55 protein-coding genes (2 of these 55 cut by a window edge) are annotated in these 57,671 nt (G+C 56.5%); 31 read left to right on the top strand and 24 right to left on the bottom strand.

What is annotated here, in order from left to right; genetic code table 11:
* On the bottom strand, positions 1-764 hold the 5' portion of the coding sequence (locus AC07U5_RS22185; protein ID WP_113260195.1) for an XdhC family protein. Its footprint begins 166 nt before the window's first position; 764 of the gene's 930 nt are visible here — the first part of the coding sequence; the start codon lies at positions 762-764; its stop codon lies beyond the left edge, outside the window.
* Between the two features lie 136 nt (positions 765-900).
* Entirely contained in the window at positions 901-1,758 is an 858-nt protein-coding gene (locus AC07U5_RS22180) for an enoyl-CoA hydratase/isomerase family protein (RefSeq protein WP_113170308.1), read from the bottom strand.
* Positions 1,759-1,931: 173 nt separating this feature from the next.
* Here AC07U5_RS22180 and AC07U5_RS22175 point away from each other — a divergent pair, with 173 nt between their 5' ends.
* The 15 genes from AC07U5_RS22175 to AC07U5_RS22105 all read left to right on the top strand — a co-directional run bounded on the left by AC07U5_RS22175 (position 1,932) and on the right by AC07U5_RS22105 (position 18,553).
* Positions 1,932-2,252, top strand: coding sequence for a winged helix-turn-helix transcriptional regulator (locus tag AC07U5_RS22175; RefSeq protein ID WP_312930931.1), 321 nt, complete (start codon positions 1,932-1,934; stop codon positions 2,250-2,252).
* A gap of 155 nt (positions 2,253-2,407) precedes the next feature.
* Entirely contained in the window at positions 2,408-3,322 is a 915-nt protein-coding gene (locus AC07U5_RS22170; protein WP_062590693.1) for a LysR family transcriptional regulator, read from the top strand.
* 289 nt (positions 3,323-3,611) lie between these two features.
* Positions 3,612-5,825: a xanthine dehydrogenase family protein molybdopterin-binding subunit gene (locus AC07U5_RS22165; RefSeq protein ID WP_082469832.1), complete on the top strand. Its 2,214-nt coding sequence runs from the start codon at positions 3,612-3,614 to the stop codon at positions 5,823-5,825.
* A 3-nt stretch (positions 5,826-5,828) separates the two neighbouring features.
* A complete protein-coding gene (locus AC07U5_RS22160) occupies positions 5,829-6,137 on the top strand; it encodes a YciI-like protein (protein ID WP_062590696.1) in 309 nt (102 codons plus the stop codon).
* 8 nt (positions 6,138-6,145) lie between these two features.
* Entirely contained in the window at positions 6,146-6,682 is a 537-nt protein-coding gene (locus AC07U5_RS22155) for a 2Fe-2S iron-sulfur cluster-binding protein (RefSeq protein ID WP_082469833.1), read from the top strand.
* Positions 6,679-7,665, top strand: a complete 987-nt coding sequence (locus AC07U5_RS22150) for an FAD binding domain-containing protein (protein WP_062590698.1) — start codon at positions 6,679-6,681, stop codon at positions 7,663-7,665. The genes AC07U5_RS22155 and AC07U5_RS22150 overlap by 4 nt, the downstream gene beginning before the upstream one ends.
* Positions 7,666-7,849: 184 nt before the next feature.
* Positions 7,850-8,620, top strand: coding sequence for an alpha/beta fold hydrolase (locus AC07U5_RS22145; RefSeq protein ID WP_113260197.1), 771 nt, complete (start codon positions 7,850-7,852; stop codon positions 8,618-8,620).
* A 100-nt stretch (positions 8,621-8,720) separates the two neighbouring features.
* Positions 8,721-9,413 (top strand): DJ-1/PfpI family protein, encoded by a 693-nt coding sequence (locus AC07U5_RS22140; protein WP_113260198.1) that lies wholly within the window; start codon positions 8,721-8,723, stop codon positions 9,411-9,413.
* 36 nt (positions 9,414-9,449) lie between these two features.
* A complete protein-coding gene (locus AC07U5_RS22135; protein WP_062590703.1) occupies positions 9,450-10,424 on the top strand; it encodes a helix-turn-helix domain-containing protein in 975 nt (324 codons plus the stop codon).
* A 210-nt stretch (positions 10,425-10,634) separates the two neighbouring features.
* The gene (locus tag AC07U5_RS22130) at positions 10,635-11,579 is read left to right on the top strand and encodes an alpha/beta hydrolase family protein (RefSeq protein WP_113260258.1); all 945 of its coding nucleotides are present in this window, start codon (positions 10,635-10,637) and stop codon (positions 11,577-11,579) included.
* Between the two features lie 120 nt (positions 11,580-11,699).
* Complete coding sequence (locus AC07U5_RS22125) at positions 11,700-12,329, top strand: (2Fe-2S)-binding protein (protein WP_244475564.1); 630 nt, start codon at positions 11,700-11,702, stop codon at positions 12,327-12,329.
* Positions 12,330-12,331: 2 nt separating this feature from the next.
* Complete coding sequence (locus AC07U5_RS22120; protein ID WP_113260199.1) at positions 12,332-13,315, top strand: FAD binding domain-containing protein; 984 nt, start codon at positions 12,332-12,334, stop codon at positions 13,313-13,315.
* A 3-nt stretch (positions 13,316-13,318) separates the two neighbouring features.
* On the top strand, positions 13,319-15,496 hold the full coding sequence (locus tag AC07U5_RS22115) for a xanthine dehydrogenase family protein molybdopterin-binding subunit (protein WP_113260200.1): 2,178 nt from the start codon (positions 13,319-13,321) through the stop codon (positions 15,494-15,496).
* A 197-nt stretch (positions 15,497-15,693) separates the two neighbouring features.
* Positions 15,694-17,349, top strand: a complete 1,656-nt coding sequence (locus tag AC07U5_RS22110; RefSeq protein WP_494724326.1) for a thiamine pyrophosphate-binding protein — start codon at positions 15,694-15,696, stop codon at positions 17,347-17,349.
* A gap of 64 nt (positions 17,350-17,413) precedes the next feature.
* Positions 17,414-18,553: an FAD-dependent monooxygenase gene (locus tag AC07U5_RS22105; protein WP_062590708.1), complete on the top strand. Its 1,140-nt coding sequence runs from the start codon at positions 17,414-17,416 to the stop codon at positions 18,551-18,553.
* Between the two features lie 13 nt (positions 18,554-18,566).
* On the opposite strand, the gene AC07U5_RS22100 is transcribed toward AC07U5_RS22105, so the two are convergent.
* Positions 18,567-20,108, bottom strand: coding sequence for a cation:proton antiporter (locus AC07U5_RS22100; protein WP_113170333.1), 1,542 nt, complete (start codon positions 20,106-20,108; stop codon positions 18,567-18,569).
* A gap of 99 nt (positions 20,109-20,207) precedes the next feature.
* Here AC07U5_RS22100 and AC07U5_RS22095 point away from each other — a divergent pair, with 99 nt between their 5' ends.
* Complete coding sequence (locus AC07U5_RS22095) at positions 20,208-21,437, top strand: flavin monoamine oxidase family protein (protein ID WP_113260259.1); 1,230 nt, start codon at positions 20,208-20,210, stop codon at positions 21,435-21,437.
* Positions 21,438-21,468: 31 nt separating this feature from the next.
* Positions 21,469-22,353: an AraC family transcriptional regulator gene (locus AC07U5_RS22090; protein WP_113260202.1), complete on the top strand. Its 885-nt coding sequence runs from the start codon at positions 21,469-21,471 to the stop codon at positions 22,351-22,353.
* Between the two features lie 8 nt (positions 22,354-22,361).
* Here AC07U5_RS22090 and AC07U5_RS22085 read toward each other — a convergent pair whose 3' ends face one another.
* Positions 22,362-23,444, bottom strand: a complete 1,083-nt coding sequence (locus AC07U5_RS22085; RefSeq protein ID WP_312930929.1) for a LysR family transcriptional regulator — start codon at positions 23,442-23,444, stop codon at positions 22,362-22,364.
* 221 nt (positions 23,445-23,665) lie between these two features.
* Between AC07U5_RS22085 and AC07U5_RS22080 the strand changes: the two genes are divergently transcribed.
* The 5 genes from AC07U5_RS22080 to AC07U5_RS22060 all read left to right on the top strand — a co-directional run bounded on the left by AC07U5_RS22080 (position 23,666) and on the right by AC07U5_RS22060 (position 29,038).
* Entirely contained in the window at positions 23,666-24,313 is a 648-nt protein-coding gene (locus AC07U5_RS22080) for a 2Fe-2S iron-sulfur cluster-binding protein (RefSeq protein WP_376782026.1), read from the top strand.
* On the top strand, positions 24,310-25,287 hold the full coding sequence (locus AC07U5_RS22075; RefSeq protein ID WP_113260203.1) for an FAD binding domain-containing protein: 978 nt from the start codon (positions 24,310-24,312) through the stop codon (positions 25,285-25,287). The genes AC07U5_RS22080 and AC07U5_RS22075 overlap by 4 nt, the downstream gene beginning before the upstream one ends.
* A complete protein-coding gene (locus tag AC07U5_RS22070; RefSeq protein WP_312930928.1) occupies positions 25,287-27,452 on the top strand; it encodes a xanthine dehydrogenase family protein molybdopterin-binding subunit in 2,166 nt (721 codons plus the stop codon). The genes AC07U5_RS22075 and AC07U5_RS22070 overlap by 1 nt, the downstream gene beginning before the upstream one ends.
* 46 nt (positions 27,453-27,498) lie before the next feature.
* Positions 27,499-28,221: a hypothetical protein gene (locus AC07U5_RS22065; RefSeq protein ID WP_113260204.1), complete on the top strand. Its 723-nt coding sequence runs from the start codon at positions 27,499-27,501 to the stop codon at positions 28,219-28,221.
* Positions 28,222-28,462: 241 nt separating this feature from the next.
* Positions 28,463-29,038, top strand: a complete 576-nt coding sequence (locus AC07U5_RS22060) for an acyltransferase (protein ID WP_082469835.1) — start codon at positions 28,463-28,465, stop codon at positions 29,036-29,038.
* A gap of 77 nt (positions 29,039-29,115) precedes the next feature.
* On the opposite strand, the gene AC07U5_RS22055 is transcribed toward AC07U5_RS22060, so the two are convergent.
* Positions 29,116-29,943, bottom strand: coding sequence for an oxidoreductase (locus AC07U5_RS22055; RefSeq protein ID WP_113260205.1), 828 nt, complete (start codon positions 29,941-29,943; stop codon positions 29,116-29,118).
* Between the two features lie 79 nt (positions 29,944-30,022).
* Between AC07U5_RS22055 and AC07U5_RS22050 the strand changes: the two genes are divergently transcribed.
* Complete coding sequence (locus tag AC07U5_RS22050) at positions 30,023-30,949, top strand: AraC family transcriptional regulator (protein WP_113170330.1); 927 nt, start codon at positions 30,023-30,025, stop codon at positions 30,947-30,949.
* 140 nt (positions 30,950-31,089) lie between these two features.
* On the opposite strand, the gene AC07U5_RS22045 is transcribed toward AC07U5_RS22050, so the two are convergent.
* The gene (locus AC07U5_RS22045) at positions 31,090-31,506 is read right to left on the bottom strand and encodes a nuclear transport factor 2 family protein (protein ID WP_162238107.1); all 417 of its coding nucleotides are present in this window, start codon (positions 31,504-31,506) and stop codon (positions 31,090-31,092) included.
* 243 nt (positions 31,507-31,749) lie between these two features.
* Positions 31,750-32,160: a hypothetical protein gene (locus tag AC07U5_RS22040; RefSeq protein ID WP_062590721.1), complete on the bottom strand. Its 411-nt coding sequence runs from the start codon at positions 32,158-32,160 to the stop codon at positions 31,750-31,752.
* 73 nt (positions 32,161-32,233) lie between these two features.
* On the opposite strand from AC07U5_RS22040, the gene AC07U5_RS22035 reads away from it, so the two are divergent.
* From AC07U5_RS22035 to AC07U5_RS22005, 7 genes are all read left to right on the top strand, one after another.
* On the top strand, positions 32,234-32,794 hold the full coding sequence (locus tag AC07U5_RS22035; RefSeq protein ID WP_062590723.1) for a TetR/AcrR family transcriptional regulator: 561 nt from the start codon (positions 32,234-32,236) through the stop codon (positions 32,792-32,794).
* Between the two features lie 463 nt (positions 32,795-33,257).
* A complete protein-coding gene (locus tag AC07U5_RS22030) occupies positions 33,258-33,587 on the top strand; it encodes a putative quinol monooxygenase (RefSeq protein ID WP_062590867.1) in 330 nt (109 codons plus the stop codon).
* Positions 33,588-34,284: 697 nt separating this feature from the next.
* The gene (locus AC07U5_RS22025) at positions 34,285-35,319 is read left to right on the top strand and encodes an ABC transporter substrate-binding protein (protein WP_376786334.1); all 1,035 of its coding nucleotides are present in this window, start codon (positions 34,285-34,287) and stop codon (positions 35,317-35,319) included.
* 21 nt (positions 35,320-35,340) lie between these two features.
* Entirely contained in the window at positions 35,341-36,849 is a 1,509-nt protein-coding gene (locus tag AC07U5_RS22020; RefSeq protein WP_113260207.1) for a sugar ABC transporter ATP-binding protein, read from the top strand.
* Positions 36,846-37,811, top strand: a complete 966-nt coding sequence (locus AC07U5_RS22015; protein WP_113260208.1) for an ABC transporter permease — start codon at positions 36,846-36,848, stop codon at positions 37,809-37,811. Before AC07U5_RS22020 ends, AC07U5_RS22015 begins: the two co-directional genes overlap by 4 nt.
* Positions 37,808-38,749 carry an ABC transporter permease gene (locus AC07U5_RS22010; protein WP_113260209.1) on the top strand — a complete coding sequence of 314 codons (942 nt, stop codon included), beginning with the start codon at positions 37,808-37,810 and terminating at the stop codon, positions 38,747-38,749. The genes AC07U5_RS22015 and AC07U5_RS22010 overlap by 4 nt, the downstream gene beginning before the upstream one ends.
* On the top strand, positions 38,746-39,669 hold the full coding sequence (locus AC07U5_RS22005; protein ID WP_113260210.1) for an amidohydrolase family protein: 924 nt from the start codon (positions 38,746-38,748) through the stop codon (positions 39,667-39,669). The genes AC07U5_RS22010 and AC07U5_RS22005 overlap by 4 nt, the downstream gene beginning before the upstream one ends.
* A 52-nt stretch (positions 39,670-39,721) precedes the next feature.
* Here AC07U5_RS22005 and AC07U5_RS22000 read toward each other — a convergent pair whose 3' ends face one another.
* From AC07U5_RS22000 to AC07U5_RS21965, 8 genes are all read right to left on the bottom strand, one after another.
* Positions 39,722-40,924 carry an alpha-amylase family protein gene (locus AC07U5_RS22000; protein WP_113260211.1) on the bottom strand — a complete coding sequence of 401 codons (1,203 nt, stop codon included), beginning with the start codon at positions 40,922-40,924 and terminating at the stop codon, positions 39,722-39,724.
* Between the two features lie 69 nt (positions 40,925-40,993).
* Positions 40,994-42,082 carry a substrate-binding domain-containing protein gene (locus AC07U5_RS21995; protein WP_113260212.1) on the bottom strand — a complete coding sequence of 363 codons (1,089 nt, stop codon included), beginning with the start codon at positions 42,080-42,082 and terminating at the stop codon, positions 40,994-40,996.
* A 25-nt stretch (positions 42,083-42,107) separates the two neighbouring features.
* Positions 42,108-43,115, bottom strand: a complete 1,008-nt coding sequence (locus tag AC07U5_RS21990; RefSeq protein ID WP_113260213.1) for a M14 family metallopeptidase — start codon at positions 43,113-43,115, stop codon at positions 42,108-42,110.
* 93 nt (positions 43,116-43,208) lie between these two features.
* Entirely contained in the window at positions 43,209-43,988 is a 780-nt protein-coding gene (locus AC07U5_RS21985; protein ID WP_113260214.1) for a transporter substrate-binding domain-containing protein, read from the bottom strand.
* A gap of 37 nt (positions 43,989-44,025) precedes the next feature.
* A complete protein-coding gene (locus AC07U5_RS21980) occupies positions 44,026-44,757 on the bottom strand; it encodes an amino acid ABC transporter ATP-binding protein (RefSeq protein WP_113260215.1) in 732 nt (243 codons plus the stop codon).
* Positions 44,744-45,394 carry an amino acid ABC transporter permease gene (locus AC07U5_RS21975; protein WP_113260216.1) on the bottom strand — a complete coding sequence of 217 codons (651 nt, stop codon included), beginning with the start codon at positions 45,392-45,394 and terminating at the stop codon, positions 44,744-44,746. Before AC07U5_RS21975 ends, AC07U5_RS21980 begins: the two co-directional genes overlap by 14 nt.
* Positions 45,395-45,403: 9 nt before the next feature.
* On the bottom strand, positions 45,404-46,072 hold the full coding sequence (locus AC07U5_RS21970; protein ID WP_113260217.1) for an amino acid ABC transporter permease: 669 nt from the start codon (positions 46,070-46,072) through the stop codon (positions 45,404-45,406).
* 8 nt (positions 46,073-46,080) lie between these two features.
* A complete protein-coding gene (locus AC07U5_RS21965) occupies positions 46,081-47,352 on the bottom strand; it encodes a type III PLP-dependent enzyme domain-containing protein (RefSeq protein ID WP_113260218.1) in 1,272 nt (423 codons plus the stop codon).
* A gap of 84 nt (positions 47,353-47,436) precedes the next feature.
* Here AC07U5_RS21965 and AC07U5_RS21960 point away from each other — a divergent pair, with 84 nt between their 5' ends.
* Positions 47,437-47,856 (top strand): beta C-S lyase family protein, encoded by a 420-nt coding sequence (locus AC07U5_RS21960; protein ID WP_113260219.1) that lies wholly within the window; start codon positions 47,437-47,439, stop codon positions 47,854-47,856.
* Positions 47,857-48,119: 263 nt separating this feature from the next.
* Here AC07U5_RS21960 and AC07U5_RS21955 read toward each other — a convergent pair whose 3' ends face one another.
* From AC07U5_RS21955 to AC07U5_RS21915, 9 genes are all read right to left on the bottom strand, one after another.
* The gene (locus tag AC07U5_RS21955) at positions 48,120-48,881 is read right to left on the bottom strand and encodes an SDR family NAD(P)-dependent oxidoreductase (RefSeq protein WP_113260220.1); all 762 of its coding nucleotides are present in this window, start codon (positions 48,879-48,881) and stop codon (positions 48,120-48,122) included.
* Between the two features lie 4 nt (positions 48,882-48,885).
* On the bottom strand, positions 48,886-50,568 hold the full coding sequence (locus AC07U5_RS21950) for an SMP-30/gluconolactonase/LRE family protein (RefSeq protein ID WP_113260221.1): 1,683 nt from the start codon (positions 50,566-50,568) through the stop codon (positions 48,886-48,888).
* Positions 50,565-51,548, bottom strand: a complete 984-nt coding sequence (locus tag AC07U5_RS21945; protein WP_113260222.1) for an NAD-dependent epimerase/dehydratase family protein — start codon at positions 51,546-51,548, stop codon at positions 50,565-50,567. The genes AC07U5_RS21950 and AC07U5_RS21945 overlap by 4 nt, the downstream gene beginning before the upstream one ends.
* Positions 51,545-52,627, bottom strand: coding sequence for an ABC transporter ATP-binding protein (locus AC07U5_RS21940; protein ID WP_113260223.1), 1,083 nt, complete (start codon positions 52,625-52,627; stop codon positions 51,545-51,547). Before AC07U5_RS21940 ends, AC07U5_RS21945 begins: the two co-directional genes overlap by 4 nt.
* Positions 52,628-52,629: 2 nt before the next feature.
* Positions 52,630-53,460, bottom strand: coding sequence for a carbohydrate ABC transporter permease (locus AC07U5_RS21935; RefSeq protein ID WP_062597666.1), 831 nt, complete (start codon positions 53,458-53,460; stop codon positions 52,630-52,632).
* A gap of 10 nt (positions 53,461-53,470) precedes the next feature.
* On the bottom strand, positions 53,471-54,397 hold the full coding sequence (locus AC07U5_RS21930; RefSeq protein ID WP_062597665.1) for a carbohydrate ABC transporter permease: 927 nt from the start codon (positions 54,395-54,397) through the stop codon (positions 53,471-53,473).
* 69 nt (positions 54,398-54,466) lie between these two features.
* Positions 54,467-55,738, bottom strand: coding sequence for an ABC transporter substrate-binding protein (locus AC07U5_RS21925; RefSeq protein WP_113260224.1), 1,272 nt, complete (start codon positions 55,736-55,738; stop codon positions 54,467-54,469).
* 24 nt (positions 55,739-55,762) lie between these two features.
* Positions 55,763-56,929: a mandelate racemase/muconate lactonizing enzyme family protein gene (locus tag AC07U5_RS21920; RefSeq protein ID WP_113260225.1), complete on the bottom strand. Its 1,167-nt coding sequence runs from the start codon at positions 56,927-56,929 to the stop codon at positions 55,763-55,765.
* Positions 56,926-57,671 carry the 3' portion of a dihydrodipicolinate synthase family protein gene (locus AC07U5_RS21915; RefSeq protein ID WP_113260226.1) on the bottom strand. It continues 163 nt past the right edge of the window, so the window shows 746 of its 909 coding nt (coding positions 164-909); its start codon lies off the right edge, out of view — the gene reads right to left on this strand; its stop codon occupies positions 56,926-56,928. Before AC07U5_RS21915 ends, AC07U5_RS21920 begins: the two co-directional genes overlap by 4 nt.

The raw sequence follows: 57,671 nt of genomic DNA, 5'->3' as shown, positions 1-57,671 counted from the left end.
GTGCGACTGCTCCCGAGTGCTCCGATATAAAAAGCCTCGGAATGAAGGGCCTGCTCAAGCACAGGCGCCTCGGCGTCGAGGTCGTGATGGACGAGGACGACTGCTGTAAAGCGGTCTATAATTTCTTTATTTCTTGCGGCGTCTGCAGAACAGACGAGTTGAACGACATCATAGGAAGAAGCTTCTGCCAGTCGAGCAACCGCTTGAGACTCGCCCGTTTGACCGAAAACGACGACCCGGGTCCGCGGGCGATAAGCGGTCGAGAACTCATCTGTAATCCACCCGGACCGTTCAACCTCTTCTGTTAGTCGAAGTGCTTGAGCACGCGGCGAGTAGCACAGGGAAACGGGAGTCCTGCCTTCAATACGGTTCAGGAGAGTGTGCAGAGTGCGCCGGTCCCGTAAAAGATGGATAGCGACCGTGATTCCGCCTCCACACGGCAAAACAATATCCAGGAACGGCGAACCATCCCCGAATTTGACCACACGATCACGCCCCTCGGCTATAGCGAGTAAGGCTTCAGCTGCGATCGCCGATTCTACGCACCCGCCAGATACGTAACCATAGAAGCGTCCGTCAGCCGTCACCACAAGGTTAGAGCCGAGACTTCTCGCTGCGCCGCCGCGAATTTCGACAAGCGTAGCGAGCGCCACAGGTCCCACAGTCGATGCCTCGATGGCGAAAAGTAGGAGTTTCTGAGGATCGTCGGTTGTCGACGCCCGCATGGGAGCTTGCTGCAAGGCAGAATCAGGCATTTCCAACATTCCAAATCTCCTCCGGAAAAATGGCCGTTACCACAAATGACATCAGGCGGGTCGTGGCAAGGGATAAACAAACAAACGCGGCATCATGGAATCAAGCTCTAAAATGTCCGCCTTCGAACTGGCTTCCAGTTGCCTGTCAATTGTTACGGACGGTCGCATCAACAGAGCTATAGCCATTGAGACCTCTGAGCAACGCCTCCAAATCTAGCTCCCCATCACGTGTTTGCGCCCCGGCTGCGAGGCCACCCCGAATGAGCGTTGCAGCCGCTGGCTTTGCGAACAGACCTGCCCAGGCCTCGTGCTCCCGAAGGAAGCCAGCACCAAGATCAGGCACAGGCATTGCCAACTTCGCAGCAGCAATCACACCTTTGGGCAAGGCCGCGATATTGTTCGCCAACCGACTGATAAAGCTGTCTAGCTGCTCCAAAGGTATGGCTCGGTTTATCCAGCCATACCTTTCTGCGGTTTCGGCATCAATCAGATCTGCTCCAAGAATAATTTCAAGCGCGCGAGCCCTTGTCATGCAGCTTGCCAGATACTGTGTGCCGCCGCCTCCTGGAATGATACCCATGAGCGCCTCGCATTGCGCGAGACCCGCCTTGCCTTCCGCCGCAAATACCATATCGGCGGCAGTAACGAATTCCGCGCCGCCGCCCCGCGCTATTCCTGCGAGCTTTACGATGGTGACCTGAGGCTGTTCCCGGATCAACTCACCAAGCGCCTGGAATGGATTCAGTCCTTCGGGTGCTTCGCGAGCAATATCGTCGAATGCATGCGGCTCATCGATGAGTGTCATATCGACATGCGCAATGAAAAAATCAGGATTGGCGCTCTCGAACACCAGCACGCGAATGTCGGAGCGATCGCGCATCGTCAAAAGCACATGGCGCAGTTCTTTCATCAACGCGACATCGAGAACGTTCACCGGTGGATTGTGAATCGTGATCGTTGCCACACCTTTTTCAGAGAACAAATTGAGACGTTCTAACTTCATTTTTCCATCCCTGGCTGTACTGAAAATGAGCCCGCGCAGCGGACTTGCCTGCTCGATACAAGATGGTATTCGTTATATTAGTCGTCAATTACGCACTTGAAACATACCTAGGATGATGGAGAATACCGATTAGCGGCGTAGAGATTGTTTATCGAGCGGACTGTCCAAGCCGCGTGATTCTTGATCAAATTGCTGATAAATGGTCGATGATGGTGCTGGAGGTTTTAAACGAGCCGAAACGCTTCAACGCCATCAAGCGGCAGTTGGACGGCGTCACACAAAGGGTTTTGACACAGACGTTACGCAAGCTGGAACGCAATGGCATGATCACGCGTCGGGTTTTGCCCGGACGCGTGCTTGGTGTAGAATATGCCTTGAGTCCGCTTGGTCAGTCACTGAAAGAGCCCTTTTCGACGCTCTTTCAGTGGACTTTGGCCAACATCGACACCATAGAAGACTGCCAGCGGAAGTTTGACACGCAGCATTCTCACTGACCAAAAGTCGCAGGCGGCCAGACATTTACGGTTCGCGTTCTAGCAAATCAGCTAGGAAAAAAATCTACAGCGTCTGAAACTTAAATGAGCATGTGCGTCTGACCGTTACCGCTTATTTTCTTTCCGAACCATGACCCTGCAAACGGAGGACGCCCTTGATATTCGACGGCAGAATAATCGCGGGCATTACTGTGTTCGTCGCTGTTGCCAAAACAGGCAGCTATGCGAAGGCAGGCGAACAGCTTGGCTTGTCGAGGTCGGGGATTGGAAAAGCGATCGGCCGGCTCGAAGACCGAACCGGCATGCGGCTGTTCGACCGCAACTCACGCGCGATCAAACTGACCGATCAGGGACGAACTTTTCTGGATGAGACAACTCCGTTGCTCGAGGCACTGGGACGGACTGCAAGACCCGCTTCGGCAACGAATGTCAGGGGGCGATTGCGCGTATCGACAGACGGTGCGTTGGGTCCCTATCTCCTGATCCCGATCCTGCCTGATTTTCTCGCGGACAACCCTCAGGTAAAGGTCGATTTGTTTGTACGAGACCGGATCGACAATCTACTTTCAGAAGGTGTCGATGCCGCAATCCGGTTCGGAGAGCCCAAATCCAACGATCTCGACAAGCAGCTCCTGCTGACAAGCCGCGTGGTCACCTGCGCAAGTTCGGCCTATATTGAGCGGTTCGGCAGACCGTCTGCTCCTGGCGACATTCTGGGCAATCATCGCTGTATTCGTATGATCGACGCGACAACCGGCAAGCCTTACGCATGGGATTTTGTCAATGCGACAGGGGAACGGCAGTCGATTTCCCCAGATTGTGGCCTAACCCTGAATGATGCGCCGTCGCTTGTCGCGGCGGCTCTGAATGGTTACGGCATCGTTCGCCTGCTCGACTTCGTTGCGAAAGAACTCATTCTCAAAGGGGAATTGGTAGAGGTGATGCCGGAGTGGAACCATTTTTACTGGCCCGCTTTCATTTACACGTCTGTCGATGAATACAAATCTCCAGCAGTCGAGGCTTTTAAGCAGTTTGCGCTGTCGCGCTTAAAGCGGCCAGCCGCTAAGTGAGCCGGACCAGCACCAAGAACGTCTGATTCCGCTGCCACAGGGCACGACCGCCCCCTGTTGGCCAAGACTGTCCATGCCACTTGCTAGGGCGAGGCGGCGCGAAAACGCGACGCACCAAGCGTCCCATGTTTGGTGCTTCGATACTGGCCGTCCGCAATCTTTCTCGCCTTTCTGTCCGCGTTGCAGCGACAAATTGGCGCGAAACATTCCAAGCCGTTGAGCTATTTCTATCCCCGCACGGCAAGACCTTCGATCCGCATGCCGACGGAGCGAACTACGGAGTTATTGGATGGGATCAAACTTTTCGCACGCATCGTTACCCGAGAGTTCAGCAGCGCCGCACTTCTCGTCATTGGTACGCACTGATGCGCCTTTCAAAGTGGTCGGTGCGGCAAAATATACCGCCGACCACAAGGTGGACAATCTCACCCATGCCGCCCTCGTATGTAGCCCGATCGCCCGCGGACGCGTCGTCTCAATTGATCTCGACACTGCAATGCAATGCCAAGGTGTCCTGGGTGTTGTCTCACATCTGAACGCAGCGGAACTGCGCGGTGATGCTGCACCCACTTGGCCAACGACGCCTGAAGAAATACTGCGCCGACCAGATCATGGCGCAAGCCTCACGCTGGCGGATTCGACCATTCGCTATGCAGGCCAGCCAGTCGCAGCCGTCATCGCAGATTCGCTTGAAAACGCAGTCTATGCCGCACACGCGCTCAAGATCGAATATTTTGAAGATCATCTCCAGGTGGGGTTGGAGGCGCATGCGCACCAAGCACGCGAACCGCAGACCGGACAAATTCCAGGCGGTGAACCGGCGACGTCCCAGCGGGGCAACGTGGATGATGCGCTCAAAGCCGCATCTGTCATCGTAAGCGAGACTTATAGATCACCTGCCGCCCATCATAATCCAATAGAAGCGCCCGCAACGCTTGCCATGTGGGAAGATAGAAAACTGATCGTCTATGACGCCAATCAGGGTCCTCACATCGTCGCCGCTGCCCTCGCAAGCGCATTCGGCCTGGAAAAAGAAAAAGTGCGGGTTGTTTCAAAATTTGTAGGCGGCGCCTTCGGCTGCAAGCTTCAGCTTTGGCCTCACGGATATATCGCGGCGCTGGCATCGCGCCTCGTAGAGCGACCCGTAAAATTGGTTCTGACCCGACCGCAGATGTTCACGGGTGTTGGGCACCGTCCGGAACTGGTTCAGCACGTCACATTAGGGGCCGATGAGAAAGGCCAGCTTCTGGCCATAAAACACGAGGCTTTCGTTCAAAGCGGAATGGTCGATGAATATGTCGAAGGCTGTGTCGGCAGGACGCGTAGCCGCTATGCCTGTACCAATGTTTCCGTCACGACGAAATTGGTACACCTTAATTTCCCCGCTGGCACCTCCATGCGCGCACCGGGAAAAAGTACCGGGTCGTTCGCACTCGAAACCGCTATGGACGAGCTTGCGGTCAGACTGCAGATCGACCCTGTCGATCTTCGCCTGCGAAACTTCGCGTCCGAAGACCCGGATTCGGGTAAACCCTGGTCAAGCACGGCATTGAAGCAGTGCTACGAGGTCGGAGCATCGCGGTTTGGTTGGCGAGCAGGCGCAGAACGTCGCGGTAGACGTGAGGGGCGGCTTCTCATTGGCCATGGAATGGCATGCGGAAGTTACCCACGATACGCGTCTGCCGCAACCGCGCGGGTTGTGCTTTATCCCTCCGGGCATGCCGTCATTGCCACCGGACTTTCGGAGATTGGCACGGGAAATACGACGGTGATGCCGCGGATTGTCTCGGAGGCACTAGGGATACCAGCCGAAAACGTGGAACTACAGTTTGGGGATACCGACCTGCCCTTCGCCCCGCAAGCCGGGGGGTCACGTATCGTCGCAAGCGTTGGACGAGCAATTTTGCTGGCGTGTGAAGACCTGAAGGCAAAGCTACGGTCTCTCACATCATCCTCGCCGGATGTCGGTAACGACCAACTTCTGGGGGCTCTGTCGAAAACCGACACCGGATCCATTGAAGGATTTGGAAGTTTTTCCCCTGATGGCGCTCTGCCGGTGAGCGTCGAAAGCAATGCGGCACATTTTTGCGAGGTGGTTGTCGATCCGGATTTCGGCTCTATTCGGGTCCGACGTTTTGTCAGCGCAATTGATGTCGGTCAGGTCCTCAGCCCGGTGACGGCGAAATCCCAGATCATAGGGGCGGCCACGATGGGGATCGGTCAGGCACTTTGGGAAGCAACGCATATCGACGACCGGTTCGGCCGATACATCAACACTGACCTTGGCGAATATCTTGTTCCTGTAAACGCCGACATTCCCGACATCGATGTCGCATTTGTTGGGCTCCCCGATCCCGGCACCGGCGTTCTGGGCGCAAAAAGCGCCGGTGAGATCGGGATCGTCGGCGTTGCCGCTGCCATTGCAAATGCCGTTTACGACGCAACGGGCTGCCGGGCGCGCGCCCTTCCTATTCAGTTCGATAAGCTCAACTACGAGGGATGATCAATGAAGCATTATATTCTCTTTATGGAATTCGGTGAGAGCTATGAAGCACGCAGACCCGAGTTTCGGAACGCTCATCTTGAAAAGGCCTGGGCCGCTGTCGACAGGGGCGAACTCATTCTTGCGGGTGCTCTCACGGATCCGCTCGATACCGGCGTCATCCTTTTCAAGGCAGACAGCATCGACGTCGTTGAGAAATTCGCCAAGAAAGACCCCTACATCAACAATGGACTTGTACGCAGCTGGCGCATACGGGAATGGGCGACAGTTGTCGGACCCGAAGCATCGTCCATCATTCGGCCTGATGAGTGAGGTTCCGCATGAACCAGGGTTCAAAGTCTGCATCGGATAAGATGGATGTAAGCCTTACCGTGAATGGTGTCGACGTTCTACTGCACGTCGATCCTCGAATGACGTTGCTGGACGCGCTGCGAGATATTGTTGGTTTGACCGGCACAAAGAAGGGTTGCGATCAGGGGCAGTGCGGAGCCTGCACCGTACTTGTCGGAGGCCGACGCATAAACAGTTGTCTATCCTTCGTCGTGATGCATGAGGGCGATGACATTACGACGATCGAGGGACTGGGCTCCTTGAATGACCTGCATCCGATGCAGGCGGCATTCGTGAAGCACGATGGTCTTCAATGCGGCTATTGCACACCCGGTCAAATCTGTTCGGCGGTCGGGGCACTCAAAGAACTGCAGCGAGGCGTCCCGAGCCATGTCACGCAGGACATCAACCATCCTGACGGCTCTGACGAGGAAATCCGTGAGCGTATGAGCGGCAACATCTGTCGATGCGCCGCCTACCCCAACATCGTCGCAGCGATCCGGGAAGTTTTGGAGACGGAACCATGAAATATTTCACCTATGAGCGGGTGTCGAATCCTGCTCAAGCAGTCGAGGCGTTCGCGCGAACACCCGGAGCAAGATATATTGCGGGAGGCACAAATCTCATCGATTTGATGAAGCTCAATATAGAAGCGCCTCCACACCTGATCGATGTAAACCGCGTCGGTCTTGAACGTATAGAGGATACGGAAGAAGGCGGATTGCGGATTGGCGCTCTTGTTCGCAATACCGATGTCGCCACCGACGAGCGCGTCCGCACTGGCTATCCCGTTCTAGCGCGCGCTCTGGTATCGGGCGCATCGGGCCAATTGCGAAACAAGGCAACTGTTGGCGGAAATCTGCTCCAACGCACACGATGCATGTATTTCTATTCCGCCGATCTTCCTTGCAACAAGCGGCAGCCAGGGTCCGGATGCGCCGCGCTGGAAGGACTTTCGCGTAATCTTGCCGTCATTGGTGGGAGCGATTCCTGTATTGCGACACATCCTTCCGATATGGCGGTCGCTCTCAGAGCACTGGATGCGGTTGTCGAGACTTTGAACCCCGACGGTAACGCAAGGGAAATACCCATTGCGGAGCTGCATGTTCTTCCGGGGCAGACACCTCACATTGAGACCGGATTGCGGCCAGGTGAACTGATCACCGCCGTGAAGCTTCCGAAGCCTGTTGGAGGAACTCAGCGTTATCTCAAGCTTCGAGATCGGGCGTCATACGCATTCGCGAATGTGTCGATCGCATTGGTTGCGCATTTCGAAGGATCGAAGCTCACGGCGAGCCGTGTCGCTTTCGGAGGCGTGGCCCCCAAACCGTGGCGCGTTGAAATGGCAGAAAACGATATCTCAGCAAGCCCGAACCCAGCCGATCATGTCGCCGATATCGCGTTTAACGGGGCCATGCCGACGAAACACAACGCATTCAAGTTGCCGCTCGCACGTCGCGCTCTCTCAGTTCTTTTCAGAGAAATGCAGCCTCATCCTGACGGGGTTTAAAAAGGCGTCACTGAACTCCGCATGTCGCGGCGCCTGTAGGATTGCTTACACCAGCTGAAACCATACCGGCAGTTGTTGTATGATGAATATGCCTCGATAAGACGGGTATCGCCGTACGCGAATACTGTCCGCCTTCACGTTCACTTTTTCATGACTCTATGATTCCAAAAACGTAGGAGAGACTATGTATAAGATTGCTTTGGCTTGGATCGCCGCTGCCCTTGTATTTTCTTCACCCGTTCAGGCAGCAGACACCGACAAACCGACCATTGTTCTCGTTCACGGCGCTTTCGCCGATGGCGGCAGTTGGAATGGTGTCATCAAGTCTTTGACGAAAGACGGTTTTCGCACAGTGGCCGTCGCAAACCCCTTGCGCGGTGTGAAATCTGACGCCGGATACCTTTTCTCGATTATCGACAGCATCAAAACGCCTGTGGTGCTGGTCGGCCATTCCTACGGCGGCTCGGTCATTTCCGTAGCGGCCGCAGGTCATACAAATGTAAAATCTCTCGTATTTGTTTCGGCCTTTGCACCCGACACCGGCGAGTCAGCCGCAACACTTTCCGGCAAGTACCCCGGGAGTTCCCTGGCATCGGCTCTGGCCGAGCCTGTTGGATTGGCCGGGGGAGGATCGGATCTTTATATCGATCAGAAGAAGTTTCATCAGCAGTTCGCACACGACGTTTCCCGCAACGAAGCGGCGCTGATGGCCGCAACGCAGCGACCTGTAACGAACGCCGCTCTCGACGAGCCATCAGGCGAGCCTGCCTGGAAAACAATTCCCTCATGGTTCATCTATGGAAGTGGCGACAAGAACATTCCACCAGCGAGCATGAAGTTCATGGCTGATCGCGCCGGTTCCAAACAGACGGTTGTCATCCCCGACGCATCCCACGTTGTGATGGTTTCTCATCCGAAAGCGGTTGCAGACCTGATCAAAAAAGCTGCGAAGTAACAATTGCATCGGGACGCGCGAGGCAATCGTGTGTCCCGATATCTCTAAGAACCAGCGTCGTACGCATGCACGAAGCGCGAATTATTGGAAGGTTCTTTACATGACCACAAAAAACGCACTCTCGGTTGGATTTCTTCTTTTCCCGCAATTGACCCAGCTCGACCTTACCGGACCTTACGAGGTCTTTGCGCGAGCTCCAGATATGACCGTTCATCTCATTTGGAAAAATCGTGAACCCGTTTTGTCGGACTCAAATTTGGCGATTGTGCCCACCACGACATTTGCCGAATGCCCACCCATCGACATCATATGCGTGCCCGGTGGACCGGGCCAGGTCGATCTGATGGAAGACCAGGAAACATTGGCTTTCCTGAAGCGCGTTGCGAGCACCGCAAAACTCGTAACGTCCGTCTGCACAGGCTCACTGATCCTTGGCGCTGCCGGGCTGTTGAAAGGCTATCGTGCAACATCGCACTGGTCTTCGATTGATCAGCTATCGCTGCTGGGTGCGGAGCCTGTACACGAGCGCGTCGTATGGGACAGAAACCGCGTCACTGGCGCCGGGGTTACGTCAGGCATAGATTTCGCCTTGACCGTCGTCGCGGATCTTTACGGCAGCGATATTGCACAGGGGATTCAGCTCGCGCTCGAGTATGATCCAAAGCCGCCATTCAAGACAGGATCGCCTGCCGAGGCACCCGAAGCTTTGGTAGAGGCCGCCAGAAGCGCCATGGTGGCGCCGCTTGCCAGAAGACGCGCTGTCACAGAACGGGCAGCAAAAGGCGTGCTTTGAGCAGGTGAGCGAAAACCCGAAAAACCAGCAAGTGCTTTGCAAAGCAAACACCTGGAATTTGGCACATCTGCGAAAGAGTTGAATCTGATGGAAACCCGGCAGCCTCGCTTCGATCCAGAGAGTTTGCTCTCATCCGAGTCCCAGCCATGTAGCCTGATGCAGTCCAGCAGAACACTGGATTGGTCCGACCTGTTGCTCGATGTCCAGCGAGGGTATGGGCAGTCGAGCATCTTCGAGACACACAGCACCGGCGACATCTCACTGGTGGTCAAGCTTAAAGGTTGCTCGTCCGTGAAGGTTCTGACGAATGGACGATGGCAGCATGCATTTTACGAGGTCGGATGCGGCGGTCTCACGGCCAGACACCAGACCAATCGGCTACAATTTGAGGTTCAAAAAAGTGACCCTTTCGCGGAAACGGCTCACCTCTATCTCGCTCAAGTGGTCCTTGACGAGGTTGCAGAAGATTATCGCCGCATCGGTGCTCGCGACATCGATAGACATCTGAATGCATTGGTGTTCTCCGACGAAACGATTTTTCATACGACCTTGGCACTCACGCGCGCCCTTACCGCTGGTGCGCCAAGCCTTTATGCCGAACAAACCGTCAGTTTTCTGAGTGCCCATCTGCTTTCGCAGCATGCCGCGTGGTGGAACCCTGACAATGATGGCCGTACGAGCCACCAGCTTACGGACCGTCGTCTAAGACGGGCAGTGGAATACATGTCCGTCTCATTGGACTTGCCACTAACGCTTCACGACATCGCGGCCGAGGCGGGTCTGAGTAAACATCACTTCCTGCGTGAGTTCCGCGCGGTGACAGGTTCGACACCGTTCAAATACCTCCAAAAATTGCGACTGGAGACGGCGCGACGGCTGCTGCGGACGTCGCAGCTTCCTGTCGCCGAAATCGGTTATCGATGCGGGTTCACGCGTGCCAGCAATTTCTCAACGGTCTTCACCAATCATTTTGGAGCGACGCCGACCGTCTACAGATCGACCGCAGGATAGACCGTGAGAAGCGCCTCTCCGGTGCGCGGCAAACACTGACCGGATTGTAAGTTTGCGCAATCCAACAACCTTAAACCCACAGCAGTTGGGGACTTTCGTCATATTGCTAATTGATTTCGCAGGATCGGCAAATGGCAGAAACAGACTGGAAGACCAGACGGTCGCAGATAATGATGGGAAGTTCGCAGTCATATTCTTTGGAGCTCAATGATGGCCCGTGCACAACACCAGCTAAAGCCCGATGAAGACGCTTCGCAAAATGCTCTTCAGGGAATAGCGGACAGTTTCATTGAATGGCCACGGGCGCCGACTCTTCGGTATCCGGATGCGTGTGGACTTGAATTCGAGCATATTTGGTTTCCGTCCGAGGACGGACTTCCGCTTCAAGGTTGGTTCATTCCCGCCTCAGGAACCAGAAAGATCATTATCGCCAACCATCCACGTTGGCTGGACCGCGCTGACTTACCGCCTCATTTGATACCCTTGTTCGGCAGCCGGACGGCTAAAGGCCCTGAGAGCGATTTCATTGCGGACTATAAAATTCTGACCGACGCCGGATACAATATCCTTGCCTACGATTTGCGAAATTTCGGGCCAGTCGGTGCAGTCAATGGCAGCGTCTTTTCTGGTGGCCGCCATGAATCGCGAGACGTGATCGGAGCGCTACGTTATGTCCGCAGCCACCACGATTTGCGTCACATGTCGATCGGACTGTTCAGTCGCTGTGTCGGTGCAAACGCAACACTCTTTGCTATGACGCGCAGACCCGATGTGTTTGTGGACGTTCGTTTTATGGTTTGCGCTCAGCCATTTTTCGTCGAGGCGGTGCTGAACCGGGCGTTCGAGAGGCTAGGCATTCCGCATTGCTGTCTCGATGATCTTGATAACCGGGTCTTTCTGAATACCGGTTTTAAAATTGCGCAATTCAGCCCAATCCCGTGGGCGAAAAGCGTGGCTATTCCCACATTACTCTATCAGGCAACGCGCGATTGCAGCAGAAACCCGGACGACATCCACACTGCTTACGACGCCATACCCTGCCCCCAAAAAAAGCTGGTCCGCATTGATGGCAAGAACGGCTCTTCGGACGGATACGCCTACTTCCAAAGACAGCCAAACGAGATTCTGTCGTGGTGTGAGGAACACATGACCTGACGTCACCTGAGGAGATCGTCACCAGATGCCCACTCGAAGTTCCGGGTCGGATCTGAAGATACGACGATCGCAAGCAATTTATTCGCTGAGTTCGTCAAGACACATCAGGAGAAGCCAATCTTGCCACAGAATATAGAAGCAGACGGAAATCAGGAGTTTGGTTTCACCCGCAGGGAAGTTGTGATCGGGGCGGTTGGCTTCGGCGTTTCCGAATTCACATGGGGATCGATTTCTACAGCGGCGGCGCAACAACCGACCACTGGAACAATCGATTATCTTGATCGGGTGCCGGTTTCAATGAGGGTCAACGGTCAGGAGGTGGCCGAAACACTCGATCCCCGGACCTCGTTGCTGGATTTTCTGCGCGAAACAAGAGGTCTCTTTGGCACAAAGAAAGGCTGCGACCACGGCCAGTGCGGGGCCTGTACGGTTCACGTCGATGGCGCACGCGTCGCATCTTGCCTCACACCCGTCGTGCAATGCGAGAAACGCTTGGTTGAGACAATCGAAAGCATCGCACGCGAGGGCCAATTGCATGCGATGCAGCAGGCTTTCATCGATCATGACGCCATGCAGTGCGGCTATTGTACACCGGGTCAGATCATGGCTGCCATAGCATGTGTGCGGGAGGGCCACGCCGCATCTCGCGCGGAAATCAAGGAATTCATGAGCGGCAATCTCTGTCGATGCGGTGCGTATGAAAACATCGTGAGCGCAATCGAAGATGCTCGCACGAAGATGGAGAGCTGAACATGCATCCTTTCTCCTATTTTCGGGCCAGCGGTGCTGATGATGTCAATAAGGCGCTTCGCGATGAGGGAACACGCATCCTCGCAGGCGGCACCACCCTCTACGACTTGATGAAATTGGATGTCGAAAATCCTGTGAAGGTTGTCGATATCAGCGGACTTGCCCCCCAGCCGATCCGCGTCGAAAACGACACGCTGATACTGGATTCACTGCTCCGTATGAGCCAGGCCGCCGAAAACGAGACGCTTCGTCTGCGGTCCCCTGCCCTGCGAGAAGCACTCATGCTGGCAGCCTCGCAGCAGCTGCGGAATATGGCAACCCTCGGCGGCAATCTGCTCCAAAGAACCCGCTGTAGCTACTTTCGCCATGGTGAACCTTATGCGTGCAACAAGCGCCAGCCAGCATCTGGTTGCGCAGCGCTTGAGGGTCTGAATAGAAACCACGCGCTTTTCGGTGGATCGAATGCCTGTATAGCCGTTTATCCCGGTGACTTCGCAACGGCACTGGCCGCTTTCGACGCGAGGGTCGAAATTACAGGTCCATCTGGCGCAAGGGAGCTGGATCTTGTCGATCTTCACCGGGAGCCCGGCGAAACTCCCCATCTGGAGACCCATCTGCGCCCGGACGAATTCATCAAGGCCATACATATACCGCTGACGAAAGCCGCCCGCTCGTCCACTTACGTCAAAATCCGTGATCGCGAGTCCTATGCCTTCGCCCTCGTTTCGGCAGCGGTAGGCATCGAAATGGAGGGAGAGATTGTTCGGGATGTGCGCATAGCGCTGGGAGGCGTGGCTACCCGACCATGGCGATCGGCAGCCGCGGAACAAGCACTCATCGGTCGTCCCCTGAATGACGATACAGCACAGGCAGCCGGTCGTGCAGCATTCGTCGGCGCCTCAACCACCCGCCACAACGCCTTCAAGACCGAGCTTGGGGCGCGGGTCGTTGCCGATGCCCTCATGATTGCAAAGACAAGGATCTGAAACATGGCAGACACGCAGTTTCCCAATATCGTTCGCGTCGATGCACATGCCAAAGTCATGGGCGCTCCGATCTACGCTGCCGACATGCGAAGCGAGGGGCAGCTGCATGCCGTCTTCGCAGTTGCAACCGTTGCCAAGGGTAAGATCTCCGAGATCGACGTTTCAGCGGCCCGCGCTCTGGCACGCGTGAAGATGGTGGTCACGCACGAGGATGTTCAGGGCCTGAAGCCCGCTGGCTTTCTCCTGGGTGGTGGCTATGCCTTCCAGAGCCTCAATCCCTTGGCGAGCGAAGTGATCGCGCATCGTGGCCAGCCGATCGCCATGGTGGTAGCCGAAACGCTGGAGGTTGCTCTGCATGCACGCACTCTGATCCGCGTCGTGTACGAGAAGGAGCCGTTCGCTGCGTCAATCTCGAGCAGTGGAACAAACACCATTGCGCAGGCAGAGTCTCCGCTGCCGCAACAACTCTTTGCCGATACTGTTGCCGGAGATGCCGTGACCGCCCTGGCAAGCGCTGTTGAAGTTGTCGATGCGAGCTTCTACAGCCCCCCTCAACATCAAAATCCCATAGAGCTGGTTGCAACTGTTGCGACCTGGGAAGATGACAAGCTCATCATTCATGAAGGCACGCAAAATGCTGGCGCGATAAAATTCGGCGTGGCGCAAAGCCTCGGGATTCCTCCGGAGAACGTAACGGTCATTTCTCCACATGCCGGCGGAGGATTTGGACAGAAGAACTCCATGCAGATGCAGACGACCCTTGTGGCATGGGCCGCACGGCAGCTTGGCGCATCGGTGAAAATGGTGGTTCCCCGTGCCCAGCTTTTTACCAATGCGAGCTTCCGTCCTGAATCACGTCACAGAGTTCGGCTCGGTGCGGATAAGGATGGCCGCATTACATCGGCTCTCTACGATGTCGATGCCCAAAGCTCACGGCATGACCTTTTTCCGTTGGACTATACGAGCGCAGCGGCACGGCTCTACAGGATACCGAATTTCAAGGGCTTCCAGAGGATCGTGCAGACGGATGTGCAAACGCCGGGATATATGCGGGCACCATATGAGCACTTCGCATCCTTTGCTCTCGACACAGCCGTCGATGAGATGGCGGCGCGGTTCGAACGTGATCCGGTGGAATACAGGCTATCGCTGGATACGGACAAAGATCCGGTTTCCGGCCTGCCTCTCTCCTCACGTTTCCTCAACGAATGCCTTACGCGTGGAGCACAACGGTTCGGATGGTCATCGCGCAACCCGAAGCCAGGCTCCATGAAAGCGGAAAACGGTGATCTGATCGGCATGGGTGTGGGGTGCGGGTGTTATAAGGCCGCCACCGCGGCTGCGGTGGCAACACTGAAAATGTCGCGGGATGGCGACGTCACAGTCTCGGTCGGTGTGCACGAGATGGGTCAGGGCATTCGAACCGCCTTGGCAAATGCAGTTGCCCGGAAACTTGGCATCGATACTGCCAAGGTGGATGCCGTCATTGGCGACACGCGTGGCGCGCCCCAGCATCTGACCGCAGGTTCGTGGGGAACGGCGACGGCAGTTCCAGCGGCTGAACAAGCAGCCGAAAAGCTTCTTGTGGAACTCGGACCCAATCCGCAATCGGCCATCGCAAAACAGGGCTTGGACAGCTATGAAGTCCGCATCGAAAGGCGCGCACCGGGGCAGCCCGCACAACTCGCCGAAGCGCTTCACTCCGGCCGTCCTGCACCATGGGGGCCGATCTATGGTGAGTTCATAAGCTATAGTTACATCGCCCATTTCGTTGAAGTTCGCGTCGAGCCGACAACGCGGCGGATCCGCGTTGCGCGTGTCGTAAGCGTGGCCGATTGCGGTCGCGTGATAAGCCCGCGCACTGCCGAGAGCCAGGTCAAAGGGGGCGTTGTCTGGGGCATCGGAGCCGCGTTACGGGAAGCAACTGAAGTTGATCCGCGTTATGGCGGTTTCCTTAACACCGATATCGCCGAATACATCGTTCCCGTAAACGCTGACATCGGTCGCACGGAAGTCGAGTTCATTGACCGCCCAGATCCCCTTATCAACAGCACTGGTATCAAAGGTCTCGGCGAGGTCGTCATGACAGGCGTGGCTGCTGCAATTGCCAACGCGGTCTGGCACGCAACGGGACGTCGGCTCCGCACATTACCGATCAGAGTGGAAGACGTCCTTGCATAGCAGCGCCTGTGAAAGCATGGCCTGCCATATGGGATAACTGATCAAAACCCCTCCAGGGCGCACGATGCTCTTTCATTGGATGCGCCCAATACCCGAAAATCTATCGCCAAGAAAATTTGGTGACAACAGGTCAGAGCATGGACGCCAGCCCACAGGCCGACGCCATGCTGCTGAAGTAAGACTGTCCAGGAGTGAATATGACTACAGGTGCAGAGCGCCTTTTACAGGTGCTTTCAGACTCAGGCGTCAAATATATATTTGGCAATCCTGGAACGACAGAAATGCCCATCATGCATGCCCTTCGGCAGTTTCCCGAAATGACATATGTTCTTGGGCTTCAAGAAACGGCGGTCGTTGCCATGGCGGACGGATACGCCAAATCGAGTGGTAGCGCAGCATTCGTCAATCTTCATACGGCGGGTGGCCTCGGGCATGCCATGGGCGCTCTTCTTCATTCTCAAATCGCCAAGACGCCTATGGTCGTCACGGTTGGCCAGCAGGATACCAGACACAGCTTCAGCGATCCCCTTCTCTATGGCAACGCGGTCGGGATGGCGGCTCCCGTCGTGAAATGGGCACGGGAAGTGCTCCATCCGCATCAAATTGCGCCTCTTCTCCGGCGAGGGCTGGAAGCGACAATGACGCCGCCTCTTGGCCCCGTATTTCTGTCTCTACCTATTGACGTGCTGACGGGAGATACGACTGATCTTGTAGAAAAGCCTTCCACCGTAAACCGAACCGCGGCTGCCGGTGGCTTGAAAGATCTGGCTCTTGCTTTGATGGAGATACAGCCGGAACGCCTGGGGATTATTGCGACAGACGAAGTGAATGCCGGTGACGCGATCGCGGAACTTGTCAACGTCGTCGATCTTCTTGGCGCGCGAGTCCATGGCCCGTCATGGCCAGGTGGAATGTCATTTCCTGCCTCACACCCCCTATGGAAGGGCAACCTTCCAACGACGGCTTCGGAAATGCGCTCCGTGCTCTCCGACCTAGACGCCGTTTTTGTTATCGGCGACAATCCGTTCATATCCTATCTCTACAGCGATGGTCCGGCTCTGCCGCAGCGCTGCCGTCTCTATCAGATCACCCATGATGGAAACGAGGCGGGTCGCACGTACCCGACGGAACTTGCATGTGTCGGTAACCTGAAAACATCGCTGCACGCTCTCGGTCTTCTGCTTGTCGATGCAAACGGCCATCATGAGCAAGCCCGTGCAGCCCACCGATCGCTTGCTTCGGCCGAGAGAGAAGTGCGATTGTCTTGTCTGGAGGCACAGCTTGAAGAGCAAAAGCAACGAACGCCGATCAGTCCCTTCGTGGCCGCTGGCGAGGTGTTAAACGCGCTGAACACGGACGTGATCGTCGTCGATGAAGCGCCAGCGACCATGCTGCACGTGAGGTCGTTTCTCGAAAAAATCAATGTGCGCCGATACTTGTTCATGCGAAGTGCCATTCTCGGATGGGGTCTTCCAGCCGCCGTGGGAGCGGCTCTGGGATCGCCCGGCTCGCCTGTCGTTGCCCTCCTGGGAGACGGTTCGGCTCTCTATGCGCCACAGGCTCTGTGGACTGCAGCCAGACTGGGCGTGCCCGTCACATTCGTCATTATGAACAACGCGGAATACAATATTCTCAAACGATACTCTGTCGCTCAAGGCTATGAGACAGGAGGAAATTCCACGATCGCAGGCATGGAGCTTGATACGCCATACATAGACTTTCAAGCGCTTGCGACGGCTTTCGGCATCACTGCCCGCCGGGTGTATCGAGCAGATGAAATTCACTCAGCAATCCAAGAGGGCGTGTCATCGGGTCGACCGAACCTGATTGAAATCGTGATTTCGACATCTTGATCGAACCTCATTACCAACCTTCAACCAGTGTTCGAACCGGACTGACGATAAAAAGATCGATACCATGATGAAAAATGAAAATGACGCGCCGGATCCGTTTGACGTAATCGTCGTCGGTGCTGGCATTGCCGGGCTCGCCCTGACCCGTGAACTGTATCGGCGCGATATCAAAGTCGTAGCGCTTGAACGCCGTATGGATCTGGTCGACTCCGGACTAGCCATTAATCTTCCCGGCAACGCTATCGCTGCGCTCAACAGGCTTGGTCTCGGGAATGACCTGAAGCAGGTTGGAAATCCCATTACGCGTCGCGAGTATCGATCTTCCGGCGGACGCCTGCTCTTCAAAGTAGACGAAGTCGACTTCTGGGGATCTGATAATGCCCCACGCTGCATGCGACGGTCAGACCTAGCCGCGCTGTTGATGAAAGACGTTCCGGCATATCTGACCCGTTATCAAAGCGCCGTTACATCAGCGACTGCCTCCGGCAACTCCGCGACAGTCACAACATCGGACGGTCAAAGGCTCGAAGCCAGTTACCTTGTAGGAGCAGATGGCGTTCACTCCATTGTTCGCAAGTTATGTTTTCAAGGGGGTTCAGCCTCATTCTCGCAACTGGCACAAAGGAGCTGGCGGTTCATCGGCCCTAACCCTGGCGTAGATTGCTGGACCGTGTGGATGGGACAGCACGCGATCGTGTTGCTCATTCCGCTCGGGCCTGATGAAGTTTATGGCTGGGCGACTGTCACACATGATAAGAGTTCTGCCCAAGATCCCAGGATTTTGCTGCAGCATATGGCCGGCTTCGCTAGCGAACCGCGGCGGGCCGTCGAAGAAGCACTGTCGACGCCGGATCGACTGTTCACATCACCTTTGCACGAAATCCGCCTTTCGGATTGGAGTTGCAACCGGGCGATCCTCATCGGCGATGCTGCGCATGCGACTGCTCCCGTTTGGGCGCAGGGTGCGGCCTTGGCACTGGAAGATAGTATCGTGCTTGCGGATCTCATATCAGGCAATGCCGATCCGCAAAGCCTGGGAGAACAGTTTACGCGTCAAAGACGCGATCGAGTGCGGCACGTGCAAGCCATGACAGACCGTGCCGCCAAAGTATCTCGGTTGCCAGCACCTTTCCGAAATCTTCTCATGCCGCTACTCGGACCTTTGAGCTACAAGAACACGTACGGGCCTCTCAGGACGACATAACGCAGCAAACGTATCATCCTTCCATGATGCGTTTGCTTTCGTCAGAGCCTACAGAAAGCTGTTTCCAGTCAAGGTCTTCTTGCAATTCAAGATATTGCGTTGGGCCGATCTGGTCCGTCTTGTGCAACTCGGCAAGGTGCTCTCGTTGCGCGATGATCGCAGCTTTGATCATTTTTCGCCGTCTCGACAACGGCGAACCCTCTAGCAAATCTGGCGTTGCTTTCCGGTGCTCGAGATAAATAGCGCGAATGGCTTCTGCCTCTGGCCCCTTTTCATTCTCCAAGCGACGGAATGCCGCTTCCGCCAGCGACCTTCGGGCAGTTTCGAGTTCCTCTCGGGCCTCCTTCTCCCTGCCAAGCTTAAGAAGGGAAATCATCGGTGCCAAGGTTGCGCCCTGAATGACAAGTGTTGAGAGGACCACAGCGAAGGCTGTGAGCACCAGCAAATCACGCTCGGGAAAATCTGCCGGTAGCGCAAATGCAGTCGCCAGCGTGACCAGTCCACGCATGCCCGACCAGCCGACCAATAGGGTTTCGCCTGCCGTAAACGGTGCCGAACGCTTCCCCTGCCGGTTAGGGAAGGCAGAAGCAGCATGCAGCAGGAAGGCGATAGCAAGACGCGTTACGATAACGGCGGCAACAACGACTGCGGCAAAATACACGGCGCGTTCCAGTTGCTCGGATGGCATTGCCTGGACGATGCGGCGAGCCTGCAGGCCCATCAAAAGAAAAGCGACCACATTCAAAAGAAAGACGACTGTCGTCCAGACTGCGAAGGAATGAACGCGCATGCGCGGCGAGTTATCGACCTTCTCAAGCGCGGCAATCGTCATGGCGCTCGCCACCGTTGCCAGAACGGCAGACAGATGTAGATGCTCGGCAATGAGCCAGGTCGAGAAGGCATAAACAAACTGTAACAGAGTGCCGCCCACAGTGTTCTCCGTCAGTGGCCTGAGCCGGGATACCAGAAGCCCGAAGACGATGCCGAAGACAATTCCGCCCGGCACCGCCAGACCAAGTTGAACCGCGACTGCGCCATTTATCCCTCCCTGTGCTTGCATCGTCAGCGCCGCGCCAAAGAGCAAGAGAGCCGTCGCATCATTGAAAAGGCTTTCGCCTTTCAGGAGCGTGTCGACGCGTCTAGACACCGGAAGGCTGGAAAGAACCGCCGTTGCTGCCGCTGCATCCGGCGGAGCGACGATGGCACCCAGCGTGAATGCCACCGCCAATGGAAGACCGGCCATTTCAACGCCGACCAACGTTACGACGCAGGTGGTAATGAGAACAGCGAAGATCGCGTAGAAGATCAGCGGTAGCAGCATTCGGCGCGCCGCGCCCACGGGAAAATCATAGGCTGAATCGATCAAGACAGGCGCGATGAAGAGAGCCAGTGCCGTGGGCGGGTCGATGGGGATCGTAGGCGCTCCGGGCAGGAGAGCCACAGCCACACCGGCAGCGGCGAGAATGCCGGGATAAGGCAAGTGCATTCGCCGTGTGACTTGAAGAAGCAACATAGCAATCGCCAGCAATGCAATAATGGTCTCAAAGAAAGTCATCGCCATGACACTCCAATGCTTTCGAGCGCGTTGAAAGAGCTAGATGCTGCATGTAAAGGTGTTTAACATGAAGGATAAGCGTGAGAAATAATCATGGCGCTGGATTATGACGTTGCTCTTATCGGTGCGGGAGCGGCCGGTATCGCAGCGGCTCGAAAACTGACGAGCGCCGGACGTTCTGTCGTTATTCTCGAAGCCAGCAATCGCATTGGTGGGCGCGCATGGACGATCGGCCTGTGCGGAATGCCGCTGGATCTCGGTTGTGGCTGGCTCCATTCCGCGAAACGCAATCCGTTTTCACAGCTCGGTCGCGAGGCAGGATTTTCCATCGAACGCACGATATCCGCCTGGCAGAGCCAATGGCACGAACTTGGCTTCTCCAAGGCTGAACGATCTGCCGCGCGATCAGTGTGGGAAGCGTTCAATGAGCGGATCAGACGCGATCCCCCTGAGACGGACCGGGCTTCGGATGCACTCGATCCTGACGGCGAGTGGAACCAATATTGCCAGTCGCTCAGCGCTTATCTCAACGGCGCGCCTTTAGAGCAACTCTCGATCCGCGATTTTCTCGCTTATGACGATGCAGCCACTGATGATAACTGGCGTGTGAAGGAAGGATATGGGAGCCTGATTACAAGCTGCCTCCCAACGGATGCCGCCGTGCAATTGTCGACGCCAGTTCGACGCGTGGCGCTGACTGGGGACGGTGTGCGTGTCGAGACAGATCGCAACGCGTTGTTGGCAAGCGCGGTGATTGTCACGGCATCCACCAATGTGCTCGCGCGAGGCATGATCTCATTTGATCGAGAAGTGGATGACCATTTGCAGGCGGCGACCCAATTGCCGCTTGGGCTTGCAGACAAATTGTTCATCAGGCTTGAGGGTCACCATGGTCTGGAACCGGAGACCCATCTGCTGGGCAACCCTCGCGACTCGTCAACTGGCAGCTATTATATCAGGCCAATGGGTCGACAGCTGATTGAAGGCTTTTATGGGGGCGAAGGCGCTGCGCGTCTGGAGACCGCAGGTCTCATGGATGCTTTTGCATTCGCATCAGACGAGCTTGCATCGCTCATCGGAAATCGCATCAGATCTCATTTGAAGCCTTTGATCGCCTCCACCTGGTGCGCGATGGACTGGATACACGGCTCCTACAGCCATGCAGTTCCCGGTGCCTCGCAAGCGCGTATTTTACTTGCGCAACCAGTGGAAGACCGGTTGTTTTTCGCCGGCGAAGCGACACATCCTCAGGACTTCTCCACGGCTCATGGTGCGTGGGACAGTGGACTGCGTGCCGCCGGTGAGGTTCTTGCGGTCATGACATCTTAGCAAATAAAGGGCAAACGGCAGTATTTTGGTAATGACAGACAGGCAACATATCGAAGCAATCATTAAACGACATGCTCCATGCGACGGCACGTTCGAAACCAAGCTGCCGGGTCTGAGGCTGATACGCTGTTCCACGCCGACGCTTCCAATGCCTGTCATTTATGAACCGGCACTTTGCCTCGTCGCACAGGGACGAAAGCGGGCAACACTTGGAACAAGAAGCTTCGTCTATGACAGCGCCAATTATCTTATCGCTTCGGTCGATCTTCCAGTCATGGGAGCGGTTATAGAGGCTTCTCCGGAAAAACCTTATCTTTCAATGCAGCTTGACCTCGATACCGCTGAACTGGCTGACCTGACGGTTCGGTATCCTTCGAACGAGCGACCGTCAGGACGCAACCCGGCAGGACTTCTGCTCAATGAGGTTGATCCAGGCATCATTGATGCCGCAACGCGTCTTTTGAAGTTACTAGACACTCCTCAGGACATTGACGCCCTTGCACCGCTGGCAAAACGCGAAATTCTCTATCGGCTTATCACAGGCGCTTCAGGTCATGACGTGCGCCGGATCGCGCATGCGGGCACGCATCTTACGCAGATAGCGAGAGCGATCCTGTGGATCCGCGAACACTACCGGGAGCAATGTCCGGTGGAAACCGCCGCTGAAGTCGCCGGGATGAGTCGCTCGACCTTTTATACCCACTTTAAAGCGATCACCAATATGAGCCCACTGGAATTCAGAACCCAGTTGCGGCTCCAGGAAGCGCGCCGACTTATGCTCAGTGACGGGCTCGACGCAGCGACTGCTGGATTTCAGGTTGGTTATGGCAGCCCATCGCAATTCTCCAGAGAATATACGAGGGTCTTCGGCACGCCGCCCGCAACACACATCAATAGTCTGCGGCAGTTGCCTTAACCCCAGTTTTACAATTCCTCTGGAACACTGAGCGACGCAGCGGCATCGTGACCTATCATATCTGCCGCAATGAATGGATTGGCGGATGGTCTGGATGCTGGCCGTCCAAGAAGTTGGTAACGCTGAAACGACTTCACGAAATGGTCGAAGGCGGCTCGGATGCGGCCAACCTTCAGAAGATTCTCGTGTGCGACGATCCAGACGTCAAGTTTGTGAATATCGACATCCGGCAATATTCTGATCAAGTTGGAATCCGTTTCTCCCAGAGGCGTCTGCAGCACTCCAATTCCGATCCCCTGTCTAAGTGCGGCGACTTGCGCGGGATGGCTGTCGCTCTTGAAGACGAAGTTGCTGGAGGTTGACGTCAGACCAAGAGACACCGCGAGAGCCCAATCTGCGCGGTTTCGGTCTGGACCGATAAGGTCGTGATCTCCAAGTTCCATAAGGTTCTTTGGCACGCCGTGTCTGTGGACATAAGACGTGGATGCGTAGAGCCCAAGAGGAATATTCGCCGCCTTACGTGCAACCAGAGCGCCTTGCGTTGGAGTATAGGTGCGAATTGCGAGATCAACTTCTCGTGTCAACAAATCGGCAGACACGTCGCTCAGTACCAGCTCGATCCGGAGATCTGGATGTTCGATCCTTAGATCAGCGAGCATCTTCGGAAGCACTTCAGTACCCATGATTTCCGGTACGCTCATCCGGACGACGCCGGAAACCCCGCCGCTCGAAGCTGCCTCCCGACGGAAGGAGTGAGACGCATGGGCCATCGCCGTGACCGGTCTTCTAAGGCTTTCTGCCAGTTCCGTGGGGATTAGGCCCGTCGTAGAGCGAACAAACAAGACCGCACCAAGAGCGCTCTCCAGCACCTCTATTCTGGACCGAACCGTTGGATGAGAAACCGCCAGTTTACGCGCGGCCGCTGCAAAGCTGCCAGCCTCCAGAACAGCCAGAAAAACGCGTTGATCATCCCAGGAAATTTCATCGCTCATAAAGTTTTCTACAGCTCCTGAAGGAAAAACGGAATTCTCATCCGCCCCGGTATCTTTAGATTTTTGCTGTGATCCACACACAGCATCACGGTTTGCCACCTACGCCACCGACCTGGTCCGTGAAAGTCATCGTTGGAAATTTCGGAGGATTCGCCAAGTTTCCCGGACAATCATTTTATCGATCGGCTCGGGGTTGTGACTACCGTTGATTGCGGGAAGGTGAACATTGCAAGCACTAACCAAAAGTTGTGCTTGATGCATATGCAACATTTTAGTTGGCCGGCTTAGATCGCCGGATGCAATCATGAAGGGAGATACATGTGACAGATACTGAGGACCAGGCACCCGGCCTTACTCGTCGGCAATTTCATCAAGTTGTCGGGACAGGCGTGGCGGCAACATGGATGACGTTTGTCACCCCCTTGGAGTCGGACGCTGCACAACCGGCATCAAAAACCCGGAATTTGGTGAGCCTGACTGTCAACGGTCAGAAGCATGATCTCCAGCTTGATCCTCGTACAACGCTTCTCGATATGCTTCGAGAGCACCTCGCATTGACCGGGACGAAGAAGGGTTGCGATCATGGCCAGTGTGGCGCCTGCACAGCGATTGTGGATGGTCGGCGCATCAATTCGTGCCTGAGCCTGGCAGCTATGCACGACGGCAGTGAGATAGTCACGATTGAAGGCCTGGCATCGGCAGACAGTCTGCATCCAATGCAGAGCGCATTCATCGAGCATGATGGCTTCCAGTGCGGCTACTGTACGCCCGGCCAGATATTGTCAGCCGTTGGAGTGCTCAACGAACTGGCTGCCGGTTTCCCCAGCGCGGTCACGGCGGATCTGAATGCCGCACCCGATGGAAGCGCGATGGAAATCCGTGAGCGGATGAGCGGCAATATCTGTCGTTGCGCGGCTTACCCCAACATCATTGCGGCAATTCTCGATGCAAAAGGAACACGCGCATGAGGGACTTCATCTATCACCGTGCCCGTTCAATCGATGATGCCATGTCTCTTCTAGGCACAAATCCAGACGCAAAATTGCTGGCTGGCGGCACAAATTTGCTAGACCTCATGAAGCTTCAGATCGAAACGCCACCCCACCTCATTGACGTCAATCACCTTGGTCTGGACGGAATTGAGGTCACCGAGGCTGGTGGACTCTGGATCGGTGCGACAGTCCGTAATGCCGACCTTGCCTCTCATCCCGCTGTACGGAGTGATTACGGTGTCCTGACGCGGGCACTGGTTTCAGGGGCCTCGGGCCAACTGCGCAATCGAGCGACGACAGCAGGTAATTTGATGCAGCGTACACGCTGTCCCTATTTCTACGGCACGACCATGGCCTGCAACAAGAGAGAACCCGGCTCAGGATGTGATGCGATCAACGGACTGTCAGCCAACCTTGCCATTCTCGGCACGAGTGCATCATGCATCGCAACGCACCCCTCGGACATGGCCGTTGCCTTGCGCGCGCTGGATGCGTCAGTCGTCGTGACGGGACCAGACGGCGAACGCAAAATTGCGATCAGCGAGTTTCACAGACTGCCCGATGAGACACCACATATTGAGACAAATCTGAAGGCCAGGGAGATCATAACCAAAGTCGAGCTTCCCGCCCCCATCGGCGGCAAACACGTCTATCGCAAGGTACGCGAGCGAGCCAGTTACGCATTTGCGACCGTATCCGTCGCACTGATCGCGCAGATCAACGGCAAAGAAGTTGCCATCGAACGCCTGGCATTCGGCGGCCTGGCTGCAAAGCCATGGCGTGTAGAAGCCGCCGAAAACCAAGGGTTCGGCCGCCCTGAAGATGTCGCCCGGGACGCCGCGTCCGCGGCTCTCGAAGGGGCAAATCCAACGGAGCATAACAGATACAAGATTGAGCTGGCGCAGCGTGCTCTGCACTCCGCCTTGATTGATGCACAGGAGCAGAAATAATGATCCGTCTCGATACTGATAGCACGGACACGCGCATCGTCGGCAAACCCGTCAGCCGATTGGACGGCGTAAAAAAGGTAACAGGCGCTGCAACTTACGCTTATGAGCACGCCCCGGCCCTAAAGGCTTTGGTTGGCGTCTTTGCGACTTCCAGCATAGGACAAGGCGAAATCCTGGACATTGACGTGACGGCGGCTGAAAAGATGGAAGGGGTTCGCCGGATCATCACCTATAAAAACTGTATACCACAGGGTAAGCTGGATACATCAAACGCCAATTTTACGACCCGGGCACGGCCCATCCTTTCGAGCACCACGATAAACCATTATGGTGAACCCGTCGCTCTGGTGGTTGCAGACACCTTCGAACAGGCGAGAGATGCGGCCCGCGCCGTAAAGCCCTTGTATAAGCCTGGCCAAGGGAATTTCGCCTACTCTCCAGAGAGCGAAATTGTCGATGAGGAAATGGCTGCGGCCGGCTTTGTCGGCACGACCAGAGTTGGTGATTTCGACACCGGCTTCGCAGGGTCCACTGTACAGGTCGATGCGAGCTTTGAAACCGCGATGCAACTGTCGCAACCCATGGAGCCGCATGCGACGCTGGCGTGGTGGGACGGCGAGACTCTCAATCTCGTCACCAGTCATCAGACGATAACCAATATTCAGACATCCCTGGAGGCTGCTTTCGGATTGTCGAAAGAGCGGCTGGTCATCTCCGCGCCGTTCGTCGGGGGTGGGTTTGGTTCGAAACTTGCCGTACACGCTGACCTGATGGGTGCTGCCGTTGCCGCCAAAATGTCAGGACACCCGGTGAAGGTTTCGTTGACCCGGCAACAGATGTTCGGCCTCACAGGTCTTCGCCCATGGCAACAGCAACGGGTTCGGCTGGGTGCGAGCGCCGATGGTCGCCTCGCGGCAATAGGCCATGAGGCCCTGATTTACTCCAATCGTAACGATCCGTTTGTCGAGCAGACCGCCACCGTGACACGATCTCTCTATGCTGCGCCTCATCGCTTGACACGTCATCAATCGTTTCATCTCGACCTGCCGAACGGCGAGGCTGTTCGCGCGCCCGGCGAAATGACAGGTTTGCTCGCTGTTGAAATAGCGATGGACGAGCTTGCCGAAAAACTGTCGATCGATCCGGTCGAATTGCGCGTTCTGAACGATACGACATCCGATCCGGAGACGGGCGTCCCACTGACCGGGCGCGACCTTGGCGAATGTCTCCGTACCGGCGCGGAACGGTTCGGTTGGTCGGAGCGTGGCGCGAAACCGGGTGAGCGGCGTGATGGCCAGTGGCTGATTGGAATGGGCGTCGCTTCGGCCATTCGCTTTCACTTTCAGGGGTCAGCAGAAGTCGAGGTCGCCATAAGGCCAAACGGCAGGATAGAGGTCAGGTCAGACCTGACCGACATCGGCACGGGCAGCTACACGATTCTTGCCCAGATCGCTGCCGAACTTCTTGGGCAGCAGGTTGAGGACATTGACGTTACCTTGGCACATTCGAGCCTGCCACCCGGCGGAGGTTCGGGAGGATCATGGGGTGCACCAAACACGGCGACAGCCCTGCATCGTGCATGTCTCTCCCTTCTGGAGCGCGCAGGGGTTTCACCAAGCCCGAATTTTATAGCAGATGTTTTGAAGGCAAATCCTTCAGGACTGATGGCAACAGGCACAATTGCATCTTCTGCCAACACCGAAGACTGGGAAGCAAAGTCGCGTCACACATACGGTGCCCACTTTATCGAGGTCGGCGTTCATTCTTTAACAGGCGAAGTCCGGATTCGACGTATGCTCGGTGTGTTCTCCGCTGGCCGTATTCTTAATCCTAAAACAGCCAAATCTCAGCTTTTGGGAGGGATGATATGGGGCGTTTCGGCAGCCATTCGTGAAGCTGCCGAAATTGATGCACGTTACGGAAACATCGTGAATGGAGATTTGGCGGAATATCTGGTGCCGGTCCACGCGGATATTCCCGACATTGATGTCATCCTGATCGACAGACCGGACCTGGACGCAAATCCGGTGGGCGTTAAAGGCGTAGGAGAACTGGGGAATTGCGGCTCATCCGCTGCCCTTGCCAACGCTATTTATAACGCCTGTGGCGCCAGAGTTCACAAATTTCCAATCCGGCTGGCAAGCCTGCTGCCCGCGCTTCATTAGCATTGATATCGCCGTAGGGAATATAGCCATGGCATGACAGCATGCCATGGCTAGAAGAAACTCGTTTTACATTTTGTACAAAGGGCACGCCGCGACTCCATCAGATGCCGTGGGCGACTTCATGAAACGACGGATGAAAGAGTGCATTTTGCGGAAAACACCCACACTGTTTGAAATTCTAAAATACCATCGGGAAACCGCTTTCGTGCTGGCAGCGAGCTTTGTGGCACTTTTCATAGCTGGCATCGCTTCGACGCTCGTCATACCGGAACTCCGACCAGGTGGGCTCGGAGCACTTCGAAATGGCGGCGAATCCGGCAGTCTCGGTTGGCTCATATCGTCGGCATATTCCGAAGGGAATATTCCGTATGCCATGGCTGTGACATTCCTCGTCAATCTGATGTGGGCCGGCTTCTTACAGACGACTTTACCGACCTTTGTCGTGCCCTATCTCGGTGCCGTGGTCACGGGCCTTCGCTTTCTGCTTTGGGGAATTCTCTTCACGCCTGTCGGTGCGAATGATCAATCAATCTTCATTCATTACATCACGCTTTTTCTGGAAGGATTTGCGTACGCACTCGCGGCTTTGGCGGCCTGGATCCATAGCAGAATGTTTCTCAGACCCGGTCTCTATGGACTGCGAAGTCGTATTCAGGGTTACAAAGCGGGCTTAGTGGCAACCGCCAAGATTTACATCATCATTATTCCCGCCTTGATCATGGCAGCAGCATACGAGGCGATATCTGTTATCGGGTTCATAGCGCAATGATGGCTCAGTCTGCCGCAGCTAACCGCAATCTACCACAGCTACATCCCGCAGTCGCGGTGTCGCAGGCGATACAAAATGATAGGAGCGCAATCTGACATAAGCTTTAGGCTTTAAACCATAACTGCATTCCTTCGCTTTGTGCTAAACAAGCACTCGAACGGATAACGGCAGATGGGATTTCCCCTTTTATCCCTCGCTGCGTTCCCCGAAATGTGCGTCTCTCCCAGAGTTCGGATTTCACATGGCAAATCTATTTCGCATCATCACAAGGCGCGGCGCAAACAAGTCAATCAGACTGGTCAATCGGGGTACAGCCCATGTTGAAGGACAAGTAACAGGCGCTGGCGAGATATGCCTTGGTCAAGCTTGGAAAGGTCTTCCGGCCGAGCCTACGCAGCTCATTATAAAACCCGACGGACAGCTCCATCTCAATGGTCGCTTTGATGTCTATAGCGGCTGCACGATCGGCATTCAAAGCGGGGCGAAGCTTACACTGGGAAGTGGTTTTGCTAATCGTAGCAGCTGGATATCCTGCGGCCATGAAATAACGATTGGCGAGCAGGTCTTCATCGCCGATCAGGTTATAATCCGCGATTGGGATGGCCACACAATCGTTGGACGCCCTAACGCCGCACCCATTACAATCGGAAATCACGTCTGGATCGGGATGCGCTCCATGATCCTCAAAGGGGTCACCATCGGCGACGGCGCTGTGATAGCTGCCGGAGCGGTCGTGGTGAAAGATGTTCCGGCGGGTTCCGTCGTTGCAGGCAACCCCGCGAAAGTCGTCAAAAACGATGTCTCTTGGGTACCGTAAGGGCCAGCGGGCACATCCGCACCACTGTTCAATATCCGACGCCGTGCGACGATCGCGGCGTGGCTTATTCCGATTCATCACCCGTCAGTCGAAACAGTGAGAGCTTTCCAGTCCTCAATTTCCTGCTGCAACCGGTCGATCCGCGCCGTTACGTGCTTGAGAGCATCGCTTCCCAGAAGAAGTTGCGGCGGAGGGCTGTCGGCTTCGATGAGGGTGAGTAGGGCGGCGGCCAGCTTTTCAGGATCACCAAGTTGGTTACCACTCACGGCCTGTCTGGCCTCGCGGATCGGATCAAATAGACTGTCGTAATCTGCAATCGACCTCTCCGTTCGTATCATCGAGCGCCCTGCCCAGTCCGTTCGGAAGGAACCGGGGCAAAGTGTCGTAACGTGAACACCAAAAGGTGCCATTTCAGAGCGCATGACTTCGGAAATACCTTGGAGTGCGAATTTGCTGCCGCAGTAATACGCGATGCCCGGCATGGTGACCATGCCGCCCATCGATGTGACGTTGACGATAAAGCCACGGCGGCGCTCCCGGAACCTGGGAAGAAACGCTTTGGCCACCGCAACCGCCCCAAAAACATTGACGTCAAACTGACGTCGCATCTCATCGATCGGCGACTCTTCGAGGACACCCTCGTGACCGTAACCGGCATTGTTTATCAGCACGTCGACGGGTCCGTACTTGTCCTCGGCTTGCCTGACGACCTCTGGAATACGATCGAATTCGGTCACGTCGCAAATGACCGTGTGCAGTGCCGGAAGGGACTTTGCCATCGCTTCACGAGAGCTTTGGGAGCGGACTGTCCCAATGACTTCGTGACCGGCCTGGACTGCGGCGGTAGCGATCGCCAATCCGAAGCCTGAATTTGCTCCAGTGATGAAGAATGTCCTGGCTATCATTGTTTGAAACTCCTTGATTGCTTGTGGACGTGACAGATAATATGAGAACCTTGGAAGAACGATCTTGGAAACTATCAAGTTGTTGCCAAATCCTATTTATGACGACAGAAGAGCGTCCATGAAGAACCAGCTTGTCGAATTGGCCGGACAACTTGCTCCTCGCCACGGGTACAACCCGACATCTCTTCCTACGGTCCGTATTCTGAGAACCGAGACTGTGCTTCGCGACATTCCGGTGCTCTATAATCCAGGGGCCGTATTCGTCTTACAGGGAAGCAAGCAAGGCCTCCTTGAAGGAGATATCTACCTCTATGATGAGGACCACTATCTTGCCGTATCGGTGCCAGTTCCCTTTCGGATGACGTCGACTGCCAGTCCGCAGCGGCCTTTGCTGGCGATCTATCTGGAGTTCGATATGCAAATGGCGGCCGAAATCGCCATGCAGATTGAAAAACACGCAGGTCCGGCAACGACACTGCCCAATGGCCTCACATCGAGCAGAATGGGCGATGACATCGAGGATGTCCTGTTACGCCTGTTAATTGCACTCGGCAGCGCGGTTGATATCGCAGTGCTTGGAGCCTCAATCCTGCGCGAACTGCATTATCGGGTCATGGTTGGACCGCAAGGCGCTGCAGTCGTTGCAGCCCTTCAGCGAAAAGGCACGCCTGGAAAATTGGTCCAGAGCCTTGTGTGGATACGCGCGAACTACGGTTCCGACATCGCTGTAGCGGACCTGGCAAAAGACGTGGGTATGAGCGTTCCCTCCTATCACATGCATTTCAAGAAGCTGACCGGATCGAGCCCGATTCAATATTTGAAAGCATTGCGGCTTCATGAGGCAAGACTGATGATCGCTCGTCAAAGCGGGACAATCGCGCAAGTGGCTATATCGGTCGGTTACGTAAGTCCGGCGCAGTTCAGCCGTGACTTCAAACGGCATTTCGGGCGAACAGCATCGGAAGAGGTGAAGTGGGTTCGGCATCACCTCGGAGAGCAGCCCTGAAGACGCTGAGACAAGATATAGGTGGCGCAGCGTCATCAACCGGTCAGTACGGATCGTTTCAAGGTCATTACGCCACAGGCGACTTCGGAGTTCCCTACAGAGCCAGCTTTCGCACAACTTGCAGCGCAGCTATTCGCTATTCAGAGTTTGACGCGGTCTATGATTTCGTAATAAGCGTGGAAATCGAGCCATTCGATGCCAGAAACAACCCGGCCGTCGCGCATGTCCATGATGTACATGTATTCGTTGCGGTAAGGAACGCCATCAATAGCGGTTGTGGCACTCTTGATGCGGGCAAACACCTTGTCGCCATCTGCCCACGTTCCTACGACCGTGATGGTTAGCGGTGACGCAAACCGCGCAAAAAGTGCCTCTTCCGCTTTCGAGAAAAGTTCTTCTTTGCTGTGATACGTTCCTGCGATCGGACCGTGGCCTGCCAGTGTCCACTCTACGTCGTCTACAAAAATCTCGAAAAATTTCGCAAAGTCATGAGACGAACCCGCAAGAGCGTTGTTCACGATGTTCAAGTTCGATTGCTCGGTCTGTGAATAAGGCATGTTCATCCTTTCTTGACTTAGGATCATGGAGCGCCTTGAAGGACAACCGTCCAAAATGGCGTCATGTGTGGGCTGCTTAGGCTGGAAACATTTCATTTCCTCGTTTGCATCAATGCAAGCCTGCTTCGGCGGTCTCGAATAAACTTTGGTTGATCAAAAGGGCGCTAAACCGGGCGGATCGCTAAAAATACTTAAATGTTCAAACCGGATACGCGTGCTAGCGTGTTGAGGTCGACAAGGTCTTCAAGGCCGAGTGGCAATAAACCGCCAGTCTGAAACAGCAGCCAGACGATGAGGCTCTGCGCGTATTGAGTAATCTCGACTGTCTACGATTGATCGCAGATCGGCAAAGCTTCTATACCGAACGGCTACGATGTCGTCCCATTGCTCTTGTTCTCGTGGAAACACTGTCTTGAGCTGCTTGCCGGCATAGACAAGTTCCACGGGTATATCCAAGCTGGCTGCGATGTCGCGGAATGCACCCGCGTAGCCTTCATAATATGCGGCCCGGGCCGTTGCCCTCTTGTCTTGGAAGTCATCGGGATAAGAAGGGTGAGCCCTGAAAGAAAGCAGATTTATCATCACAACGGGTTCATCTCCGATCACGCGACTAGCCTCAGCCAAGCCATCAGGCGAAAATTCAAGCTCATTCATAATTCAAACTTTCTGACATTATTTGTAATTTTGTCAGTTTTTGACATTTTTTGTCGAGATGTCAAGATACGTTATGCGTAACAGAATCGATAAGACAGATGACATTCTGCGAGGGGCAGAAGACGTATTCGTTCGGTATGGCTTCGCTCGCACCACAATGAGCGACATCGCCATAGCCGCCGGTATCTCCCGGCCCGCACTCTACCTTTTGTTTCCAGACAAGGAGGCAATATTCGGCAGGGTTATCGAACAAATGGATGAGCGTTCGCTGGGCCGGATAAGAGCTGCCGTGGCCGAGATTGAGCCCATAGACCAGAAGCTGTTACACGCCTGTCTGGTGTGGGGAGCGCATGGTGTCGAACTCGCGGAAGCATTTCCCGACGCCGCGGATCTCTTTGACCTTCGCTTCCCTGCCGTGCGTCTAGTCTACTCACGATTCCAGATGTTGATTGTTGATATCCTCAGCGCGAGCGCGGACCCATGGCGGTTGCCTATCAGCCGCCAAGACTACGCATTGACACTCACCTACGGAATGCGAGGCCTCCGCTACGCTGCTGAAGATGTCGAGGACATGAGGCGTCTTATTGAAGCACACGTCACGATCTATAGCATGCCGCTCAGGGATTATACCTAGGGCCGAGACAACTTTGCACATCAAAGCAAAATATCCGACATCAGCTTCAATGAATGACCCATATCCAGTGTGAATCGATTTCAACTGGTGCACCATTTTGCAGACCTGACGACGCTCTGTTCGCACGCGATACTGTTTTACAAAATTGTGACGTGGAACATACTATGAGTTGTTTTCCAAACAACTGCTGAAAGAAAATCGATATTGTTATTTTAGAACAGTGATTTAGAGCTTTTCGTCTAAAAACGACAGTCCCATCTTCCATCTTAAAAATAGTTGAGGCGCAATCTCTAGGCACTTACCTCCTCTCTGCTCGGTCACCGGTCTGGCTTTTACTCAGCGTACGAAGTGAATCGTGATCGGTGATCTATAACTGCAATCTGCTGGCAGGACAGTCGTAGTCAGAATTTCCGTTAATACTGTGTCTCTCATTAAGGTAATACGAGACCAACAGGAGGACATCATGTTCAACCGCGAAAATATCACGAATACCACTGTGGTTCTCTGGGAGGGTCGCGCGAAACCGGGGCGCGAAGAAGACTTGAGAAACTTTATACGAAGCGCTGTAACCGCCTCGAGAAATGATACTGGCTGCGTCGACTACGAAGCTCATGAAGTTGAGGGACAAGTGGGTACCTTTATCATCTATGAACGCTGGACCAGCAAAGAAGCGCTTGATGCACATCTGAACGCTGCAAGGATGCGAGAACTTGCCCCGCAATTTTCAGAGATGATTGAAGGTTCGATTGAGACAGGTATTAGATTCCTAAGTCCGCTTAGACCATCAAATTAAATGCATCTGCGAACGATAAAAGTAGGCAGTATGCGCGCCAAAAGTTTCCACTCGACGAGAGTAACATGGCTTTTGGCAATTATGATCTGCTTTAGAACACGCAATCGCCCATACTGATTCAGGCCGTTTACAATCAGTATTAGAATTCTAATAAAGGTACAGGCTCCAACCGCGCTCATTTTGAGCGTCTTCGGCGTCTAGGCGTTTGAGAGGATGCCCGTGGCTTCTCAACGCGCATTTCCTCACACTCAAAGGCCCACGCCTTGAAGGGATGTGAATCGATAACCATCATCTCAATTCTCTAAGGGACTGAAACTTTTAACAGTGAATGGATTTAGCTTGATGGTTTTTCCATCAGTCACCATCCAACCGCTTTTCGGACCGGAGTGATAGCAACTTCATGGAATGCGTTCTGCTTGAACGCGCAACCTCAATGCAGAAGTGCTTATACTTCCTTTTCACATTGACTTGAATAACGCGATCATCCGTTTTTGGTATGTCAGCTCCGACGCGTAATCAGCTCTCAAGAACGTGCAAAGAATATTTTGGTAACGATGTCATTGACAAGGCGATTGGCAATGGTAACGATGTCATCGCGAACATTGTCGCCCCGGCGAATAATTCCTATTGCGGTAAACGCCGACGCAAATAAAGGGGAACTAAAATGAACGTAATCAAGATCTCTCCATCCGCGCATATGCAAAAAGCCCTCAAGGCAACAGTTGCTGTAGGATGCTTCCTCGCTCTGTCCACGGGTATCGCTTCTGCTGCAGCCAATTGCGTCAAGGGCGATCGTAAGGCGCCCTATACGATCGGCTGGGCAAACATCTACTCCGTTCCGACATGGATGAAGCAGACCGAGGGAACGATCTCGGCAGAGGGTGAGGAACTTAAGAAAGCAGGCCTGGTCAAGAAGCTGATGATTACCGATGCGCAGGGTAATGCCCAGACACAGATCCAGCAAATCCAGTCGATGATCGATGCGAATGTCGACGCGATCGTGGTGATTGCGGGCTCCTCGAATGCGCTTGATCGCGTCATCTCCGATGCGTGCGACAAGGGTATCGCCGTCGTCAACTTCGATAGCCTCGTCAACACCGACAAGGTCACTGCCAAGATCAACACCGATTCAGGTGAATGGGGTCGCGCGGCCGCCACCTGGCTTTCCGACAAGCTCGGCGGCAAGGGTAAGATCATCGTCATGAACGGCCCCGCAGGCATCTCGGTCAGCGATGATCGCCGCAAGGGGGCCCAGCCGGTTCTGGACGCAAACCCGGGCCTCCATATCCTCACCGAGACGAATACCGAATACAATGTGGCGCCCGCCCAGGAAGCGATGACGAGCCTGCTTTTCGCCAATCCGGAGATCGACGGCGTGCTCTCGCTTGGCGGATCGCTTTCCGCAGGTGCGGTCATGGCCTTCGATCGCCAGGGACGCGATCAAGTGCCGATCACCGGCGAAAACGCCCGGCAGTTCCTCGAACTCTGGAAGGAAAAGGACCTCAAGGCATGGGCAACCATGCAGCCGAACTGGCTCGGTGCGCTTTCCGTCTACACAGCGGTCCAGGCTCTCGAGGGCAAGAATGTACCTGCCTTCATCAAGGTTCCTCTACCCGTCATCGATGATACCTCTGTCAAGGGTTACCTCGATCGCGCTGACAAATTCCCGGCCGACGGATACATATACTCGGATTACGACAAGGCGCTCTTCGACAAACTGATCGCCCAGTAACCCGCAGCAAAGGAAGCCGTCATGACGGATCTAAAACCCCTGCTCGAAGCCAGGCAGGTGTTTCGGGGCTTTTTCGGCAATCCGGTTCTGAAGGGCGTCGATATCGCCCTTTATGCGGGCAGGGTTCACGCCCTGCTCGGAGAGAACGGTGCGGGCAAGTCCACTCTGATCAATCTGCTGTCCGGTGCTCTTCAACCCGATAGTGGGGAGATCGTCATCGATGGTCAGTCAGCGGGGCGCTATAGCCCCGCCTCGGCCAGAGCGGCTGGTATCGCCGTGGTGCAGCAGGAGTTGAGCCTGACTTCGAACCTTTCCATCGCCGAGAATATCGGCCTTGGAGCCTTTCCTCGCCGATTTGGCCTGATCGACTACGCCGCCCTGTTTCGTGGTGTCCGTGAGGTCTGCGCCATGGTCGGGCTCACGGAACCTCTCGACATGCCCGTGGCCGACCTTTCACTCGGCCGCAGGCAGATGGTGGAAATCGCCAAGGCGCTGTATCGCAAGCCACGCGTGCTGATCCTGGATGAACCGACCTCCTCGCTCTCGGCACACGAGGCCGGTATCCTCGCGGATCTTATGGTGACGCTCAGGGATCAGGGCACAGCTTTGCTATACATCTCCCACCGCCTCAACGAAGTTCAAGCTCTCTGCTCGCATGTCACTGTCCTTAAAGACGGAAAGGTGACGGCGAACCAGTCTTTGTCGGGCATAGATGGCGAAGGATTGGTGCGCCTGATGGTCGGGCGCGAAACCGGCGATCTTTTTCCGCCACGATCCGCCGCTAAGCCCACGGTAACCCGCATCATGGTCGAAGGTTTTTCTGCCGGCGCGGTCAAGGACATCTCCTTCTTGGGACGGACCGGCGAGATTGTCGGCATCGGTGGCCTGGTCGGACAAGGTCAGGAAGATTTGCTGCTCGGCCTCTATGGCGCAATCCCGGCGAGGGCAGTGAAGGTCGAGATATCCGACAAGAAAGGGCTTCCTCGGCATGTAGAAGCAGCCAATGCAGCCGGTATTGTCTATGTGCCCGCAGACAGGAAGCATGAGGGGCTGGTCCTTCCCCATTCGATAGCATCGAACATCATTCTTCCTTCGCTTGGCCGCCTCGCTCGTCATGGTCTGCGTGACCGTCGTGCAGAGAGTGGGCTCATCGCCGATCTCGCGCGGCAATTGACCATCAAGGGAGATGTCGGGCGGCCCGTCCAGGCTCTTTCAGGCGGCAATCAGCAGAAGGTGGGTCTTGCAAAATGGCTGCCGCTCAATCCTTCCATTCTTCTTCTCAATGACCCGACGCGCGGCGTCGATATCGAGACGAAACGTGAAATCTATCTGATGCTGCGAAAGTTCGCGGCAGAGGGCCGGCTTGTGATCATCGCCAGCTCAGACACGCCCGAGCTGGTCCATCTTTGCGACCGTGTGGTGGTGTTGCGCGAGGGCCGGGTCGCGGCCGAACTCGAAGCCGACACCATCAGCGAAGAAGCCATTGTCGGCGCGGCAATGGGCGTGAAACAGACTGGAGCGGCCGCATGACTGTCATATCATCCTCGGATCGGCTGTACCGCGCCATTCAGGGCCGGCGTAACCGCGGCCTTGGCGGGCTCTACCTAGTGGTTGCGGCCTTCGTCGTTCTCTATGCCATCCTGTTCCCCGGCATCCTGTCGATGGGGGGTTTTGCGAAATTTACGCAAAACTGGTTTCCGCTCGCTCTTGTCGCCATGGCGCAAGCGCTGATGATGCTGACTGGAGGTATCTCGCTCGCAATCGGTCCATTGGTCAGCCTCGGAGCTGTGATTGCGGCAACGACAATGGACGGATCGCTCGGCGTCGCAGCCGGCGTGGCGGCAGTTGCGCTGACCGGACTTGCCATTGGCGCGGTAACGGGCGTCATCGTCGCGCATCTGCGATTGCCCGCCATCATCGTTACCCTTGCGGGCTCCTTCATTGTTACCGGCGTCGCCCTCATCCTCTTGCCGAGGCCCGGCGGCTTCATTCCGGACTGGCTGGCGGATGCCCTTGCAGGCCATACGCCAACGGCCTTCTTTCTCCTGGGGTTAATTCTGCTGACGTGGAAGGCGTTTCTTGCAACGCCGCTTGGACTCGGCATTTATGCGGCAGGCGACAATCCTGTCGGCGCATTCAGAAGCGGCATACCGGTGGAGCGGACCAAGATCGTCGCCTTTGCGCTTTCCGGTCTTCTGGCATGTCTTGCAGGCCTTTTTGTTGCCGCGCAGACGGGTTCAGGAGATCCGATCATCGGCACGCCGTTCACCTTGAACTCCATTGCGGCCGCGGTACTCGGTGGCGTCGGGTTTCTTGGTGGAAAGGGCACTATGCGTGGAGCGATCTGCGGCAGCCTGCTTCTTTCCGTCATGATCAACGTCATGTTCTTCCTCGGTTTTCCGCCTGTGGCGCAATATGTGGCGCAGGGCCTGATCATTGTCAGCGCAGTCGCTGTGCCCGAGTTAATTCGCGCCTGGAGGGCAAAGCGATGAACATCGTTCGATCTATCTTTCGCAATCCAGCGCTACTCACCTTCATTCTGGTGGTGGCTGTCTGGGTCATTGCCAGCCTCACCCTACGTGGTTTCGGCAATTACGGACACCTTCGTTACCTTCTGGAACTAGCTTCCGTCATCGGCATCGCCGCCGCGGGGCAAACACTTGTCGTCCTCATGGGTGGGATCGATCTCTCCGTCGGCGCGATCATAACGGTCACTGCGATCCTGCTGCCGCTAATTTCCCCGGCATGGGACCCGACAGGTCTTGTCGGCATAGCTCTCGCTGTCGCCATCGCGATGGGCATAGGCCTTCTCAATGGCGCGGGAGCAGCGTTCCTCAGGGTGCCGCCGATCATCATGACGCTGGCCATGGCAACCTTTCTTCAAGGCCTGCTCGTCATCGTCGCCGGCGGAAGCGCCGTCACGGTCAGCAATCCGGCGGTGATCCTGCTTGGCCAGTCCAGACCGCTCGGCATTCCGGCCGGCATTCTGCTCTGGGCAGTCGTCTCGGTCGTCGTTCTCTTTCTTATCCACCGTATGCCGATCGGTGCACGCTTCCTCGCCATTGGTGCGAATCCGCTTGCTGCGCGCCTTTCGGGCGTTAGCCTGACCCGCAATACGTTGCTGCTATACTCGCTTTCTGGCCTGTTTGCAGGCGTCGCGGGCGTGCTTGTGCTCGGCATGAACAGACAGGGTTATGTCGGCATCGGCGACCCCTATCTGTTGACCTCCATCGCCGCAGTGGTGCTCGGCGGGACGTCCATTCTCGGCGGTCGCGGAACCTATGCGGGGACCATACCCGGCGCCATTTTGCTCGTGACGACGACAGCGCTCATCACGGTCGTCAATGCCTCACCGGGGTGGCGCTCCATCATGTTCGGCGGCCTCATCCTCTCGCTCCTACTCATTTCCGGCAGAGAAGCGCGCAGATGAACCGACGTTATGAGGGACCGGTGATAGATCCGCATCATCACCTCTGGGATCTATCACTCAATCGCCATCCCTGGCTGAAAAAGGCGCGTGGCACCGGTGGCGAGATGATCTTCGGCAGCCTTACGCCGATCCTTCGCGACTACGGTGTGGAAGAATACCGAAGAGACGTTGCGAACCAGAACATAGTAGCGTCCGTACATGTCGAAGCCGGCTGGTCGGACGATCACCCCCTCGATGAGACCCGCTGGCTCGACAGCCTCGATCGTAGCACGGGCGTTGCCAGGCGCTATGTCGCACGGGTTCCACTCGATAGTCCGGACGCCTCCCGGCTGATTGCGGCCGAAGCGGAAAATCCGAATGTTATCGGCGTCCGTGACATCGTGAGCTGGCATCCTGATCCGGTAAAAAGCTTTGCCCCACGCGCCAATCGAATGAGTGATACGGTATGGCGGGAGGGCCTCCGTCACCTTTCCCGCCACGGCCTCGTCTTCGACCTGATGCTTTATCCTTGGCAGATGGAGGAGGCTCTTTCTCTTGTTCGAGACTTTCCCGAAACACTGTTCGTCGTAAACCACGGCGGTAGCCCGGCGGACAGAAGCAAGAATGGCATGGCGCTGTGGCGCGATGGCCTGCGAGCGCTCGGCGGCCAGCAGAACGTCAGGCTGAAAATATCAGACCTCGTCGCCTACGATAACAAATGGACATTCGAGAGCCTGTCGAAAGTGATCCACCACTGCATTGAGTGTTTCGGCGCGAACAGAGCCATGTTCGCCAGTGATTTCCCGGTCGCAGGGCTGCATGGATCGCTCGACGAGATATACGAGGTTTTTCGCAAGGCCGCTGAGCCCTTTTCGCTGGAAGACCAGCGGGCGTTGTTCTTTTCGACAGCCAACGAAACCTACAGGCTTGGGCTCGAATAGCGGCATTGATCGGGAGGAGGCTGGCCGGCCCCCTTTCCTCACTTTCCAAGGTCTACGCGATGACTATGCTCGGCCCGAGCGAGCCGATGGCCTCACGAACCCAGTCGAGCCGAGGCGCGGGGATCAATCCGTAGTTATAGAAGTTGACACCTTCCGCACCCGCATCGATCGCGGCCTTCACGCGCGCTTCGAGAATGGCCGGACCCTCTACCTCCGGATAGAAGACCCGCAGGCCGACGCCGAGGAACTTGTCTGGACCAAGTGCAGCGCGACCAGTCTCAATCACATCGGCCACCGCTTCCGGGCTTGCGTCGTAGCAGCACAGTATGGCGCCATCACAAAGCTTTGCCACGGCGGGAAGATCTACACCACCAAGCCACCCGTCCTTGAGGTCGATCAGGACGATACGGGTCGCAGGATGCGCAGACGCCTTGATCTCGCCGATTAGGCTGGTCACTGGTTCCGTTCGCCACTGCAGGAAGGCATGGAGTTCAGGGTACCCACGAAAAACATCGATCCCCCCTGCTGGGAAATTCGGAAACTGGACTTCCGGAACAGCGCGCTCGCAAAGCTCGGCAATAAATCTTGAGACCGTCTGCTGCGCGCGATCAACGGGCACACCGGCCTTTAGCGCACGCGCCGTACAATGCTCGCAGAAGCAGAGGGAAAGAAGGAAATCGTCTTCCGCATTGAGGCCCACTCCATCCTTTTCGTGGTGGTATTCATGGGCAAATCCCATGAAATTGGGGCTTTCCAGCTCCAGCATATCGGGCTTGTAATTGGTGGTTATATCCTTGACCAGCGTCACGACATAATCGCGCGCGGCAGGGCTGGAAGGGCACAGATTGTAAAAGTTTGCGTTGCCGAACGCATTGCGCGTCACATGTTCCGGGTGGAGCATGCCAAGGCGACTATTATGCAAGCAGACCGTCCAGCACGACACGCCAAGTCCCGTCTCGTAGAGCCCGTCAACCAACGCCCTCAACATGTCACCGCGCTCGGTGAGATTATTGGCCACCAGGGGCCGAATCTCCTTGCCGGACCAAAGCGCCTCGTCGGTCTGGAAATAGACCGTTCCATCTTCCGGAAAATATGCTTTCTGCGTCGGGCTACGCGGCTGGAGGAAGCGACCGGCATGGTAGGAGGTGGCAAGGCTGACCGAATTCAGCCCAGCTCGCCCCTTGATCTCGTTTACGAATCTCTCAACACCTTGGTCCTGAATGTCCCAGGGATAGGTCCATATCGATCGATGCATTTCATCCTCGTAGAACTTACGGGCCTCGATGAACGACGCCTGGATTGGGTAAAACCGGAAGGACGGGCTTCAAAGGCTCCCGCGCCTGATAACCCTCAGAGGCAAGCGGCGCGTCCTTTCGGCATTTTTTTTGCCATCGGACAGACTGTTGAGAATCATTTCGCCGGCGATCCTACCGAGATCTTGCGTGTCGATACCGATCATGGTCAGGCCGGGGGGTATCTCCGCAGCGATTTCACTATCGCCGAAGCCGATCATCGCCAGGCGCTCGGGAACAGCAATGTGCTGCCGTCGAGCCTCGGCCAGGCATCCGAACGCCAGAAGATCGTTAGCGCAGAAGATCGCCTCGACATCCGGGCATTCCGCCAGCAACCGGGTGAGAGAGGCTGCGCCATCGGATGGTCCGACGATATCTCCGCCAAGAGCAACCCCAACAAGATCGAGACCGAATTTCTGACATCCGTTCTTGAAGCCTTGGAGGCGCAGTGCGCCTCGGCCGCCACGCCGGCCGATATAGGCCACTTTCCGATGCCCCTTCTCCGCCAACTCGGTTGCAGCAAGCAAGCCGGCCTCGGTATTTGAAAATCCGACAAGCATATCGATCGGGTCCCGCGGCAGAGCCCACGTCTCCATGATCGGAATTCCGAGATTTTTCAGGATATCGCGGTTCTCCTCGAGTTCGATGACGCCGGTGAACATGACCGCAGCCGGCTTCAAGGCCTGCAGCGAGCGGATAGCCGCGGTCTCACGGTCGTAGGAATATGCGGTCTGTCCCACGAGAAAGAGATATCCGGCCTTCTCCAAAATGTTGCCGCAAGCATGCAATGCCAGTGAAAACTGCTCGCTGAACATGTTCGACGCAAATGCCATGACCACATTGGAGCGTCCGCTCCTTAATGCACTGGCAAAGGGATTGACCCGATAGCCGGTTGCTTCGACGGCCTGCTGTATCCGGGCCCGCTTCTCGGCACTCACCTTTTGAGGTTTGCTCAATGCACGAGAGACGGTAATCGGCGCGACGCCGGCCATGCGTGCAACATCACCAATGCTAACGGCGTCAGTGGACTGGCCATCATCAGGTCCGGCCGGTGGCTTGGATATGCGAACGACGTCATCATAGATTACGTCGTCTACGCTCTTCAATTTACCCTTTGCCATGAATTCTCCGGCTTCGACGTGGCTTCTAGCCTTTGATTAATTGGCCAACTTGCATGAGGCAATCGCCGTTTTCGCAATGAGTGTGGAGGCGCCGGGAAATGACAACGCCCGACACCTGGAAGCGAAGTTCCTCTTCCTTCTCGGACAGGCGTTCAAAGTCGTGATACCAGCCGGCGACATCTCCGGCCTCGACATTCGCGCCGACATCGACTGCCGGCTCGAACCATCCCGTGCGGTTCGCATAGATTGCCTGGTCATGTGAATTGAGGCTGAGAAGACGGGTCTCCTGGACCTGCAAATGGCTGGGCAACACGGGCGCCTTGGTCAGGCCAGCGGCCATCAACAGGTTGTTGATCGCAAGCGCCGTCATGGACATGGTCTGCGGCGTCACGCTGCCACCGCCGCCGAACTCTCCGCTGATACCGATTGCGCCTGCTCGTGCAGCGGCTGCCATCGAGGTCGGTGCATCAATGCCGTTCCTTGCAATGAACGCGTAGGGCATGCCGAGCGCATTGAGCAGCTTCACGGCCTTGGCGTGCCGGTCCGCGTCGTCGTTTTCCTCGATCAGGCCGGTCGGCAGATGCGCCATTGAGGTTCCGCCAGAATGCATGTCAAAGACGATGTCATAACCGGGGAAGAGTTCCCGCTCGAGGAAATTGGCCATCCGACTTGTTGGAGTGCCTTCCATGCTGCCCGGGAAGGCGCGATTGAGATTTCCTCCGTCAAGCGGTGAGCAGCGGCGTGCCGACATCACTGCAGGCATGTTCGCGAATGGTATGATCGTCAGCCTGCCGGTAATGTCGGCCGGCTCGATGCTGCGGATGAGGCGCTTGAGATTGATCTCCCCCTCATACTCGTCACCGTGGTTCCCCGCCATCAGCAAGATCGAGGGACCGTCGCTGTTCCGGATCGTGCAGATAGGGGTCCGGACATGGAAATAGGGAGAGCGATCGACCGAGAATGGCGCCGACAGCCAGCCCAATTGCTTGCCCTCAGCGTGGAAATCAATCGAATGGAATAGTCCGGTATGCATGAAACACCTTATCGTCGCGTGGCTTTACCCTGCGCGCTTTCAATCTCGGTCTGTGCTGGGCCCGCCAAAGACGGGCCCCGCTTTTGGGTGGGATCACATATGAGGAAGGGTCTGTGCTTCCTTGAAGAAAGTCATTTGCAGCTTGGCCAGATCACCGTTCATGTTGTGGAAGAAGAGGAACGTGTTGATCCAGTTCAGGAAGTTCTGCTCGCCCTGCTTGACGCCGATATGGGCCGGCGACAGGCGGATGCGGTAGGCGATGGAGACGTTCTTGCCCGGATTGTCATCTGCGACCTTGACCGCGATCGCGCTGTTTTCTGCGAAATAGTCCGCCTGGCCTGCGAGAAACGCAGAAATCGCGGACGCGGTGTCCTCGAAGCGGATGAGCTTTGCTTCCGGCGCATTGTCCGTCAGCCAGGTATCGAGCGTCGAGCCCTTGGCAACGGCGATCTGCTTTCCGGCAAGGCCTGCGACGCTGTCGATCTTCTCGCCCTTGCCGCCGAAGACGCCGAGGCTGACGGCGGCGTAGGGCTGCGAGAACATCACCTGCTGGGCACGCTCCGGAGTTGCACCGGCGGCAGCGATCAGAACGTCGACCTTGTCGGCGAGAAGGCTGGGGATACGGCTTGCGCCGGTGAGAGGCACGATCTCAAGCTCGGCATTGAGGTCCTTCGCCATCATCCGCGCGAGTTCGACATCGAGGCCGGTATCCTTGCCCTGACCATCCTTGTAACCCCAGGGTGCAGCATCGAGCAGGACGCCGACGCGCAGCTTGCCGCTCGACGTAACATCGACCAGCGTGTCGGCCAGTGCCGGAGCGGAAAGAGCGGCGGCAATCGTGGCCGCGGCAAGGATACGCTTGAACAGTTTCATGTCATTCCCCTTGTTGCGTTTGAAATTTCTCAACCGATCAGCGTGCGTGATGACCGATGAAGCTTTTGAGTTCCGGCGTTTGCGGATCGGCGAACAGCGCCTTGGGATCTCCCTGTTCCCAGACCCGGCCCTGGTGCATGAAGACCAGTTTCGTCGCGACGTTGCGGGCGAAGCTCATCTCGTGCGTAACGAGAACCATGGTTATGCCCTGTGCCGCCATCTCCTCCATCACCTTCAGCACCTCACCGACCAGTTCGGGATCGAGCGCCGAGGTGACTTCGTCGAAAAGCATGAGATGCGGCGACATGGCGAGGCAGCGGGCAATGGCGACGCGCTGCTGCTGTCCGCCGGAGAGCTGTTCCGGATAGGCGTTCAACTTGTCGGCAAGACCGACGCGCTCGAGAACCGACAGGGCCAGTTTCTTGGCCGCTCGCTTGTCCGTCTTGCCCGTCAGGATTGGGGCGAGCGTCACGTTTTTCTCGATCGTCATATGCGGGAAGAGATTGAACGCCTGGAAGACGATGCCGACCTTCTGCCGCATCTGCCTCAACCCGTCCATATCGGCCGAGACCGACTGCCCTCCTAGCAAGATCTCGCCGGAATTGATCGTCTCCAAGGCATTGATGCATCTCAGGAGCGTGCTCTTGCCCGATCCGCTGCGGCCGATAATGGTGACGATCTCGCCTTTTTCGACATCGAGCGAAACGCCCTTGAGCACTTCCAGCGGTCCGTAATTCTTGCGAACATTCTTGATTTCAACGAGCGCCATTGAGCCGCGCCTCCAGGGTCCGGGACCAGGTGGTCAGTGGGAAACAGATGGTGAAATAGATGGCCGCCACCAAGGTGTAGACGAGGAGCGGTTGGAAGGTGCCCGCACTGATCATCTGGCCGGCACGCGCAAGCTCGACCAGGCCGACAACGGAGGCGAGAGATGTGTTCTTGATCAGCTGGACCAGAAAGCCGACGGTTGCCGGAAGGGCGATGCGAAAGGCCTGCGGGCCGATGATGTGGACGAATTGCTGCAGCCAGGAGAGGCCGAGGCAGGCTCCCGCCTCCCACTGGGCCTGGCGAACCGCCTGTATCCCACCGCGCCAGATATCGCCAAGGAACACTGCTGTGTAGATCGTATAGGCCGCACCGACGGCAACGACCGGCGGCACATCCCTGACGACGAGGACCGGAATGCCGAAATAGAAGAACATCAGGAGCCCCAGAAGCGGGATGCCCTGGATGAGTTCGATCAGCGCGGAGGCGATGGTGCGCATGACCAGCGAACCGCTGGTGCGCGCAAGGGCGAGACCGAGCGCGAGCGGCACACCGAAGGCAAGCGCGATCGCAGCCATAAGGAATGTCCATTCGAGCGCAGTGACGAGAAAGATCAGGTCGGAAAAGGAAAACTGGCGCATGATCTGGACCTATCTTCGGGTTGGCCAGCGAAAGACGACCCGCCCGAAAAGCGCGAAGACAATTTTGAACAGGATGACGAGAGTGAAATAAATGCCGCAGGTCAGCGCATAGACTTCAAAACTGCGATAGGTGCGGCTGTCGATAAAGCCTGCCGCGTGAAACAGCTCGTCAGCAGAAACCTGCGAAGCGATCGATGTTCCGAGCAGGAGCAGCACGAATTGCGACGTCATAGACGGGTAGATGTTGCGGATGGCCGGCGGAAGAACGATGCGTGACAGAACCTGCCAGCGAGTGAGACCAAGACACAGGCCCGCCTCGATCTGGCTGCGCGGAATAGAGCTGAGGCCGGAGCGCAGGATCTCGCTGGTATAGGCGCCGAAATAGATCGACAGGGCGACGATCGAAGCCTGGATTGGCGAGAAGCGAAGGCCGATACTGGGCAGCACGAAGAAGATGATGAAGATTTGCAGCAATGCCGGCGTGTTGCGGATCACCTCGATATAGGCACGCACGGCGATGCGCGCCGGCTTCGGTCCGCTGCGCAGGATGACCGCACCGGCAATGCCGATCAGAAGTCCGATCGCTGCGGCCGAGACAGTGAGCAGCAGGGTCGTCAGCACGCCGTCGATGAACTGGTTCTCGTAACGCCAGAGCGGGCGAAAATTGAAATTGGGCATCGCCGCTCCTAATGGAAGAAGGTTCGGTAAAGACGCTCGATCCGGCCCGATGCATCAAGTCCGTAAAAGATGCGCCAGCGGTCGAAACAGGTGCAGGGATGCGAGATTCCGAACTCGATGACATCCCCGATGGCCAGTCCGGCAGCGTATTCAAAGGATAGGAAAGCATGCTGATCATTGAGCTTGGTAACATTCGCCGAAGGCGCGAGATTGGGCTCGACCGGCATTCCGTTCCGGTAAACCCGCAGCGCCACAGGCATATCCTGATCGAATGAGACATCCCGCATGCCCATCCCGACTATCGCGAGCCCCGGTTCTGGAACGGAAATCACCTCTGCCCAGATGCGCATGGCGGGCTGGAACGTTTCGGATGCCTTGAATTTAACGCCATCCGAGATCAGCAGCCCGCGCTCGTCGATAGACTGGAACCCGCGTTTGTAGACACCGTGGTCGGAGAAGAATATGGCGCCGCTGCGTAGCAGCAGCGTCGCATTTCCGTCTGCATCGCAAAGCGGCACCAGGGCTGCGATTACGCGGTCGAAATGGACCGAACCACCCGCCGAAACAATCAGCGCTCGTTCGGGATGAGCCTGGCGAATGAGCGCGAATGTTTCGACAACAAGATCAAACAGGGTAGCCATGTTCGCATCGAGTTTTTCAGGCGTCGCTCCAATCACGGAGCCTTCATAAGTCGAAACACCAACCAGCACGATTTCCGAACTGGTCGAAAGGATATCGATGATCTTGCTTGCGGCCTCTTTCGTGCGCGCGCCGGTACGCCCGGCACCCACCTCAACGAAGACCTTGAGGGAATTGCCCAAGCGACCTTTAAACGATTGCACCAGATTGGTCGCCGCCTGCGCGGAATCTGCACAGCAGGTGATTTCGGCCTGCGGGAATGCGTCAACAAGCATTCGCAAGCGCCCTGCCGCCGCAAGGCCACCGATCTGGTTGGCGATCAGGACATTCTGGACACCGGATCGAAGCAGAATTTCTGCCTGAAAGAGATCTGCGGCTGTCGCGCCTGATGCGCCGGCATCAATAAGATCAATTGCAATTTCGGGGCACATCGGCGTCTTAGCATGCGGCGCGACGTTTGCTCCAAAGGCCGAGATAAGCGCGAGAAAACGATCCCGATTACTGCGGTAGGTATCTAGGTCGACAGTCAGGAGAGGCAGGGCAAGCGAACCGTCCGTCGGCTTCGAACCAATGATATCCGATTGCTCGTTGAGTTCCGGCTGATCGCCGGATTGTTCCCGAAGAGATAAATAAGAACGCATCTGGTCCCAGTGGTATCGTTGTCATTGGCAATCCTTGTAGCATCCTATGGTAACGTTGTCATCCGCATTTTGAAGAGCTGGCGGATGCGCGAGACCTTTTCAGCCTCACGGCTTGGTATGGTGGACAGCGTCAATATTATCGGACTTGAAGCGACGCTTGCGGCGTACACGCAAGATGGTGAGTGGAAAACTGCGATGCTTCGATATCCCGAATCTAACCGAGACTTCCTGTCGGATGAGATCAACCGCCGCTTCCCATCGATCAATGTGATCAAGGCCGAAGGCACGTTTCTTGCTTGGCTGGACTGCACTGCCCTTAAGCTGGAATCTGATCCACAGACCTATTTTCTCGGGAATGGCAAAGTCGGCTTTAGCGCCGGTTCCGAATTTGGTCCCGATTATGCCAATTTTATTCGGCTGAATTTCGCCTGCCCACGCGCACTTCTGGTAGAGGGTTTGGATCGTATCGAGAGGGCGTTGAAAGCTACCAACAGTCGACCCTAACGCCGAGACACTTATCCGGAGAGGACTTCTCCATCGTCTGGTCCAGTAAGCCAAGCACCGACCGCTGCTCATAGTGCTCTACCTCAGCGAGACGGTCGTCATCCGCTACACATCTCTAAAAGAACCAGCCTGCAAGTTCGTCGCAACATATGCGACAATCATGAGATCGGCGGAAGGCATCGACGCGAAGCAGCGTCGGCTCTTGGCAAGGCCAAGTAGTGTCCATTTCGTAAAGGTTGCCGCTCAGTGTTGCCGGCAATCAGTCAATATCCTCCGGTTAGTAGTATGCTCTCCCCGGTCATAAAACTGCACGCCTGAGAGGAAAGGAAGATAGCGGCGCCGACGAGTTCCTCCGCCTGTCCTGCACGGCCCATCCAGTTCAGCGTCCGCACGTAATTTTCCCAGCCTTCCGGATCCTCGTCACGACGGTGGGCGTTGCGGTCGGTGTCGATAAGACCAGGGGCAAGTGTGTTGAGCAAGACATTATCACGCGCGTAATCACGCGCCTGGCTTTGAATCAGATTATGCTGCGCAGCCTTTGTCGCTGCGTAGGCGGTAACGATACCTTTTGGTCGAACTTGATTGACCGAACCAATAGAAACCACCCTGCCCCATTTGCGAGCCGCCATACGCGGGAGAACGGCTTGCAGCATCTCCACTGTCGAGCCCAGATTGACCGCCAGCTGAAAGGCAAGATCTTCGGACGTCAGTTCTGAGAGCAAGGCGTTGATCTGCGCGCTGGCATTGATCACTAGAATATCGATAGGAGCAATTGCTTCGGCCCGCTCAACCAGATCACGACCGGCACCGGGCTCGGAGAGGTCGCCTGCCAGTTCATGCACTGCACCGCCGCTTGCGGCGATCTGGCGTTGCACGGCTTCAGCAGCTCCTGGCTTTACGCCATGGAGGATGACGCGAGCGCCCGCTCCCGCCAACCCCTGCGCAATGGCGGCGCCGATGCCGCGGCTCGAACCCGTGACGAGTGCCGTACGGCCTTTCAGTCCAAAGACACTTTCGAGCTGCATCTATTTATCCTTTGAAGACAAATATGCCGGCGCCGGTGGTTCCGGGGCGGCAGGAGAATAGTCCGCCGGAGAGCGGCGCGTCGGCAAGCGTGGACGCCGGCAGGCGCGTACGTGCACTTGTGATGAAAAGTGTCGACAAATCTGGCCCGCCGAAAGCGATGCTGGTGGGGCGTGGAACCGGCATATCGATCACCTGATCCAGCTTCCCGCTAGGAAGGTACCGGCGCACCGACCAGCCGTCCCAAATCGCGCACCAGACGCCTCCCTCTGCATCGACAGCAAGACCGTCGGGCCGACCGTCAGCGACAGGGATGCGCGCGAACTCGCGACGGTTCGACAGCGACCCGGTCAATGGGTTGCAGTCGTAGGCGTGTATCAGACCAGGGACAGTGTCAACGAAGTAGAACGTCCCCCCATCGGGGCTCCAACCGAGGCCGTTGGAAACAACGATTCCGCTCTCTTTTGGTTCGAAAGCTCCATCAGAATTAATACGATAGAGCGCACCCGTGGGCTTCGATGCATCGATGCGCATCGATCCGACCCATATTGCCCCATCGGGCCCGCATTTTGCGTCGTTCAGACGATTGTCGGCAATGTCCGCCTCCGGGCTGACAAATGGCGTCAGCCGTCCGGAAGCGAAATCGAGCCATTCTAAGCCGTCCTGCGACGCCACGAGCAATCGTCCTCCGTTGACCGGGATGACCGCACTGACAAGCTTCCCGGTCTCACAGGTTTCGTTGCGCCCAGTGGCCGGATCGAAGCGGTGCACCGCCGGATGGAGAATATCCACCCAGTACAGGGCTTGTTCCCCCTCGTGCCAGGCTGGGCTCTCCCCCAGTTGGGCACCCCAGGGTAGCGTGCAGCTGAGCTCAGCGTTAGGGCGACCCGTTGCTGAACGCGGGCGTGGTCGTGAGCTGATCGCCACTGCCCCGGCTGCGCCTGTGATCCGCCGAGCAGCGGCAATCAGTTCGCGACCAGTGGGATGAATATTGGAGGGATCGAGCCGCGATGACGGCCCCAATGCGACGAGCACGCCCATTGGCGTATTGTCGCGGCCCATAACAGGGGCAGCCACCGAATTTACTCCGGGTAGATGCTCCTCATAAGAAATTGAATACCCTCGCGCCCGCGTCAATGTGAGATCGGCCTGTAGCGCCTCAAGGGTGGTGATGGTTTTGGCTGTCTGCAAGTCGAGCGCCAAGCGATCCAGCAGGCTACGACCAACTGCGGGATCCTGGAAGGCGAGTAGCGCCTTGCCTGGCGCCGTGCAATGAAGCGGAACGCGACGCCCCACTTCGACGCGCACTGAAAGACCATTCGGTGAGCGCTCCGCGAGATACTGCGTCATCGTGCCGTCAAGCTTGCAAAGCGCCACCGTCTCCCCGAGTTCAGCCGCGAGCCGCTCGAGTTCCGGCGATGCCGCAGAGACGAGATCGAAGCTCTCCCAGACCTTGTGGGACATTTCCAGAAAGCGCTGGCCGAGAACATAGGTGCCACGTGCCTCATCCTGGCGGACGAGACCATACGCGATGAGCGTGCGTAGGATTCGCGCAAAGGTCGGCTTTGGCAGACCAGACGCGCGCAACAGATCCGCAAACCTTAACGGCTCCGGCGCGTCGGCAACCATGTCAAGCAGCGTCAGTCCCTTGGACAGCGCTGCCGTGCCACCCGGCGTCTCCGGTTTCATTGCCCCTGCTCCATCGCGCCTCGCCGCCGCCTTGCGGCCGCCGCGTCGTCCAGCATCCGGTCCATCGTCCATTGCGCTTCAAACCCCAAGGTGTTCCTGATCCGCTCGTTGGACGTATGGTAATAGACGCCGTCGCCGGGAAAATCGACTGTCACGATGGGAAGGCCGGTCAGCGACGAAATCTTCGGCAGAAGCGCCGCAAAATCCACCGGTTCATCGGCACCCAGATTGAAGGCGCCACCTGCGGCCTTCGGATGGTCGAGAGCGAGCAAGATGCCCGCCACCATGTCACGTGTATCCGTTATATGCATGCGGAACGGTCGGCCGTTTTCATTTCGCGCGAGTATATGCGAAGGCTCTCCAACATCGTGGGATTGCAGCAAGTCGGCGACGGCTGTGTTTCCAAGACTCTGTTGCTGGCGAATGCGCGGCCGCAGGAAAAACCGCGGCCCAGAAAAGAAGCTCTCCTCATCGAGCAGTTCCGCAGCATCCTGCGTATGAGAGAAACGCAGGATAACGGTTTCCATGCGTCCAATCCGCTGATGAAAGTGGACCAGCTCTTCTCCCAGCAGCTTCGTAAGACCATAGGGCGAATTTGGCCGAAGCGGGTGATCTTCGGTAATTGGTAAGAATTCCGGACGGTTTTCCGGGTACACCTCACCGGTAGAAGCAAAGACAAACCGCCGCACTCCAGCCAATGACGCCGCGTCCAGAAGCCTACCTGTGCCCTCGACATTGGCAGCAAACATGCGGTCGCGATCAGCGGCCAACCAAGACATGAAAGCTCCTAGATGCAGAACATCGCTCACGCCATCCATGGCTTTGAAAATAGCCTCGGCATCTTCGAGCGAACCAACGATTTCCTCGCCCCCGGTTCCAGACGGCCTCAAATCAAGGCCGCGAACGATGCGGCCCCGTGAGCGCAATGCCGCGACCACGGCGCGTCCGACACGGCCTGCCGATCCGGTGACAAGGATCATAGCCGTACTCCGGTCTTCGCGTCGAAGAAGTAAAGCTGAGCAGGATCGAAACCAAGCCTTAGGGCCTCATTGCCAGGAAGATTGCCGGTGTGGGAGACGCGCGCTATCAGACCCTTTGACTTACCGTCTTCTCCATCGGCTACCCTTGCGGCTTCGTCGTCGAAGTAAACGTACTTCTCCGACCCCAAACTTTCCACCAGTGTCGGGCGGACGGTGAACGTCACGGGCGCTTCGGCCAGGGTCAGGTGCTCAGGTCGCAGACCGACAACCACATTGCCCTCACGGGCCTTCGCAGATGGCATGGTGATTGTTTGACCAAACAGTTTTAGAGCACCGTTGTGTAGCTCCGCATTCAGAAAATTCATACCCGGCGAGCCGATGAAACCGGCAACGAAGAGATTGGCCGGATTGTTGAAAAGCTCGTCCGGCCCGGCGATCTGCTGAATGACGCCGCTCTGCATGATAACCACGCGGTCCGCCATGGTCATGGCTTCCACCTGATCATGTGTGACGTAAACTGTGGTGACGCCGATGCGTTTGTGCAAAGCGCCGATTTCGGCACGCATGTGGACACGTAGCTTTGCGTCAAGGTTGGACAAGGGCTCATCCATTAGGAAGGCCTGCGGCTGGCGCACGATAGCGCGACCAAGAGCGACGCGCTGACGCTGGCCCCCGGAGAGGTCCTTGGGCTTACGATCGAGATAGGGCGTCACTTCCAGAATGCGCGCCGCATCGTTTACACGGCGGTCGATCTCAGCCTTGTCGGTGCCGCGCATCTTCAGACCGAAGCCAATATTCTGGCGCACGGTCAGATGCGGGTAAAGTGCATAGTTTTGAAACACCATGGCAATATCGCGGTCTCCGGGCGCAAGATCCGTGACGTCGTTATCACCGATAAAAATTTGTCCCCCGCTCGCCGGCTCGAGACCAGCAAGTATTTTCAGCATTGTCGACTTGCCGCAGCCCGATGGTCCGACCAGCACCACGAACTCCCCGTTCTCGATTTCGAGCGAGAACGGCCTGAGCACATTAAGGGCACCATAAGACTTGCTGACGTTGCGAATGGAAATATTGGCCATGCTTATTTCTCCGCGCCAGCGGTCAGGCCGCCGACCAAATAACGTTCAAGGAACAGGTAGATTGCGATGATCGGCAGCGCGATGAACACGGATGCGGCGGAAATGTCATTCCAGTAGGTGACGTATTCGCCTTGCATCGTGGTGATGCCGAGATTAGCCGTCCAATTGTCCGGCGAGTTGACGAGAAAGGTGCGGGCATAGGCATAGTCGGCCCAACTCAGCACGAAGGCATAGAGTGCGGTGGCGGCCAGACCGGGCGTTGCGATGGGAAGCACAACGCGCACCATCGCGCCAACTGGTGAACAGCCGTCGACCATGGCGGCCTGTTCCAGTTCTTTAGGAATCGTATCGAAATAGCCTTTTAGCATCCATGTGGCGAACGGAATGATCATAGTCGAATGCGCCAGCACCAGCGTCCACAGGCTACCGATCAGGCCGAAGCTGGAGAAGATCGAAAACAGCGGTATGACCAGCAAGGTTGCGGGCAACATCTTCGCTGTCAGAACGAAGAGACCCATAGTCGCGCCGCCCCTCATGGAATAACGCGATAGCGCGTAACCGGCGCTGACCGAAACCAGCATCGACAGCGCCACAGAACCGATGGCCGCCAGCATCGAATTCCAGAGCCAGAGCAGGATAGGTTTTGCGGCCCAGACACGGGCGAATATGTCCCACTGCGCGTCTTCCGGCCAGAAGGTCGGCGGCAGTCGGTATAGCTCATCGGTGGTGGATAGCGCCGTGACGAGAAGCCAGTAGACCGGGAAGAGGATCATGACCAGCGTGAAGATGACGGTCGCGTAGAGAGCAAGGCTCTGTAAAAATGTCCGTTTCATCAAAGCCCCCTCAATAGATCGATTTCGAACGCCGGCCGAGCATCAACAGGCTCGCGACGATGCAGATCACCAGCGTCAGCACGCCGACGGCGGCGGCGCGGCCGAAATTGTGATACTGGAAGGCCTGGTCATAGGTCATGATGGACAGCGTCTGCGTCGAACGCAGCGGCCCGCCACCGGTCAGAACCTTGATGATCGAAAAGTCGCGGAACACCCACAGCAGCGTCAGCACCAGCGTCACGCCTAGAACCGGCATCAACAGCGGCATTGTGATCCAGCGGAACCGCTGCCACACACTCGCGCCATCCACCTTGGCGGCCGCGTAATAATCAGCGGGAATGGATTGTAGACCGGCAAGGCACATGATCGACACGAAGGGAAAGCCCTTCCACACCATGGTAATGGCAACGGCCCAAAAGGCCGCCGTGGAACTGCTGACCCAAGGTATCATCTGGTCGGTGAAACCGAGCTTGATCGACAGCCAGCCGAACAGGCCAAAGGAGGTGTCGAACATCCACGCAAAGATGACAACCGCAATGATCTCCGGCACGGCCCAAGGCAGTGCCATTCCCAGCCGCGCAACGGCTCGCCCCTTGAAGCGATTGTTGGCGAGAAGCGCCGTGCTCAGACCAACGGCAACGCTGCCTGCGGTGACGACAATCACCAGCTTCAGCGTTACCCAACACGCCAACCAGAATTCCGGCGACGAAAACAGCCAATTATAATTGGCAAGGGAGAATGGACGGCTAGCCCCGCCAAGCCTCGGTATCTTGACCTGCTGAAACGACAGGTCGATGGCCAAAACGAGCGGCCAGACGATGATGGCGGCAACCATCAGGACCGCGGGCGCGATCAGGATATAGCCGAGGAGATGTTGCCGGCTGGGACGCGCAAGATCGAAAAACTTGCGACGCCCAGCCCGAACGGGTTCGGTCATGGATGGTCCTCCTGCCGGATGCGAATGATGGCCACAGCCCGTCAAATGGGCCATGGCAAAACGACGGGATTAACCCTTAATGGCTTCGGCCTTTGCCTGCATGGTTTTGGCCACTTCTGCCGGATCGAGATCCTGAATGATCATCCTCTGGCTTTCTTCCATCACCATCTTGCTAAACTCATTGTAGAAGAGCTCAAGTCCAGTCGGGATGCGGTCGATACCCGCATCGGATGCGGCCTTCATCGTCTCGATCAGCACAGGGAAATGCGGGATGGTCTTTTCCACGCCCGAGACGTCGGCAGTCGGGCTTGGCGGCGTATTCCCGCCGAGGGTGGCGTAGCTGCGCTGGAATTCTGGTGACATCGTCAACTTGATGAAATCCCATACGAGGGCTTTCTGGTCGTCGGGGATATCAGCCGGCATTGCCAGCACGTTGGATGAGCCGCCGAGCGGCGGGTGAAGCGGCGGTGCGACATAAACGATGTCAGCCTTGGCCGAACCCTTTTCGGTTGTACCGTAGAGCCACGGTCCATCCAGCCGCATCGCCATTTTGCCATCTGCAAAGAGCTTGCGCACGTCGCTGGCGCTCATATCCACCGGGCTGACGCCGCTCTTCATCACGGTTTTCCAGCGTGAAAGACCCTCGACCATTTGTGGCGTGTCGATGGTGATGTTGCCATCCTTGTCCGTCCAGTAGGCTCCGGCGTCGAGGATGTAGTTCAGCATCTCTGTCAGATACTGGCCCGGACCGCCCTTGGTTTCATGGCCAGTGCCGAACTGATCGACAATGCCGTCGCTGTTCAGATCTTTCGTTGTCGCTTTCGCAGCGGCCAGGAACTCATCATAGGTCTTCGGAACCGCAACACCTGCCTCTTCCAATATCTTTTTGTTGTAGGCCATTACGAAACCGAAATAGTTGGTCATGATGCAGACGGTTTCACCATTCCATTCGCATTTCTGCTGTCCAGCCCAGCCCTTCATGTCGACGCCGTCCTTCTTCAGCCAAGGATCAAGAGGTTCGAGCCACCCGCTATCGGCAAACATCTGAAACTCGAAAGACGCCAGATGCACGATCTGCGGTGGCTGATTGGCCGCAAAAAGCGTTGTCATCGTATCCGCGTAGGAGCTACGCTCAGCTTTGGTAAATTCGATCTTCACGCCCGGATGCTGCTGCTCAAAGGCGGCGATGGCGGAACGCCACCATTCGCCGGTACCGGCATCATCGGTTTGCCAAGAAATGAATTTCAGCACGGTATCGGCCATGGCAGGCGCGAATCCGCCCATTGTCATCAGCATCGCGGTCGCTGTGCCAAGCGCCAGCTTCTTTATTCCTTTGGTCATGGGTTCCTCCTCCAGAAAACCAGTTCAGATACGTTCAATAAGTGCGAGTGCCGCCTCCGACGGCTTGACGCCAAGTCCCGGTCCGGAAGGCAGGTAGTAGCTGCCTTCGCGGCAATCCATGTCGCCCGCAAGCAGGCGGCGGTTGGGTTCGAATATCGAGTGCTGAAACTCATGTCCCTTCAGGGTCGGTAATGTCGAGGACGCCTGCAGGCTGGCGGCGAGGAAGATGCCCGCACCAACGGTTGCGTGCGGGATGACATCGATGCCTTGCTCGGCCGCAAGAGCGCCAATGCGGACGAAATTGGTGATGCCCTTGTGTCCCATCTCCGGCTGCACGATGGAGATGCGGCAGCGCTCGACCCGGGCGCGCATGTCCCAATGGGTGCGCCATTCCTCGCCAACGGCAATCGGAACGTCTGTTCCCTTCGAAACCTTTTCCAGTCCGCCTATGTCTTCGGTCCAGACCGGAGCTTCTGCAAACCAGGGGTCGAAAGGTTTCATTTCGGCAATGAGTTCAAGCGCCCGTTCCGGCGTCTGGTTCCAGTGCATGTCGGCGGCAATCTTTGCCTGTGGGCCGAGGACCTGCCGAAGGTTGGCGATTTCGGCCGCCGGGCCATCGTCAGCCACCGGTGTGGCGAATTTGAAAGCATCAAAACCACGATCCTGCCAGTATTTTGCAAGGTCGCCCCGCGCCTTCAATGTCTTTTCAGGCAAACCGGAAACATAGGCAGGGAAGCTTTCCACACCTCCGCCAAGAAGCTCGCGAACCGATTTCCCAGCTTCCTGCCCGGCGATGTCCCAAAGCGCAATGTCGAGTGCGGCGAGCGCATCGACGTAAAATCCTCCGGTATATCCGCGCACCCGCATCATATCGTATAAGTCGTCATAGATGGCAGGCGGATTAGACGCATCACGCCCGATCACGAAACCGGCCAGAAGATCGTTGATCAAAGCCGCCACCGCGCCTGGAGCAACGATCCCATAGGTCTCTCCCCAACCTACAATGCCGGCCTTTGTCGTCATGCGGACCAACACGCTCCGGTCAAACGTGGGATATACAGTCCGATTACCCTTGCGAACGATGTAACCATTGGGATTGACCACCTCCCCTTTACGGAGCGCGCCGAGATAAGGAACCTTTCGCGGCTGCGTCAGCGTGAAAACTTCGATGGTTGCGACGGGGCTATTCATGCGGCCTCCGGTGTAACAAGACCGAGTTCGACCAGATTAGCGTCAATATCGGCAATGGCTGCCGCATCAAGTTCGGGTGTTGGAGCGCGCACGCTGAGGCTATCGATCACGCCGCGACGGGCCAGCACATATTTGGTCAACCGCATGCGGTAAACCGCCTGTAGTACCAGAAGCGGCAGGGTGCGGACATAGATCCTGCGAGCATCCTCATGCCGCCCGGCAACAAGTGCCCGGTCAATGGCCACATGCTCTTCGGCGATCTCCAGAGCGGGCATCGCGGCCGTAGCACCTCGGGCATATTCGTCGAGAATGTAGCGAGCGCCCCCGCCCCCGATAACACCCTTAAGCGTTGACGGCGCATTGGTGATGATGTGGCTGATAGCTGGACCGGCGGGAAGGGTTTCCTCCTTCACGTACGTGACCTGCGGCAGGGCGTTTACAATCTCCACGATCGCCTCAGGCGAGAGGTCTGAGCCGCGGGGTGCAGGCGCGTTTTGCAAAATGATTTCTACGTCAGGGAGCGCCTCAATGATTTTGCCTAGGAAGTCGATCAATGCAGATGCATCCGTGCCGACCGACTTGGGCGGTTGGACCATGAGGTGCCGGATGCCAAGCGACGATGCAACGCTCCCATGCTCGACGACCTCGCGCCAGTCGGCCGCACTCGCTCCTGCCACCACCGGGACCTTCTCGGACACAGCATCAACGACGATGTTCAGCAACGCGGCGCGCTCGGCTGCAT

The sequence above is a fragment of the Agrobacterium sp. GW821-FHT02D03 genome, from assembly GCF_059421725.1.
Note: the sequence above shows the minus strand (reverse complement) of the source record. Positions and strands in the feature narration are given on the sequence as shown.

Bases quoted from the DNA above. Each gene is read 5' to 3' on its own strand.
- AC07U5_RS21955 (WP_113260220.1), bottom strand. From the start codon at position 48,881: ATGCAGCTCGAAAGTGTCTTTGGACTGAAAGGCCGTACGGCACTCGTC.
- AC07U5_RS22070 (WP_312930928.1), top strand. From the start codon at position 25,287: ATGATCCGTCTCGATACTGATAGCACGGACACGCGCATCGTCGGCAAA.
- AC07U5_RS21975 (WP_113260216.1), bottom strand. From the start codon at position 45,394: ATGCGCCAGTTTTCCTTTTCCGACCTGATCTTTCTCGTCACTGCGCTC.
- AC07U5_RS22065 (WP_113260204.1), top strand. From the start codon at position 27,499: ATGGCTAGAAGAAACTCGTTTTACATTTTGTACAAAGGGCACGCCGCG.
- AC07U5_RS22090 (WP_113260202.1), top strand. From the start codon at position 21,469: ATGACAGACAGGCAACATATCGAAGCAATCATTAAACGACATGCTCCA.
- AC07U5_RS21920 (WP_113260225.1), bottom strand. From the start codon at position 56,929: ATGAATAGCCCCGTCGCAACCATCGAAGTTTTCACGCTGACGCAGCCG.
- AC07U5_RS22115 (WP_113260200.1), top strand. From the start codon at position 13,319: ATGGCAGACACGCAGTTTCCCAATATCGTTCGCGTCGATGCACATGCC.
- AC07U5_RS21960 (WP_113260219.1), top strand. From the start codon at position 47,437: ATGCGCGAGACCTTTTCAGCCTCACGGCTTGGTATGGTGGACAGCGTC.
- AC07U5_RS22110 (WP_494724326.1), top strand. From the start codon at position 15,694: ATGACTACAGGTGCAGAGCGCCTTTTACAGGTGCTTTCAGACTCAGGC.
- AC07U5_RS22145 (WP_113260197.1), top strand. From the start codon at position 7,850: ATGTATAAGATTGCTTTGGCTTGGATCGCCGCTGCCCTTGTATTTTCT.
- AC07U5_RS22100 (WP_113170333.1), bottom strand. From the start codon at position 20,108: ATGACTTTCTTTGAGACCATTATTGCATTGCTGGCGATTGCTATGTTG.
- AC07U5_RS21940 (WP_113260223.1), bottom strand. From the start codon at position 52,627: ATGGCCAATATTTCCATTCGCAACGTCAGCAAGTCTTATGGTGCCCTT.
- AC07U5_RS22165 (WP_082469832.1), top strand. From the start codon at position 3,612: ATGGGATCAAACTTTTCGCACGCATCGTTACCCGAGAGTTCAGCAGCG.
- AC07U5_RS22105 (WP_062590708.1), top strand. From the start codon at position 17,414: ATGATGAAAAATGAAAATGACGCGCCGGATCCGTTTGACGTAATCGTC.
- AC07U5_RS22160 (WP_062590696.1), top strand. From the start codon at position 5,829: ATGAAGCATTATATTCTCTTTATGGAATTCGGTGAGAGCTATGAAGCA.
- AC07U5_RS22005 (WP_113260210.1), top strand. From the start codon at position 38,746: ATGAACCGACGTTATGAGGGACCGGTGATAGATCCGCATCATCACCTC.
- AC07U5_RS22010 (WP_113260209.1), top strand. From the start codon at position 37,808: ATGAACATCGTTCGATCTATCTTTCGCAATCCAGCGCTACTCACCTTC.
- AC07U5_RS22040 (WP_062590721.1), bottom strand. From the start codon at position 32,160: ATGAATGAGCTTGAATTTTCGCCTGATGGCTTGGCTGAGGCTAGTCGC.
- AC07U5_RS22180 (WP_113170308.1), bottom strand. From the start codon at position 1,758: ATGAAGTTAGAACGTCTCAATTTGTTCTCTGAAAAAGGTGTGGCAACG.
- AC07U5_RS22000 (WP_113260211.1), bottom strand. From the start codon at position 40,924: ATGCATCGATCGATATGGACCTATCCCTGGGACATTCAGGACCAAGGT.
- AC07U5_RS22030 (WP_062590867.1), top strand. From the start codon at position 33,258: ATGTTCAACCGCGAAAATATCACGAATACCACTGTGGTTCTCTGGGAG.
- AC07U5_RS22140 (WP_113260198.1), top strand. From the start codon at position 8,721: ATGACCACAAAAAACGCACTCTCGGTTGGATTTCTTCTTTTCCCGCAA.
- AC07U5_RS21980 (WP_113260215.1), bottom strand. From the start codon at position 44,757: ATGGCGCTCGTTGAAATCAAGAATGTTCGCAAGAATTACGGACCGCTG.
- AC07U5_RS22025 (WP_376786334.1), top strand. From the start codon at position 34,285: ATGCAAAAAGCCCTCAAGGCAACAGTTGCTGTAGGATGCTTCCTCGCT.
- AC07U5_RS21965 (WP_113260218.1), bottom strand. From the start codon at position 47,352: ATGCGTTCTTATTTATCTCTTCGGGAACAATCCGGCGATCAGCCGGAA.
- AC07U5_RS22055 (WP_113260205.1), bottom strand. From the start codon at position 29,943: ATGATAGCCAGGACATTCTTCATCACTGGAGCAAATTCAGGCTTCGGA.
- AC07U5_RS22060 (WP_082469835.1), top strand. From the start codon at position 28,463: ATGGCAAATCTATTTCGCATCATCACAAGGCGCGGCGCAAACAAGTCA.
- AC07U5_RS22155 (WP_082469833.1), top strand. From the start codon at position 6,146: ATGAACCAGGGTTCAAAGTCTGCATCGGATAAGATGGATGTAAGCCTT.
- AC07U5_RS21930 (WP_062597665.1), bottom strand. From the start codon at position 54,397: ATGACCGAACCCGTTCGGGCTGGGCGTCGCAAGTTTTTCGATCTTGCG.
- AC07U5_RS22075 (WP_113260203.1), top strand. From the start codon at position 24,310: ATGAGGGACTTCATCTATCACCGTGCCCGTTCAATCGATGATGCCATG.
- AC07U5_RS21935 (WP_062597666.1), bottom strand. From the start codon at position 53,460: ATGAAACGGACATTTTTACAGAGCCTTGCTCTCTACGCGACCGTCATC.
- AC07U5_RS21970 (WP_113260217.1), bottom strand. From the start codon at position 46,072: ATGCCCAATTTCAATTTTCGCCCGCTCTGGCGTTACGAGAACCAGTTC.
- AC07U5_RS22130 (WP_113260258.1), top strand. From the start codon at position 10,635: ATGGCCCGTGCACAACACCAGCTAAAGCCCGATGAAGACGCTTCGCAA.
- AC07U5_RS22150 (WP_062590698.1), top strand. From the start codon at position 6,679: ATGAAATATTTCACCTATGAGCGGGTGTCGAATCCTGCTCAAGCAGTC.
- AC07U5_RS22045 (WP_162238107.1), bottom strand. From the start codon at position 31,506: ATGCCTTATTCACAGACCGAGCAATCGAACTTGAACATCGTGAACAAC.
- AC07U5_RS22120 (WP_113260199.1), top strand. From the start codon at position 12,332: ATGCATCCTTTCTCCTATTTTCGGGCCAGCGGTGCTGATGATGTCAAT.
- AC07U5_RS21945 (WP_113260222.1), bottom strand. From the start codon at position 51,548: ATGATCCTTGTCACCGGATCGGCAGGCCGTGTCGGACGCGCCGTGGTC.
- AC07U5_RS22015 (WP_113260208.1), top strand. From the start codon at position 36,846: ATGACTGTCATATCATCCTCGGATCGGCTGTACCGCGCCATTCAGGGC.
- AC07U5_RS22020 (WP_113260207.1), top strand. From the start codon at position 35,341: ATGACGGATCTAAAACCCCTGCTCGAAGCCAGGCAGGTGTTTCGGGGC.
- AC07U5_RS21950 (WP_113260221.1), bottom strand. From the start codon at position 50,568: ATGAAACCGGAGACGCCGGGTGGCACGGCAGCGCTGTCCAAGGGACTG.
- AC07U5_RS21985 (WP_113260214.1), bottom strand. From the start codon at position 43,988: ATGAAACTGTTCAAGCGTATCCTTGCCGCGGCCACGATTGCCGCCGCT.
- AC07U5_RS21990 (WP_113260213.1), bottom strand. From the start codon at position 43,115: ATGCATACCGGACTATTCCATTCGATTGATTTCCACGCTGAGGGCAAG.
- AC07U5_RS22035 (WP_062590723.1), top strand. From the start codon at position 32,234: ATGCGTAACAGAATCGATAAGACAGATGACATTCTGCGAGGGGCAGAA.
- AC07U5_RS21925 (WP_113260224.1), bottom strand. From the start codon at position 55,738: ATGACCAAAGGAATAAAGAAGCTGGCGCTTGGCACAGCGACCGCGATG.
- AC07U5_RS21995 (WP_113260212.1), bottom strand. From the start codon at position 42,082: ATGGCAAAGGGTAAATTGAAGAGCGTAGACGACGTAATCTATGATGAC.